This is a genomic window from Amycolatopsis sp. SB7-3 (assembly GCF_041021335.1).
GTDB classification, from domain to species: Bacteria; Actinomycetota; Actinomycetes; order Mycobacteriales; family Pseudonocardiaceae; genus Amycolatopsis; species Amycolatopsis japonica.
In genome coordinates this window covers 2,816,959-2,872,650 of the sequence record NZ_JBFPJQ010000001.1, presented here as the reverse complement: position 1 = coordinate 2,872,650, position 55,692 = coordinate 2,816,959, and the positions used below count along the sequence as shown (strand labels likewise).

59 protein-coding genes (2 of these 59 cut by a window edge) are annotated in these 55,692 nt (G+C 69.6%); 18 read left to right on the top strand and 41 right to left on the bottom strand.

All coding sequences use genetic code 11. The features are described 5' to 3' along the window. Positions 1-846, bottom strand: partial view of a porphobilinogen synthase gene (hemB, locus tag AB8M46_RS14170; RefSeq protein WP_394360455.1) — the 5' portion only. 126 nt of this gene lie to the left of the window's left edge; 846 of the gene's 972 nt are visible here — the first part of the coding sequence; it begins with the start codon at positions 844-846; the stop codon falls past the left edge of the window. 121 nt (positions 847-967) lie between these two features. Between hemB and AB8M46_RS14165 the strand changes: the two genes are divergently transcribed. Next, positions 968-2,254, top strand: coding sequence for an Nramp family divalent metal transporter (locus AB8M46_RS14165; RefSeq protein ID WP_037332982.1), 1,287 nt, complete (start codon positions 968-970; stop codon positions 2,252-2,254). 85 nt (positions 2,255-2,339) lie between these two features. Here the strand turns inward: AB8M46_RS14165 and AB8M46_RS14160 are convergent, their stop codons facing one another. The 7 genes from AB8M46_RS14160 to AB8M46_RS14130 all read right to left on the bottom strand — a co-directional run bounded on the left by AB8M46_RS14160 (position 2,340) and on the right by AB8M46_RS14130 (position 10,529). Continuing rightward, positions 2,340-3,872 carry a bifunctional uroporphyrinogen-III C-methyltransferase/uroporphyrinogen-III synthase gene (locus AB8M46_RS14160; RefSeq protein ID WP_005151748.1) on the bottom strand — a complete coding sequence of 511 codons (1,533 nt, stop codon included), beginning with the start codon at positions 3,870-3,872 and terminating at the stop codon, positions 2,340-2,342. A gap of 60 nt (positions 3,873-3,932) precedes the next feature. Then, positions 3,933-4,880 carry a hydroxymethylbilane synthase gene (gene hemC / locus AB8M46_RS14155; RefSeq protein WP_037332984.1) on the bottom strand — a complete coding sequence of 316 codons (948 nt, stop codon included), beginning with the start codon at positions 4,878-4,880 and terminating at the stop codon, positions 3,933-3,935. A gap of 7 nt (positions 4,881-4,887) precedes the next feature. After that, a complete protein-coding gene (locus AB8M46_RS14150) occupies positions 4,888-6,195 on the bottom strand; it encodes a glutamyl-tRNA reductase (RefSeq protein ID WP_037332986.1) in 1,308 nt (435 codons plus the stop codon). A gap of 1 nt (position 6,196) precedes the next feature. After that, positions 6,197-7,024: a redox-sensing transcriptional repressor Rex gene (locus AB8M46_RS14145; protein WP_037332988.1), complete on the bottom strand. Its 828-nt coding sequence runs from the start codon at positions 7,022-7,024 to the stop codon at positions 6,197-6,199. Positions 7,025-7,202: 178 nt separating this feature from the next. Further along, positions 7,203-8,738: a molybdopterin-dependent oxidoreductase gene (locus tag AB8M46_RS14140; RefSeq protein ID WP_394360454.1), complete on the bottom strand. Its 1,536-nt coding sequence runs from the start codon at positions 8,736-8,738 to the stop codon at positions 7,203-7,205. 58 nt (positions 8,739-8,796) lie between these two features. After that, entirely contained in the window at positions 8,797-9,033 is a 237-nt protein-coding gene (locus tag AB8M46_RS14135; protein ID WP_037332991.1) for a glutaredoxin family protein, read from the bottom strand. Between the two features lie 11 nt (positions 9,034-9,044). After that, positions 9,045-10,529, bottom strand: a complete 1,485-nt coding sequence (locus tag AB8M46_RS14130) for an AMP-binding protein (protein WP_394360453.1) — start codon at positions 10,527-10,529, stop codon at positions 9,045-9,047. Between the two features lie 292 nt (positions 10,530-10,821). On the opposite strand from AB8M46_RS14130, the gene AB8M46_RS14125 reads away from it, so the two are divergent. The 3 genes from AB8M46_RS14125 to AB8M46_RS14115 all read left to right on the top strand — a co-directional run bounded on the left by AB8M46_RS14125 (position 10,822) and on the right by AB8M46_RS14115 (position 13,711). Continuing rightward, positions 10,822-11,520 carry a sigma-70 family RNA polymerase sigma factor gene (locus tag AB8M46_RS14125; RefSeq protein ID WP_073846225.1) on the top strand — a complete coding sequence of 233 codons (699 nt, stop codon included), beginning with the start codon at positions 10,822-10,824 and terminating at the stop codon, positions 11,518-11,520. Between the two features lie 109 nt (positions 11,521-11,629). Then, positions 11,630-12,712, top strand: a complete 1,083-nt coding sequence (locus AB8M46_RS14120) for a DUF5667 domain-containing protein (RefSeq protein WP_037332997.1) — start codon at positions 11,630-11,632, stop codon at positions 12,710-12,712. A 96-nt stretch (positions 12,713-12,808) separates the two neighbouring features. Continuing rightward, positions 12,809-13,711 carry an HAD family phosphatase gene (locus tag AB8M46_RS14115; RefSeq protein ID WP_016330921.1) on the top strand — a complete coding sequence of 301 codons (903 nt, stop codon included), beginning with the start codon at positions 12,809-12,811 and terminating at the stop codon, positions 13,709-13,711. Between the two features lie 74 nt (positions 13,712-13,785). Here AB8M46_RS14115 and AB8M46_RS14110 read toward each other — a convergent pair whose 3' ends face one another. The 11 genes from AB8M46_RS14110 to AB8M46_RS14060 form a co-directional block, all read right to left on the bottom strand. Then, positions 13,786-14,877, bottom strand: coding sequence for a lysophospholipid acyltransferase family protein (locus AB8M46_RS14110; protein WP_378427334.1), 1,092 nt, complete (start codon positions 14,875-14,877; stop codon positions 13,786-13,788). Continuing rightward, positions 14,874-15,923 (bottom strand): NAD-dependent epimerase/dehydratase family protein, encoded by a 1,050-nt coding sequence (locus AB8M46_RS14105; protein WP_037333001.1) that lies wholly within the window; start codon positions 15,921-15,923, stop codon positions 14,874-14,876. The genes AB8M46_RS14110 and AB8M46_RS14105 overlap by 4 nt, the downstream gene beginning before the upstream one ends. A 286-nt stretch (positions 15,924-16,209) precedes the next feature. Further along, positions 16,210-16,311 (bottom strand): 30S ribosomal protein bS22, encoded by a 102-nt coding sequence (locus tag AB8M46_RS14100; protein WP_007030867.1) that lies wholly within the window; start codon positions 16,309-16,311, stop codon positions 16,210-16,212. A 145-nt stretch (positions 16,312-16,456) separates the two neighbouring features. Beyond that, on the bottom strand, positions 16,457-16,672 hold the full coding sequence (locus tag AB8M46_RS14095) for a helix-turn-helix domain-containing protein (protein ID WP_016330918.1): 216 nt from the start codon (positions 16,670-16,672) through the stop codon (positions 16,457-16,459). A gap of 193 nt (positions 16,673-16,865) precedes the next feature. Then, the gene (gene proC, locus AB8M46_RS14090; protein WP_037333003.1) at positions 16,866-17,681 is read right to left on the bottom strand and encodes a pyrroline-5-carboxylate reductase; all 816 of its coding nucleotides are present in this window, start codon (positions 17,679-17,681) and stop codon (positions 16,866-16,868) included. Positions 17,682-17,705: 24 nt separating this feature from the next. Beyond that, positions 17,706-18,536 carry a thioesterase family protein gene (locus tag AB8M46_RS14085; protein WP_016330916.1) on the bottom strand — a complete coding sequence of 277 codons (831 nt, stop codon included), beginning with the start codon at positions 18,534-18,536 and terminating at the stop codon, positions 17,706-17,708. A 141-nt stretch (positions 18,537-18,677) separates the two neighbouring features. After that, positions 18,678-19,475, bottom strand: a complete 798-nt coding sequence (locus AB8M46_RS14080) for a sugar phosphate isomerase/epimerase (RefSeq protein WP_037333006.1) — start codon at positions 19,473-19,475, stop codon at positions 18,678-18,680. A 22-nt stretch (positions 19,476-19,497) separates the two neighbouring features. Beyond that, positions 19,498-21,036 (bottom strand): hypothetical protein, encoded by a 1,539-nt coding sequence (locus AB8M46_RS14075; protein WP_394360452.1) that lies wholly within the window; start codon positions 21,034-21,036, stop codon positions 19,498-19,500. A gap of 105 nt (positions 21,037-21,141) precedes the next feature. After that, positions 21,142-22,131 (bottom strand): Ppx/GppA phosphatase family protein, encoded by a 990-nt coding sequence (locus AB8M46_RS14070; RefSeq protein WP_037333010.1) that lies wholly within the window; start codon positions 22,129-22,131, stop codon positions 21,142-21,144. Positions 22,132-22,212: 81 nt separating this feature from the next. Next, on the bottom strand, positions 22,213-22,902 hold the full coding sequence (locus tag AB8M46_RS14065) for a response regulator transcription factor (RefSeq protein ID WP_005167072.1): 690 nt from the start codon (positions 22,900-22,902) through the stop codon (positions 22,213-22,215). Beyond that, a complete protein-coding gene (locus AB8M46_RS14060) occupies positions 22,899-24,131 on the bottom strand; it encodes a cell wall metabolism sensor histidine kinase WalK (protein WP_037333013.1) in 1,233 nt (410 codons plus the stop codon). The genes AB8M46_RS14065 and AB8M46_RS14060 overlap by 4 nt, the downstream gene beginning before the upstream one ends. Positions 24,132-24,403: 272 nt before the next feature. Between AB8M46_RS14060 and AB8M46_RS14055 the strand changes: the two genes are divergently transcribed. Together AB8M46_RS14055 and AB8M46_RS14050 are read left to right on the top strand one after the other, a co-directional pair. After that, positions 24,404-25,051, top strand: coding sequence for a DNA-binding response regulator (locus AB8M46_RS14055; protein WP_125731971.1), 648 nt, complete (start codon positions 24,404-24,406; stop codon positions 25,049-25,051). Further along, positions 25,048-25,965, top strand: coding sequence for a hypothetical protein (locus tag AB8M46_RS14050; RefSeq protein WP_378422206.1), 918 nt, complete (start codon positions 25,048-25,050; stop codon positions 25,963-25,965). The genes AB8M46_RS14055 and AB8M46_RS14050 overlap by 4 nt, the downstream gene beginning before the upstream one ends. Before the next feature lie 69 nt (positions 25,966-26,034). Here the strand turns inward: AB8M46_RS14050 and AB8M46_RS14045 are convergent, their stop codons facing one another. The 7 genes from AB8M46_RS14045 to AB8M46_RS14015 form a co-directional block, all read right to left on the bottom strand. Beyond that, a complete protein-coding gene (locus AB8M46_RS14045) occupies positions 26,035-26,784 on the bottom strand; it encodes a phosphoglyceromutase (RefSeq protein ID WP_394360451.1) in 750 nt (249 codons plus the stop codon). 661 nt (positions 26,785-27,445) lie between these two features. After that, the gene (locus tag AB8M46_RS14040; RefSeq protein WP_394360450.1) at positions 27,446-28,369 is read right to left on the bottom strand and encodes a DUF4349 domain-containing protein; all 924 of its coding nucleotides are present in this window, start codon (positions 28,367-28,369) and stop codon (positions 27,446-27,448) included. A 68-nt stretch (positions 28,370-28,437) separates the two neighbouring features. Further along, on the bottom strand, positions 28,438-28,953 hold the full coding sequence (locus AB8M46_RS14035) for a YbjN domain-containing protein (RefSeq protein ID WP_037333023.1): 516 nt from the start codon (positions 28,951-28,953) through the stop codon (positions 28,438-28,440). Then, the gene (gene mshA, locus AB8M46_RS14030; RefSeq protein ID WP_199754867.1) at positions 28,950-30,254 is read right to left on the bottom strand and encodes a D-inositol-3-phosphate glycosyltransferase; all 1,305 of its coding nucleotides are present in this window, start codon (positions 30,252-30,254) and stop codon (positions 28,950-28,952) included. Before mshA ends, AB8M46_RS14035 begins: the two co-directional genes overlap by 4 nt. A 21-nt stretch (positions 30,255-30,275) precedes the next feature. After that, entirely contained in the window at positions 30,276-31,088 is an 813-nt protein-coding gene (locus AB8M46_RS14025) for an alpha/beta fold hydrolase (protein ID WP_378422203.1), read from the bottom strand. Between the two features lie 256 nt (positions 31,089-31,344). Next, a complete protein-coding gene (locus AB8M46_RS14020; RefSeq protein ID WP_037333027.1) occupies positions 31,345-32,520 on the bottom strand; it encodes an Ig-like domain-containing protein in 1,176 nt (391 codons plus the stop codon). A gap of 173 nt (positions 32,521-32,693) precedes the next feature. Beyond that, positions 32,694-33,746, bottom strand: a complete 1,053-nt coding sequence (locus tag AB8M46_RS14015) for a UDP-N-acetylmuramate dehydrogenase (protein WP_394360449.1) — start codon at positions 33,744-33,746, stop codon at positions 32,694-32,696. A gap of 26 nt (positions 33,747-33,772) precedes the next feature. Between AB8M46_RS14015 and AB8M46_RS14010 the strand changes: the two genes are divergently transcribed. From AB8M46_RS14010 to AB8M46_RS13990, 5 genes are all read left to right on the top strand, one after another. Beyond that, a complete protein-coding gene (locus AB8M46_RS14010; protein ID WP_037333031.1) occupies positions 33,773-34,270 on the top strand; it encodes a DUF2505 domain-containing protein in 498 nt (165 codons plus the stop codon). Beyond that, positions 34,252-35,049 carry a class I SAM-dependent methyltransferase gene (locus AB8M46_RS14005; RefSeq protein ID WP_394360448.1) on the top strand — a complete coding sequence of 266 codons (798 nt, stop codon included), beginning with the start codon at positions 34,252-34,254 and terminating at the stop codon, positions 35,047-35,049. The genes AB8M46_RS14010 and AB8M46_RS14005 overlap by 19 nt, the downstream gene beginning before the upstream one ends. Positions 35,050-35,112: 63 nt before the next feature. Continuing rightward, a complete protein-coding gene (locus AB8M46_RS14000) occupies positions 35,113-35,772 on the top strand; it encodes a DedA family protein (protein WP_394360447.1) in 660 nt (219 codons plus the stop codon). After that, complete coding sequence (gene purU / locus AB8M46_RS13995; protein ID WP_199754866.1) at positions 35,750-36,634, top strand: formyltetrahydrofolate deformylase; 885 nt, start codon at positions 35,750-35,752, stop codon at positions 36,632-36,634. Before AB8M46_RS14000 ends, purU begins: the two co-directional genes overlap by 23 nt. A gap of 15 nt (positions 36,635-36,649) precedes the next feature. After that, positions 36,650-37,279, top strand: a complete 630-nt coding sequence (locus AB8M46_RS13990) for a pyridoxamine 5'-phosphate oxidase family protein (RefSeq protein ID WP_378422199.1) — start codon at positions 36,650-36,652, stop codon at positions 37,277-37,279. Positions 37,280-37,356: 77 nt separating this feature from the next. Here AB8M46_RS13990 and AB8M46_RS13985 read toward each other — a convergent pair whose 3' ends face one another. From AB8M46_RS13985 to AB8M46_RS13975, 3 genes are all read right to left on the bottom strand, one after another. Further along, positions 37,357-38,355, bottom strand: a complete 999-nt coding sequence (locus AB8M46_RS13985; RefSeq protein ID WP_037333041.1) for an NADP-dependent oxidoreductase — start codon at positions 38,353-38,355, stop codon at positions 37,357-37,359. A 99-nt stretch (positions 38,356-38,454) separates the two neighbouring features. Further along, positions 38,455-38,889 carry an SRPBCC family protein gene (locus AB8M46_RS13980; RefSeq protein WP_037333043.1) on the bottom strand — a complete coding sequence of 145 codons (435 nt, stop codon included), beginning with the start codon at positions 38,887-38,889 and terminating at the stop codon, positions 38,455-38,457. Between the two features lie 149 nt (positions 38,890-39,038). Continuing rightward, positions 39,039-39,935: an ABC transporter substrate-binding protein gene (locus AB8M46_RS13975; protein ID WP_394360891.1), complete on the bottom strand. Its 897-nt coding sequence runs from the start codon at positions 39,933-39,935 to the stop codon at positions 39,039-39,041. Positions 39,936-40,108: 173 nt separating this feature from the next. Between AB8M46_RS13975 and AB8M46_RS13970 the strand changes: the two genes are divergently transcribed. Continuing rightward, a complete protein-coding gene (locus AB8M46_RS13970; RefSeq protein ID WP_199754917.1) occupies positions 40,109-40,795 on the top strand; it encodes an ABC transporter permease in 687 nt (228 codons plus the stop codon). Further along, on the top strand, positions 40,792-41,508 hold the full coding sequence (locus AB8M46_RS13965; protein ID WP_037335936.1) for an ABC transporter permease: 717 nt from the start codon (positions 40,792-40,794) through the stop codon (positions 41,506-41,508). Before AB8M46_RS13970 ends, AB8M46_RS13965 begins: the two co-directional genes overlap by 4 nt. On the opposite strand, the gene AB8M46_RS13960 is transcribed toward AB8M46_RS13965, so the two are convergent. The 5 genes from AB8M46_RS13960 to AB8M46_RS13940 form a co-directional block, all read right to left on the bottom strand. Continuing rightward, a complete protein-coding gene (locus AB8M46_RS13960; protein WP_394360446.1) occupies positions 41,447-42,898 on the bottom strand; it encodes an aromatic amino acid lyase in 1,452 nt (483 codons plus the stop codon). The genes AB8M46_RS13965 and AB8M46_RS13960 overlap by 62 nt on opposite strands. Next, positions 42,895-43,449: a YbaK/EbsC family protein gene (locus AB8M46_RS13955; protein ID WP_037335938.1), complete on the bottom strand. Its 555-nt coding sequence runs from the start codon at positions 43,447-43,449 to the stop codon at positions 42,895-42,897. The genes AB8M46_RS13960 and AB8M46_RS13955 overlap by 4 nt, the downstream gene beginning before the upstream one ends. 14 nt (positions 43,450-43,463) lie before the next feature. Next, positions 43,464-43,757, bottom strand: a complete 294-nt coding sequence (locus AB8M46_RS13950) for a DUF2516 family protein (protein ID WP_037333051.1) — start codon at positions 43,755-43,757, stop codon at positions 43,464-43,466. An 85-nt stretch (positions 43,758-43,842) separates the two neighbouring features. Further along, entirely contained in the window at positions 43,843-44,517 is a 675-nt protein-coding gene (locus AB8M46_RS13945) for a hypothetical protein (protein WP_394360445.1), read from the bottom strand. Beyond that, positions 44,514-44,927: a helix-turn-helix domain-containing protein gene (locus AB8M46_RS13940; RefSeq protein ID WP_052120361.1), complete on the bottom strand. Its 414-nt coding sequence runs from the start codon at positions 44,925-44,927 to the stop codon at positions 44,514-44,516. Before AB8M46_RS13940 ends, AB8M46_RS13945 begins: the two co-directional genes overlap by 4 nt. 151 nt (positions 44,928-45,078) lie before the next feature. Here AB8M46_RS13940 and AB8M46_RS13935 point away from each other — a divergent pair, with 151 nt between their 5' ends. After that, the gene (locus tag AB8M46_RS13935; protein ID WP_394360444.1) at positions 45,079-46,209 is read left to right on the top strand and encodes a methyltransferase domain-containing protein; all 1,131 of its coding nucleotides are present in this window, start codon (positions 45,079-45,081) and stop codon (positions 46,207-46,209) included. Here the strand turns inward: AB8M46_RS13935 and AB8M46_RS13930 are convergent. The 3 genes from AB8M46_RS13930 to AB8M46_RS13920 are packed head-to-tail and all read right to left on the bottom strand — an operon-like array spanning position 46,174 to position 47,606. Beyond that, entirely contained in the window at positions 46,174-46,830 is a 657-nt protein-coding gene (locus AB8M46_RS13930) for an AAA family ATPase (protein ID WP_394360443.1), read from the bottom strand. The two genes, AB8M46_RS13935 and AB8M46_RS13930, sit on opposite strands and share 36 nt — an antisense overlap. A 2-nt stretch (positions 46,831-46,832) precedes the next feature. After that, positions 46,833-47,204, bottom strand: coding sequence for a zf-TFIIB domain-containing protein (locus AB8M46_RS13925; protein ID WP_081975690.1), 372 nt, complete (start codon positions 47,202-47,204; stop codon positions 46,833-46,835). 33 nt (positions 47,205-47,237) lie between these two features. Continuing rightward, a complete protein-coding gene (locus tag AB8M46_RS13920) occupies positions 47,238-47,606 on the bottom strand; it encodes a VOC family protein (protein ID WP_394360442.1) in 369 nt (122 codons plus the stop codon). Positions 47,607-47,699: 93 nt separating this feature from the next. Between AB8M46_RS13920 and AB8M46_RS13915 the strand changes: the two genes are divergently transcribed. Further along, positions 47,700-48,167: a CGNR zinc finger domain-containing protein gene (locus AB8M46_RS13915; RefSeq protein WP_037333063.1), complete on the top strand. Its 468-nt coding sequence runs from the start codon at positions 47,700-47,702 to the stop codon at positions 48,165-48,167. A gap of 175 nt (positions 48,168-48,342) precedes the next feature. On the opposite strand, the gene AB8M46_RS13910 is transcribed toward AB8M46_RS13915, so the two are convergent. Beyond that, positions 48,343-49,641 (bottom strand): DUF445 domain-containing protein, encoded by a 1,299-nt coding sequence (locus AB8M46_RS13910; RefSeq protein ID WP_378422189.1) that lies wholly within the window; start codon positions 49,639-49,641, stop codon positions 48,343-48,345. 29 nt (positions 49,642-49,670) lie between these two features. On the opposite strand from AB8M46_RS13910, the gene AB8M46_RS13905 reads away from it, so the two are divergent. Further along, positions 49,671-50,834 carry a pyridoxal phosphate-dependent aminotransferase gene (locus AB8M46_RS13905; protein WP_394360441.1) on the top strand — a complete coding sequence of 388 codons (1,164 nt, stop codon included), beginning with the start codon at positions 49,671-49,673 and terminating at the stop codon, positions 50,832-50,834. A 12-nt stretch (positions 50,835-50,846) separates the two neighbouring features. Here the strand turns inward: AB8M46_RS13905 and AB8M46_RS13900 are convergent, their stop codons facing one another. Continuing rightward, entirely contained in the window at positions 50,847-51,320 is a 474-nt protein-coding gene (locus tag AB8M46_RS13900; RefSeq protein WP_038520230.1) for an RNA polymerase sigma factor, read from the bottom strand. A gap of 383 nt (positions 51,321-51,703) precedes the next feature. Here AB8M46_RS13900 and AB8M46_RS13895 point away from each other — a divergent pair, with 383 nt between their 5' ends. After that, complete coding sequence (locus AB8M46_RS13895; RefSeq protein ID WP_394360440.1) at positions 51,704-52,774, top strand: hypothetical protein; 1,071 nt, start codon at positions 51,704-51,706, stop codon at positions 52,772-52,774. A 517-nt stretch (positions 52,775-53,291) separates the two neighbouring features. Here the strand turns inward: AB8M46_RS13895 and AB8M46_RS13890 are convergent. Next, the gene (locus AB8M46_RS13890) at positions 53,292-54,746 is read right to left on the bottom strand and encodes a PLP-dependent aminotransferase family protein (protein WP_394360439.1); all 1,455 of its coding nucleotides are present in this window, start codon (positions 54,744-54,746) and stop codon (positions 53,292-53,294) included. A gap of 61 nt (positions 54,747-54,807) precedes the next feature. Here AB8M46_RS13890 and AB8M46_RS13885 point away from each other — a divergent pair, with 61 nt between their 5' ends. After that, positions 54,808-55,440: a YitT family protein gene (locus AB8M46_RS13885; RefSeq protein ID WP_037333077.1), complete on the top strand. Its 633-nt coding sequence runs from the start codon at positions 54,808-54,810 to the stop codon at positions 55,438-55,440. 137 nt (positions 55,441-55,577) lie between these two features. Here the strand turns inward: AB8M46_RS13885 and AB8M46_RS13880 are convergent, their stop codons facing one another. Continuing rightward, positions 55,578-55,692, bottom strand: partial view of a Clp protease N-terminal domain-containing protein gene (locus AB8M46_RS13880; protein ID WP_394360438.1) — the end only. The gene runs 410 nt beyond the window's last position; the window shows 115 of its 525 coding nt (coding positions 411-525); its start codon lies off the right edge, out of view — the gene reads right to left on this strand; the stop codon is at positions 55,578-55,580.

The window sequence follows — 55,692 nt, the reverse complement described above, 5'->3', positions numbered from 1 at the left end:
GGCCTCGACCATCGCGTACTCGCCCGAGATGTTGTACGCCGCGACGGGAACCGGCGACGTCTCGGCGGCGGCCCTGATGACGTCCAGATAGGACAGGGCGGGCTTGACCATGACCATGTCGGCGCCCTCGGCGATGTCCAGCTCGATCTCGCGCAGCGCCTCACGCACGTTGCCCGGATCCTGCTGGTACGTCTTCCGGTCGCCCTTCAGCTGCGAATCGACGGCCTCGCGGAAGGGGCCGTAGAACGCGCTGGCGAACTTGGCCGAGTACGCGAGGATCCCGGCGTCGGTGTGCCCGGCGCGGTCCAGCGCACCGCGGATGACGCCGACCTGGCCGTCCATCATGCCGCTCGGACCGAGCAGGTGAGCGCCCGCTTCCACCTGCGCCAGCGCCATTTCCGCGTATACGCGCAGGGTGGCGTCGTTGTCGACACCGCCGTCGGCGTCGAGGACGCCGCAGTGGCCGTGGTCGGTGAACTCGTCGAGGCACGTGTCCGCCATCAGGACCGTCGCGTCACCGAGCTCGGACCTCAGATCGCGCAGGGCGACGTTGAGGATGCCGTTCGGGTCGATCGCGCCGGAGCCCTCCGCGTCCCGGGTCTTCGGGATACCGAACAGCATCAGGCCGCCGACACCGGCGTTGACCGCCTCGACGGCGGCCTTGCGCAGCGTGTCGCGGGTGTGCTGGACGACCCCGGGCATGCTGGAGATCGGGCGGGGCGCGTCGGCGCCCTCGGCCACGAACATCGGGAGGATCAGCTGGCGTGGGCGCAGCGTCGTCTCACCGACCAGCCTGCGCATCGCCGGAGTGGTACGGAGCCTGCGGGGACGATGTTCGGGAAACACCCTCACGACGGTACTCCCGCCCGCTTGAGAGGCGGTGAACGGCCGAACCTTTCCTAAGGAACGGTAAAGAGTCACCTTTGTCCGATTCCTCCGCGGTGTGACTTGGGTTACCTTCCACGGCATGTCGAGTTCAACGGTGACCGACCAACTGGAAGAACCACCCGTCGGCTGGCGCGCACGGCTGCGCCAGGTCGGGCCGGGGATCATGGCCGCGGCGACCGGGGTCGGCGCGGGCGACCTCGTCGCGACGATGGTGGCCGGATCGCGCTTCGGGTACACGCTGCTGTGGGCGGTGCTCGTCGGCACGATCTTCAAACTCGCGCTGGCCGAAGCCGTCGGCCGCTGGCATCTGACCTCCGGCCGGACGATCCTGTCGGGCTGGCGGACGCTCGGGATCTGGGCGCTGATCTATTTCGGGATCTACGCGGTGATCTGGGGCTTCGTCTACGGCGCGACGGCCATGTCCGCGTCGGGGCTGCCGCTGAACGCGCTCTTCCCCGCGATTTCGGTGCGGTACTGGGCGATGATCTGCGGCCTGCTCGGCTTCGCGCTGGTGTGGTTCGGGCGCTACGCGATCATCGAGAAGCTGATGACGGTGCTCACCGGCGTCATGTTCGTGACCGTGGTCGGCACCGCGATCCTCGTCGTGCCGGATTTCGCCGAACTGTTCAAGGGCGCCGTCCCGACCCTGCCCGACGGCTCGCTCGTCTACGTCCTCGGCCTGGTCGGCGGCGTCGGCGGCACGATCACGATGGCGGCCTACGGCTACTGGACGCTCGCGAAGGGCTGGCGTTCGTCGAAGTGGCTGCCGATGATGCGCACCGACAACGCCGTCGGATACGTGATGACCGGCATCTTCGTGATCGCGATGCTGATCGTCGGCGCGGAACTGTTGCTGGGCCAGAAGATCATCTCGGGCGACAAGGGCCTGCTGTTCCTCGGCGACACCCTCGCCGCGGATTACGGGCAGTGGGCGCGGATCCCGTTCCTCATCGGCTTCTTCGCCGTTTCGTTCACGTCGGTGATCGGTGTCTGGCACGGCGTGAGCCTGCTCTTCGCCGACTGGTGGCGCATTCTGCGGCTGCCCGCGAACACCACGGAAAGCGTTGAGGCGTATGAGAAAAAGGCCGGTGAACGCAGTGTCGCGTACCGCGGATACGTGCTGTGGCTGACCTTCCCGCCGATGGCGTTGCTGTTCCTGGACCAGCCGTTCCAGCTCACCGTGATCTACGGCGTGCTGGGCGCGTTGTTCATGCCGTTCCTGGCGGCGACGTTGCTGGTGCTGCTGAACACGTCACGGGTGCCGCGGGAAGGGCGTTCGCGGTGGCTGTCGAACGGGCTTCTGGGCATCTGCCTGGCGATGTTCGCTTACCTGGCGTACACGGAGGTCGTGAAGTTCTTCAGCTGAGGCCGCATCCGACGGCCCAAGTACATGAAGGCCCCCTTCACTGCGTCTAGCGCAGTGAAGGGGGCCTTCACGTACTAACCGATCGTCAGGAGCGGCGAGCCCGCTTCGCCTTGCGAGGCGGCGGAAGCGCACCTTCGGCACGGAGCCGGGCGGCGTGCTCGGCGAGCGCGTCGACCAGGTGCGGGACGTCGGCCTTCTCGGGCTGGACGTCGACCCGCAGCCCGAACTCCACGGCGGTCTCCGCGGTCTTCGGGCCGATGCACGCGACCAGCGTGCGGGTGTGCGGCTTGCCGGCGATGCCGACGAGGTTCCGCACGGTCGAGGACGAGGTGAAGCAGACCGCGTCGAAACCGCCGGTCTTGATCATCTCGCGGGTCTCGGCGGGCGGCGGCGCGGCCCGCACGGTGCGGTACGCGGTCACGTCGTCGATCTCCCAGCCGCGTTCGCGCAGACCGGCCGAAAGGGTCTCGGTGGCGATGTCGGCCCGCGGCAGCAGCACGCGGTCGACCGGGTCGAGGACGTCGTCGTACGGCGGGAACTCGGCGAGGAGACCCTCCGAGGACTGCTCGCCCTCCGGGATCAGCTCGGGGATGATGCCGAACGAGCGCACCTTCGCGGCGGTCGATTCGCCGACGCAGGCGATCTTCACGCCGGAGAAGGCGCGGGCGTCGAGGCCGAACTCCTCGAACTTCTCCCACACCGCGCGGACGGCGTTGGTCGAGGTGAAGACGATCCACTGGTAGCGGCCGTCGACGAGCCCCTTGACCGAGCGCTCCATCTGGGCGGGGCTGCGCGGCGGCTCGACCGAGATGGTCGGGACCTCGTGCGAGGTGGCGCCGTGGCCGCGAAGCCGCTCCGCCATCTCACCGGCCTGCTCCTTGGTGCGCGGCACCAGGACCTTCCAGCCGTACAGCGCGCGCGACTCCCACCACGACAGCTTCGAACGCTGGCCGACGGCCTGGCCGATGGTCACGATGAGCGGGCCGACGAGCTCGCCCGCCTCGTTCGCGACGGTGGCCAGCGTGGTGTCCAGGGTGCGCTGGGTGTTGATGGTGCCGTTCGACGTGACCGCGACCGGGGTGGTCGGCGCCAGTCCGTGCTCGGTCAGCGCGGACGCGGCCTCGGCCAGGTGCGCCGACGTCGCGTGCAACACGATCGGGCCGGGGGTCGCGGCCAGCGCGGCCCACTCGACGTCGCCGCGGACGTCGACCTCGGTGTGCGTGCCACCGAGCGCGACACCGGCGTACGCCGGGACGGCCGCGCCGGGCGAGACGCCCGGGATGATGTCGAACACGGCGCTGGTCCGGGAAACGGCCTGCACCTCGGCGACGACGGCGGGCTGGGTCAGCGGGTCACCGGCGATGAGCCGGAGCACCAGGCGTCCGGCCTTGGCCTCGTTCACCAGGTCCTTGGCGACCTCGGTGGCCTCGCCGACGGCGGGGCGCACTTCGGCGCCCTCGGCGGCGAAGGCCAGGACGCCCGAAGGGACGTCCGGGTCGGTCACCACGACCTCGGCCTTGGCGAGCAGCTCCTGAGCGCGGACGGTCAGCAGACCGGCGTCACCGGGGCCCGAGCCCACGAAGGCGACACGCCCGGTGGTCTTACGCGCGGGGGTCATCTGTGCGTTCTCCTCTTGAGCGGCCGCAGTCGAGCGCGGCCCTACCTTCAACGTTCTGACTCACTGGGCGGGGCCGGACAGCGCACCGGCCCCCAGGTCGAGCAGCTCGGCGGCCAGTGTCCGGCCGAGCTGTTCAGCATCGCGGAAGTCGGCGAGCGCGGAAGCGCGCACCATGTCGACCGCGTCCCCGTCCCCTTCGACGGCGGCGGTGCCCCGCAACGAGATCCGCTCGACGACCCGCCCTTCGGCGTCCAGGTCCTCGACGATCTCCGCCAGCGCTCCGACCGGTGCGCTGCACCCGGCTTCCAGCGCCGCGAGCAACGCGCGCTCGGCGGTCGCCACGGCACGGGTGCCTTCATCGTCCACTGTGGACCCGAGCAGGTGCTCGATGTCCACGTCACCGGTCCGGCACTCCACCGCCAGCGCGCCCTGTGCGGGTGCGGGCAGCATCTGGATCGGGTCGAGGGTCTCGGTGATCTCCTCCGCCCGGCCGATCCTGGCCAGTCCGGCACGCGCCAGGATGACGGCGTCGAGCTCTCCGTCGCTCACCTTGCGCATGCGGGTGTCGATATTGCCTCGGATCGGCACGATTTCCAAACCGAGACCGAGCGCGCGCAGCTGCGCGGTCCGCCGCGGCGAGCCGGTGCCGACGGTCGAGCCGGGCGGAAGCTCGCCCAGCGTCAGCCCGTCACGGGCGATCAGCGCGTCACGCGGGTCCTCGCGGCGCGGCACGGCGGCGAGCGTGATGCCCGGCTCCGGCTTCGTCGGGAGGTCCTTGTACGAGTGCACGATGACGTCGACTTCCTCGCGCAGCAAGGCTTCGCGCAGCGCGGAAGTGAAGACGCCGACCCCGATCGTGGGAATCGGCGCGGACGATTTGTCGCCGGGGGTCGTCACGGTGACGAGCTCGACCTCGGCCCCGGTGGCCCGCAGGGCGTCGGCGATGGTGCCGGTCTGCGCGAGGGCGAGTTTGCTGCCGCGCGTCCCGATGCGGATGACTCTGCTCACTGGATGATCACTCGTCTTTCGGCGTTGCGGTGGGACTCGCCACCGCTGCGGGCGCCTGCGGGTCGAGGCAGAACAGCTCGCGCAGCGCGTTGGCGTAGTCGGTGTCGGCCGTCTCGGCGGCCAGCTGCTTGACCCGCACCGTCGGCGCGTGCAGCAGCTTGTCGACCACGCGGCGGACCGTGCGGCCGACCTCCTCGCGGACCCCGGCGTCGAGGTCCGGCAGGCGGTTGTCCAGCCGCAGCAGTTCGGCGTCGACCACCTCGGCCGCCCGGCGCCGCAGCGCCGTCACCGTCGGGGTGACCTCGGCGCTGCGCTGACCGGCGAGGTACTCGCGCACCTCGTCGAGCACGATGCCGGTGGCCTTCGCGGTCTGCCGTTCGGTGGTCGGGGTGCCCGCTTCCCGCATGCGGCGCTGGATGGTTTCGAGGTCGACCACGGTGACGTCGGCCAGTGCGGCGACGTCGTGGTCGACGTCACGCGGGAGGCCGAGGTCGCAGACGACCAGCGGGCGCCCGGCACGGGCCGGGACGTGTGCGGCGGTGAAGACCGCGGCCTGCGCGCCGGTGCAGCAGACGACGACGTCCGCCTCGGCGACCGCGTCCGCGATCCCGCTCATCTGGACGGCCTTCGCGGGCACTCCCTGCTCGACACTCGCGGCGGCGAGGCGGGCGGCCCTGGCCTCGGTGCGGTTGGCGATGGTGATCTCGCCGATCCCGGACTTGCGCAGCTGGGACGCGGTCAGCGCGCCCATCGAACCGGCGCCGATGATCAGCGCGTGCTTGCCCGCGATGTCGCCGGCCGCGGCGAGCGCCTCGGAGACCACCGACGCGCCGAGCTGGTCGAGCCCGGTCTCGGTGTGGACGCGCTTGCCGACGCGCAGCGTGGTCTGGATCAGCTCGTGCAGCGTGCGGCCGACCGTGCCCGCCTCCCGCGCGGTGGCGTAGGAGGAGCGGATCTGGCCGAGGATCTGCGTCTCGCCGACGACCATCGAGTCCAGCCCCGAGGTGACCGAGAACAGGTGCTCGATCGCGGCGCCGGCGTAGTGCACGTACAGCGAGTCGTAGAGGTCCGCGGGCTGCATCCCGGCCTGGCGGGCGAGCACGTCGGAAACGTCGTTCAGGCCACCGTGGAAGGTCTCGACGACGGCGTAGACCTCGATGCGGTTGCAGGTCGAGACGAGGATCGCCTCGCTGACGTGCTCGGCCTGCTGCAGCTCGTGGAGCACCTTGGTCACGTCGGTCGCGGGGACCGCGACGCGCTCCAGGGTGTTCAGCTCGGCGCTGCGGTGCGAGAGCCCGACCGCCAACACGCTCATTTCAGCGCACCACCATTCCGTTGCCGTGGCCGTTCACGCTGCCATTCTCGGCGCCCCCGGAGCCAGCGTCTCCTCCGCCGTTGCCGTTAGCGGCCAGATCGGCGCGACGAGCGACGTGGAACGACAGGATCTGCAGCTCGACCGCGAGATCGACCTTGCGAACCTCGATATGTGCCGGAACCTGCAGCACCACCGGGGCGAAATTGAGGATGCACTGCACCCCACCTGCGACGAGCCGGTCGCAGACCGACTGCGCGGCGGTGGGCGGGGTGGCGATGACGCCGATGGAGATCTGCCGTTCGGCGCAGACTTTGGGGATCTCGTCGAGATGGGAGACCGGGAGACCGCCGACCGGGACGCCGACCAGATCCGGGTCGAGGTCGAACAGCGCCTCGACCGGGAAACCGCGGCCGGGGAACCCGCCGTAGTTGGCCAGCGCGTGCCCGAGGTTACCGATACCGACCACGGCGACCTTGTGCTTGCGGGTCAGGCCGAGGATGCGCTCGATCTGGCTGACCAGCACCTGGACGTCGTAGCCGACGCCGCGGGTGCCGTACGAGCCGAGGTAGGACAGGTCCTTGCGCAGTTTCGCGGAGTTGACGCCCGCGGCCTGCGAGAGCTCTTCGCTGGAGATCGTCGTCGCGCCCTGCTCGGCCAGCCCGGAGAGGACACGGAGGTAGACGGCGAGGCGGGCGACGGCGGCTTCGGGGATCGACTTCGCGCGGACCGCTTCGGGTTCGGCGGTGGCCTCGACGGCCGGCATCTCCGCGGTGGGCGCGTTGTCGGCGTCCGGTGTCACCCGGGTGCGCCGGCCTCGTTGCGACACCACGCTTGTCCGCTCCCTCTGGTCCCTGCTGACGACATGAATCGCCCGAACCTGGAAAACGGCTCTTGACCCGCCGCGCTGAGTCCGGTTCGATGCCGGGCGCTTTCGGAGGCGACGTATCTACGGTAGCCACTTGTGAACGCAGGCACAAAGTCACAGGTGAACGCTGTGGTCAGTCTCTCTAGCGCGCGTTGACCGACACCGTGTGCCAGCCCGTGGCGCCGTCCGGGACCGTTCCCGCCCGCTCCTGCGTCTGCGTATAGCCCGACTGGTCCGTCGCCCGCACGGCGATCTCGTGCTGACCAGCGGCGACGTCGACCTCGGTCCACCACATCCGCCAGGTGTCCTTCGACGTCTCCGCCGACAGGACCGCCTCCTTCCACGGCCCCTGATCGACCCGGACCTCGACCTTCGCGACGCCGGTGTGCTGCGCCCACGCGGTCCCGGACACCACGACCTTGCCCGCGTTCACCGCCGAACCCGGCGCGTCGATCCGCGACTGCGTCTTCACCGGCGCTTCCTTGGCCCAGCCGCGGTCGAGCCAGTACGCCTTGCGCTCCGCCCAGGTGGTGATCTCCAGCTCGGTCACCCATTTCGTGGCGGACACGTAGCCGTAGAGCCCGGGGATCACGATCCGCGCGGGGAAGCCGTGCTCGATCGGGAGCGGTTCGCCGTCCATGCCGAGGGCGAGCATCGCGCCGCGTCGCGGATCCAGGGCCGCTTCGACCGGGGTTCCGCAGGTCCAGCCGTCGACGCTGGTCGCGAACATCTGCTCGGCGCCGGGTTTCACACCCGCCTCGTTCAGCAGATCCCGCAGGTCGATGCCGATCCAGCGCGCGTTGGAGATGTACGGGCCGCCGACCTCGTTGGAGACACAGCACAGGGTGACGTCGCGTTCGATCAGCGGCCGCGAGCGGAGATCTTCATACCGATAGGTGACTTCGCGCTCGACCATCCCGCGGATCTGCAGGCTCCAGTCCTCGGTGCGGACCTGCGGGACCACCAGCGCCGTGTCGATCCGATAGAAATCCTTCGAAGGAGTGATGTACGGCGGGGTGCCGAGTTTCACGAAGTCCGCGTCGGGCGGGATCGGCGGCGCGGTCCTCGTCGCGACGAGCCTGCCGACGGCGGCCCGCGACTCCTCCGCGTTCTTCCTGGTCCCGACGATCTGGCCGGTCAGCGCGGCGACGCCGGCGCCCGCCGCGACGGACGCGCCGGTGATCAGCACCCTGCGCCGGTCCGGTCCTTCGCCTTCACGCTCGTCGAAGAACACCTTCGGGCGGAAGAACGAATGCAGCCGGGTGAACACGATCAGCGCGACGACGGTGGCGATCACCGGCGCCAGCAGCGCGATCTGCCCGAGGTCGGTGCGCACGAAGACCGCGGCGACGCCTGCCGCGCCGAGGACGCCGACGATCACCTGTCCCGGCAACGGCGTACGGCGCGAGAGTTGCCCGGCGAGCAGCGCGAACAGCACCAGCACCACGGCCAGGCCGATCTTGAGGACGGGTTTGTCCCAGGTCTCCAGCGTCCGCTCGGCCCAGGCGACGACCGCGTGCGGGCTGTGGTCGATGACGAAGTTCGCGACGGCGACGAACGGCGAGGCCGTGTAGCCGACGAACCCCGCGACGAGATGTCCCACGCCGAGGGCCGCCACCAGGGACAGGAGCCCGGTCAGCGCGGCTTGCGGGAAGGTGAGCCTGCGTTCGTCGTCCACGACTCCATCTTCGGAGCGAATCGGCCTTCGGGGTGGCTGATCGCCCCTTACGAGTGTGTTACGCCAAAGCTTTCCGAAGCCTGTCCTCTTCGACGCGCCAGTAGCCGTGCTCGGCGTCGTCGACGAGGATCACCGGCACGCGGTCGCCGTATTCGGCCCGCCATTCGGGGTCGCTGTCGACGTCCTCGGCCGACCAGGCGACGCCCAGCTCGCCGCAGATCCGCTCGATGTCCTGTTCCGCGACCTCGCACAGGTGGCAGCCCGTGCGGGTCATGACGGTCACGTGGTGGGCCATGCCCTCCATCCTTACCTGAGGCGCATCCTGCGCAGCTTCCCGGTGGCCGAATGCGGCAGCGACTCCGCGAACTCGACGGTGTGCGGCACCTTGTACCCGGCCAGATGCTCGGCGCAGTGCTCGACGACCTGCTGTTCCGACAACGAAGCGCCGGGCGCGGGGACGACGACGGCCTTCACCGCCTCACCGGTCCGCTCGTCGACGACGCCGACGACACCGGCTTCGACGACCTCGTCCAGCATCGAGATCACGTTCTCGACCTCGTGCGGGAAGACGTTGAAGCCGTTCACGATGATCAGGTCGTTGGCGCGGTCCACCAGGTGCAGGTCGCCGTCGGTGTCGAGGTAGCCGACGTCGCCGGTGCGGAACCAGCCGTCCTCGTCGGGCCCGTGCGAGCCGTCGGGCCAGTAGCCGGAGAACAGGTTCGCGCCGCGGATCGACACCAGGCCGGTGCCGCCGTCCTCGTCGAAGGCGTCGCCGAGGTCGTCCGGGTCCAGCGGGACGGGCTCCGCGTCGCCGTCGCTGTCGACGAGCCGGAGCTCGACGCCGGGCAGCGGCCGCCCGACCGAACCGGGCTTCGGGTAGCCGGTGACCAGGGTCGTGGTGACCACGGGCGCGCATTCGGTGAGGCCGTAGCCCTCGTAGACGTCGAGTCCGGTGGCGCCGCGGAGGGCGGTGAGGATCTTGGGGTGCAGCGGTGCCGCACCCGAGGTCATCCGCCGGACGGTGGACAGGCCCTGCCCGAGTTCCTCGGGGTCCATCGCGGCGAATTCGGCGTACATCGCGGGCACGCCGGCGATCGACGTCACCCGGTACTCGGTGCAGTCGGCCAGGGTCCGTTCGGCGAGGAAACGTTCGGACAGGATCGCCGTCGCGCCGACCGCCGTGGTCTGCAGCAGGCCGGGGCCGAGGCCGTAGACGTGGAACAGCGGGATGGTGATGAGCACGCGGTCGCCGTGGACGAGCGGTGCCGGGGTGATCCGGCTCAGCTGGTCGAGGTTCGCCAGCAGCGCCCGGTGCGACAGCATCACGCCGCGCGGCGGGCCGGTCGTGCCGGAGGTGTACGAGATGACCGCTATGTCCTCCCCCGCGCCGGAGACGCCGACCGGTTCGGCTGCTCCATCCGAGGTAACAGCCGGTGAGAGGCTTGTCACCCCGTCGGGGAGTTCCTCGGTGGGTTCACGTTCGAGGACGAGCCGTGCGCCGCTGTGCTCCAGCAGTCCGTTCAGCTCTGCGGCCGGCCCCTGCGGCGAGATCGGGACGACCACCGCGCCCGCCCGGAGCGCCCCGAACAGCGAGACGGCGAACGCGGCCGACGTCGGCAGCCGCAACGCCACCCGGTCGCCGCGCTCGATTCCCGCGTCGAGCAGGGCGCGGGCCAGCGTGTGGGCGGCGTTGTCGAGTTCCGCCCAGGTCAGCGCGACGCCTCCTCCGGTCTCCTGGACGGCCGCCTTGCCCGGCCACTGACGGGCGGCCTCGGAGAGCAAAGTGGGCACACTTGCATCGGCAACCTGCTCCGCGCTCAACTGCGAACCTCTTCCCTCGGTGTACGGCGTTGCCAGTTTGTCATCCCGGCCACCGTCATGGGGGTCACTCGCTTTCGTCGCAGTTCCGTAACCCCGGCACCGCTACCTACTTCGCGGTAACTACACGTATGCTGCTGTGCGTCGTCGAGTGGTGTTGATCACTCGATGGTGAGAAAGGGAGTCCGGACGTGCAGATCTTGCAGGCCCACGCGGCGGTGGGACATGCGGGCCGGTGCTCCCTGTCCGGAACGGGAGGTGGACCGTGACTCTTCCCGCGCCCAACCCCGTCTCGATGCTGGCGGGCCACATCCTCCGCCGGAGCGGCTTCCCCGCGGCGCCGTCGGCCAGGCCCAAGGTCGAAGAAGGCACAGATGCCGCCGAAGCCGCGAAGGCCGAAGCCTGGGAGCTGGTCAGCGCCGCGCAGGACGGCGACACCTCCGCGTTCGGGCGGCTCTACGACCGCTATGTGGACGTCGTCTACCGGTACGTCCTGTTCCGCCTCGGCGACCGGGACCTGGCCGAAGACGTCACCAGCGAGACGTTCCTCCGCGCGCTGCGCCGCATCACCTCGGTGAGTTACCAGGGGCGTGACGTCGGCGCCTGGTTCGTCACCATCGCGCGCAACATCATCCTCGACCACGTGAAGTCGAGCCGGTTCCGGCTCGAGGTCGTCACCGACGAGGTCGCCGAGCCCAACGGGGCGCCGATCGGGAACGTCGGCGTGCAGGCCGTCGCGGGCCCGGAGCAGCAGGCCATCAGCCGCGCCACCCGCGCCGAACTGCTGCGGTGCGTCGCCGAACTCGGCGAGGATCAGCGCGAGTGCATCGTGCTGCGGTTCATGCAGGGGCTTTCGGTCGCCGAGACCGCCGCGATCATGAAGCGCAACGAGGGCGCCATCAAGGCCCTTCAGCACCGCGCGGTACGCCGTTTGGCACAACTTCTGCCCACCGGATTGCGTTAAAGTCCCATATTTGTCCCTCACCGGGCCTTGCCGTAACCCTTGGGCGTCCCCGCTCGTTTTCTCAGCCAGACCGGTGTCAGGACCGGGCTGAGCAGATGGAGACTTCGCCGTGGGCGTGCCGGGATGGTTCGCGCGGGAGCGGGCGGACGGTGACCGCTTCGCCGACCTTGTCGACGGCACCGAATCCCCGGACGACGACGAGTTCGCGCACGAACTCGCGCTCGTCGGCGGCTTGCGCGAACTCGGCGCCGGCGGCGCCCCCGACGCGGAGACCCGGCAGCGGATCCGCGACGAGATCGCCGGACGCCTCGCCGAAGCCGAAGCCGCGCCGAAGCGACGTGGTCACGCCGTCGCCAATCTCGCCGCGGCCGCCGTCGCGCTCGTGCTGGCGCTCGGCGGGATCACCCTGTTGCTGTCCAAGGACGCGTTGCCGGGCGATCCGCTCTACGGCATCAAACGAGCGGGTGAATCGGCCTCGCTCGGGCTCACCTTCGACGAGCAGGACAAGGCGAAGAAGCATCTGGAGTTCGCCGCCAACCGCGTCGGCGAACTGGACGAGCTGACCCGCCAGGGCGCGCCCACCGCCGCGTATTTCACCGGACTCGCCGATTTCGAGACCGATCTCCGCGCCGGCGTCTCGCAGCTGACGGCGCTCGTCACCGATCAGGGTGGCCAGACCCGGCTGACCGAGCTCCGATCCTGGGCGCGGCAGCAATCCGACCGGCTCGGCCTCCAGATCGACCTCGCCCCCACCGAGGCGCGCGACAAGTTCTCCGCGGCCCGCGCCCTGCTCGACAAGGTCCAGGAACGCACGACGGATCTCGGCTCGCGCCTGGTCTGCTACACGATCACCACGGGCTCTTCCGACGAGCTGGGCGCGGTCCCGGCCGCCGGTGACTGCGTCCGCAACCCCGACTCCCCCGACGCGGTCCTTCCGCCGGTGACGTCTTCCCCGCCGTCGTCCGCTCCGTCCGTGACGCCGACACCGACCTCGGTGCCGCCTTCGTCCGGTGTGGACACCGCGGCCCCGACCGGACCGCTCGCCCCGCCGTCGGGAGGCACGCCGCCGCCCGTCGTGGCCACGCCCGGCCCGACGACGAGGACGTTGCCGCCGACGACCACCACGCCACCGCCGCCGCTGGTTTCGATTCCGCCGCTCATCCCGGGGTTACCGCCGATAATCATCGGCTGACTCGGTGTCACGTGAGGCAGGCGCCACACCCGGGACAGCGTGGTCGGCCGCTCGCTACGCTGTGCACAGGCACCTGGGATTCCGGAGGCGGTGTGCGTGTCAGTTTGGCGGGGCAGGGATAAGAGTCAAGAGCTCGAACGGCTGGCCGAGCTCGCGGGCGAGGCGTCGGCCGAGGCCGCCATGGCGACCGCGTCCGCCGAAGCCCTCGAACCGCCCGCGCCGCCCGCTCCGCCGGACCTGACGGCGGCCGCGTTCTTCGACGTCGACAACACCATGATGATGGGCGCGTCGATCTTCTACTTCGCCCGCGGCCTGGCCGCGCGCAAGTTCTTCACGTCCGCCGATCTGGCCGGATTCGTCTGGCAGCAGGTGAAATTCCGGCTCGGCGGCCGGGAGAACAAGGAGGACATCAAAACCCACCGCGAGCGCGCACTGTCCTTTGTGGCCGGTCGCACCGTGCAGGAACTGACCGACATCAGCGAAGAGATCTATGACGAGCTGATGGCGGACAAGATCTGGTCCGGCACGAGGGCGCTCGCGCAGATGCACCTCGACGCCGGGCAACGGGTCTGGCTGGTCACCGCGACCCCGATCGAACTCGCGGCCATCATCTCGCGGCGCCTCGGTCTCACCGGCGCGCTGGGCACCGTCGCGGAGACCAAGGACGGCGTCTACACCGGCCGTCTCGTCGGCGACCTGCTGCACGGCCGCGCGAAAGCCCACGCCGTGCGGGCGCTGGCGTCACGCGAAGGGCTGAACCTCAAGCGCTGCACGGCGTATTCGGACTCGCAGAACGACGTCCCGATGCTGTCGGTCGTCGGGACCGCGGTCGCGGTGAACCCCGACGGTGGACTTCGCGACGTCGCGCGGGCACGTGGCTGGGAGATCCGTGACTTCCGGACCGGGCGGAAGGCCGCGAAGATCGGCGTGCCCTCGGTGCTGGGCGTCGGTGCCGTGGCCGGTGCCGTCGCCGCGGGCATGGCCTACCGCAAGCGCTGACCGCATTTAGTCCTCTGAATGCGGTCCTTGCGCGTGCAACTACCGCATCCAGAGGACTAAACGCAGGGGGTGGGCTAGCCCTTGAAGACGCTCTTCCGCTGCGAGAGGCGTTTGTACAGCGACTGCTGGATCGACTCCCGCACCTGGTCGGTCAGCGTGAACACCAGCATCGGGTCGTCCACGGCGTCCGCGTCGTAGGTGTCCGTGCGGATGGGCTCGCCGAACTCGATGCTCCACTTCGTCGGCAGCGGGATCGCGCCGAGCGGGCCGAGCAGCGGGAAGAGCGGCGTCACCGGGAAGTACGGCAGGCCGAGCACCCGCGCGAGCAGCTTGATGTCCCCGATCTTCGGGTAGATCTCCTCGGCGCCGATGACGGACACGGGGATGATCGGCGCCCCGGTCCGCAGCGCGGCGGAGACGAAACCGCCGCGGCCGAACCGCTGCAGCTTGTACCGCGACGAGAACGGCTTCCCGATCCCCTTGAACCCTTCCGGCCAGACGCCGACGAGTTCTCCCTTGCGCAGCAGGCGTTCCGCGTCGGCGTTGCAGGCGAGCGTCTGCCCGGACTTGCGGGCGAAGGAGCCGATCAGCGGCAGCTGGAACACCAGATCCGCGCCGAGGCCGCGCAGATGCCTGCCGCCGGGGACGTGGTCGTGCACGGCCACGGCGGTCATCAACGCGTCGAGCGGCACCGTGCCGGAGTGGTTCGACACCAGCAGCGCGCCGCCGTCGGCCGGCAGGTTCTCGACGCCGAACGTGTCGACCCGGAACCACTTCTCGTACAGCGCGCGCAGCGGCGGCAACAGCAGCGTCTCGGTGAGCTCGGCGTCGAAGCCGAACTCGTCGACGGTGTAGTCACCGGTCAGCCGGTCACGCACGAACGCCAACGCCGTCCTGAGCGAGTCCGGAAGGAGGTCCGCGTCGGCGGGCCTCGTCCGGGCGGGCGAGACCCGCGCCGCCCCGGGGAACTCGACGACGGGCGCGTCGGCCCGGCGTTCGGAGTCCAGATGCTCCTGAGCTTCTTCCGACTCGCGAAGATCCCGTTCCGCCTGGGCGGCCGGGTCCGGCTTCTCTCGGCCGGGGCCGTGCAACGGGATGACCTGCGCTTCAGCGCCGCTCACGTTTTCCGCCTCGCCTTCGTGAGAGTTCTCGTGTGGCCTGCTCATCGGTGCGCCGCCTGTCCGGTCGCCGCGGCCACCAGCACCTTGCCCGCGAATCCGGCGAGCTTGCCGCCGTCCACCACGGGCCGGAGCCCGCGGCCGGTGATGTAGTCGTCGAACGCTTCCCGCGTCGTCCACCGCGGGGTGTAGCCGAAGTCCTTCTTGAGCTTCGTGATGTCCACGACGCGGCCGAAGTTCAGCAGCCGGACCTGGTCGGCGGAGAAGTCGACCACCCGCGCTCCGCGCAGCACCTTGCCGACCGACGGCACGACGCCGCTGGGCATCGGCAGCTCGACCCGCCCGGCTCGCCGGATCGCCTGGGAGAGGGTGAGTACCCCCTCCGAGCCGACGTTGAACACGCCGGGTTTGTCGTTCAGCGTCGCCTGTTCGAAGACGGTCAGCGCGTCCGAGGCGTGGAGCAGCTGGATGCGCGCGTCGTAGCCGAAGACGGTCGGGACGACAGGCAGCGCGAAGTAGCGCGAGAGCACCGTGTCGATCTCCGGGCTGATGATGTTGGCGAACCGGAGCAGCGTCGTCGTGATGTCGGGACGGCGGCGCATGAGCCCGCGGACGTACCCCTCCATCTCGACGGCGTCCTTCGCGTAGCCGCTGGCCGAGGTGGGGATGAGCTCCGAATCCTCGGTGAAGACGGCCTGCGAACGCGCGCCGGCGCCGTAGACGGCGGCCGTCGACTTCACCACGAGTTTGCGCACGAGCGGCGAACGCTGGCAGGCCGCCAGCAGCCGCATCGTGCCGATGACGTTGACCTCTTTGATCGCCGTCCGGCGAGCCGGGCCCGCCGGATGCGCGGTGCACGAGGCGTGCACCACGGTGTCGACCTTGGCCGTGCTGATCACCTTGGCGATCAGCGGATTGCGGATGTCGGCGCGGACGTACTCGGCGTGCCCCATGCGCTGCAGTACCGACTTCTGCGGGGGCGTGGTGTCCACGCCGATCACCCGCTCGAACCCCGGATTATTGCCGAGTCTGGCGAGCAGTTTCCCGCCAAGGTCTCCCCCGACCCCGGTCACGAGCACGATGTTCGACGGCATAGGACTCCCTGCGGCTTTGGGCGGTTCTCGGACTTTCGATCACGGGGTCCTGATGACCTTGAGCGCTGGTCCATCGACCGTGTGTGCGCGAACCTGCACTCATGGGAAGCATCGCGCGGCTGCCCTTGAGATGTTACCGCTCATTAGGGGTAGTCGAGTCAGCGCTTACATGCTATTAACCCGCTGCTCGCAGAGGGGATCCACGTCTCACTCGAATGGGCGGAAACCGCCCACGAAATGGGAATGGCCCGTCCAGAAACTGGACGGGCCACTCACCGGCTGTGTCTTACTTGCCGGCCTTCCTACGCTGAACGCGCGTCCGGCGCAGCAACTTGCGGTGCTTCTTCTTCGACATGCGCTTACGGCGCTTCTTGATCACAGAGCCCATCGTGAGCGCTCCTTCCTTCGTCGTCGGTCACGCTGCCCGGCGCAGCGTCCAACGGGTGGAGCGCACAGGCACGAGCGGTCTTCCAGGGTACTCGCGCCCCGGAAGACGCCCTCGGGCGGGCACGTTGTGCTCCGTGGACCGAGCCTCAGCCCACGTCGAAGTACGCGCCTTGCAGATACTCGTGTACGGCCTTTTCGGGCACTCTGAACGACTTCCCGACGCGCACCGCGGGCAGCTCGCCCGAGTGAACGAGGCGGTAGACGGTCATCTTGGAGACCCGCATCAGCGTGGCCACCTCGGCGACCGTCAGGAACTGGACCTGGCCAACTGAGGGCAGATCATCCTTCTTGTTCGGCGGCATGATTCACCGTGTCCTTCGACACGTGTCGCGCCACGAGGCTTCCCCACCTGTGGTATCGACACGCACGTGCTCTCCTGAGAGTAGCGGGACACGTGTGGCTAAAGCGACGCGAGTCACCGGGATGGGCCCGTCCGACTACGCATTTCGTCCTCTGGATGCGGTGGTTCGACGTCGAACCACCGCATCCAGAGGACTAAACGCGGGGTTCGTGGGCGCGGCCCAGCTCGGTCGAGCGGTCCTTCGCGGCCTCGATGGCGGCCAGCAGCGCCGCGCGGACGCCGTGCTTCTCCAGCTCGCGGATGGCGTTGATGGTGGTCCCGGCGGGCGAGGTGACGGCTTCGCGCAGCAGCACCGGGTGTTCGTCGGACTCGGCGAGCATCTTCGCCGCCCCGACCGCCGACTGGATGATCAGCTGCCCGGCGAGCGCCCGCGGCAGGCCGAGCAGGATCCCGGCGTCGATCATGGCCTCGACCAGGTAGAAGAAGTACGCGGGCCCGGAGCCGGACAGCGCCGTGACGGCGTCCTGCTGCGACTCGGGCACCTCGACGACCTGCCCGACGTGCGAAAGCAGGTCCTTCACCACCGCGATGTGCTCGGCGGTCGCGTGCGCGCCCGCCGAGACCGCGCTCATCGCCTCTCCGACGAGCATCGGGGTGTTCGGCATGACCCGCACCACCGGGACACCGTCGGCCAGCCTGCGCTCGTACAGGGCGGTCGGCAGGCCCGCGCACAGCGAGACCACCAGGGACTCCTCGCCGAGCAGCGGCGCGAGCTCGTCCAGCACCGGCTCGATGTCCTGCGGTTTGACCGCGACGACCAGCACGTCGGCCCGACGGGCGGCGTCGGCGACGCTGACCCCGTGCACGCCGTAACGCTCGGTCAGCTCGGCCGCGCGCGCCGGATACCGCTCGGTGAACAGGAGGTCGTCCGGGCTGTGCCCGCCCTGCAGCAGGCCCGAGAGCAGGGCCTCCCCGATCTTCCCGGCACCCAGAACCGCGATCACGCTCATGCCTTTCAGCGTGCCAAACGGCCTTCAGGCTCCAGGCGCCGGGGCAAGCGCCAGCTGCCGCGCCTGGCAGACCAGCCTGCCCTGGGAGTCGACCACGAGGGCGTCCGAGTCGAACCATGCCTCGTGCACCGATTGGCTCTGGACGATCACCCGCAGCCAGCCCGGCGCCGGCCGGGTGCGCAGCAACGCGGTCAGCTGCACGGTGGGCGCCCAGCCGACCCGGCCGAGGTTGTAGACCACCGGCGGGTTCACGTCGCTCGCGAGCAGGGCGAAGTACGGGTCCGCGAGACCGTGCCGCGGCCGGACCCACAGCCGCATCCTGGGCGGGTCGCCGATCCGGCCGTGCAGGTAGCCGACACTCGCCGGGTCGAGCCGGACTTCGCAGCCCTTCGCGAGGTTGAAGAGGCCTTCGGAGGTCTCGCCGGTCACGGGCACCGCGCCGGGCGGCGGCTCCGCGGCCATGGCCGGGACGTCGGTCCACTCCGGCCGCCGCATCGGCAGCCGTCCGGTGGTCACCCTGGCCTCGACGCAGCTGCGGCCCCGCTGCTCCAGCAGGACCCCGACGACCGAGGCGCGCCTGCCGACCTTCCGGACGTCCATGCGCAGCAGCACCGGCCCCACCGCGGGCGGGTGCAGGAACTCCGCGCTGATCGCGAGCGGCTCGGACGGCGGCTCTCCGCGTTCGTGGAGGAACGACAGGGCGGCCCGTGCCATCAGGGCCATCAGGAAGCCGCCGTGGGGGTGTCCACCGATCGACCATTCGGTACGGAGTACCGCCGTGAACGTGCCGTCACCCAGTGATCTCGTCGCGCATGCCTCGTCGAAAGAGGTGCTCGTTTCGTCGGTCGCGCTCACCGAGCACTGACCCAGGCCACGAGCCGATCCATCGGGGTGCGGGAGATCAACAAGCGCAGCTGGTTCACGGTCGGAACTTTACGTGTACCAGCGCCTCGGGCGCAGGGAGGAATGAATCTCCGCACCTGGAGACGATCTTTGTCACTGACCTAGGTGCAGCCTCGCGAACAAGAGTGACTCCGCGAGGTCCCGCGACCGCTGCGCCGCGCTCGGCGACCGCCGGGTGTTGATCTCCAGCACGACCTGTCCGGAGAAATCGCTGCTCACGAGCTTTTCCAGCAGTTCGGCGCAGGGTTCGATACCGCGTCCGGGCACCAGGTGCTCGTCCTTCGGGAGCCCCGTGCCGTCCGCCAGATGGACGTGCGCGAGCCCGGGACCCATCCGATCGGCGAGCGCGAGGGCGTCCATCCCGGCTGCCGCTGTATGGGACAGGTCGAGCGTGTAGTGGCGAAACCCTACGTCCGTAGGGTCGATCGACGGCCGGAACGCCGACACCCGCGACGTCCGCGAGCCACCGGGCGGGCGGACCTTGAACATGTTCTCGACCGCGATCTCGATGCCGCTGGCTTCTTCGAGCTCGTCGACGAGGTCTCCGAACGCGTCGCCGTAGCGGCGCTGCCACCGGAACGGCGGATGCACCACGACCGTGCGCGCGCCCAGTTCCTGCGCGGCTTCCACCGACATCCGCAGGCGCACCACGGGATCCGGCGACCACACGCGCTGGGTGATCAGCAGCGAAGGCGAGTGGATCGACAGCACCGGCACCCCGGTGCGCCGCGACCACCGGCGCAACGCGGAGACGTCCTGGCTGACCGGGTCGGCCCAGACCATCACCTCGACCCCGTCGTAGCCGAGGTCGGCGGCCAGCTCGAACGCCACTCCCGCCCGCAACGGCCAGACGGACGCCGTCGAGAGGCCTACCGGAACCTGCTGAACCATTCCGGCATTCTTCCCGAGGCCGCTAACGGGCGACCAGCAGGAGTGCGGCCGGTGAGACCGTCACCACCAGTCCGACCAGCACCGCGAGCACCAGGGTCTGCAGATCCTCCGCCTTGCGGATCTTCCGGACGATCCACACCAGCGCGACGATCACCAGCAACGCGGCGACCAGCGCGGCGGCGGGAAGGTTCACCCACAGCCAGTTGAAGCCCAGCCACACCGCGGCACCACCGACGACGCCGAGGGCGAGCTGACCGGCCAGCGCCAGCCACTGCTTCCCCGGCGAGACCTTTTCGGCGGGCGCCGCGGGCTCGTCGACGACCTCCTCGGCCTGGTCGTCGTCGTAGTCGTCCTCGTACTCGTCGGCGCGGTAGCCGTAGTCGTCACGCTCGAAGTCCGGGCCGCCGTCCGGATACGCCGGGTCGGCGAACTCGCGCTCGTACTCGTCGAGGTTGTCCTGACGGTCACGGTCGTCGAGGGAATGCGGCGGCACGAACGGCATCGGCGCGGGATGTCCCATCGTGGGCGGTCCGGCGTCGAACGGATCCGGTTCGGGCTCGGGTTCCGGCTCGACGGGCGCGACCGGGGGCGGCACCGGCGGGATGCCGCCGATCTCGGTGTCCTCGGACTGCACCTTCTGCCTGCGCTTGCGCCATCCGGCGAGCCCCGCGGGCGGCGCCGCCGGTTCCACGGGGGCCTCGGGTTCGGGCACGGCCTCTTCGCCGACCGCGGCGAACTGCTCGGTGCTCGGCTCGGCCTTCGGCTGCGGCGGGCGGGCCGCCGGACGACGGCGCCGCGCCGGCTGGGCGGGCGGCGTCGCGAACGCGCCGCTGGCCATCGGGCCGGGCGGATCCTGGACGTCTTCGGCCGGGGCGTCGAGGCCACCGTCGAGTCTCGCCGAAAGCCCCGACGACGGGGGCCCGGCGGGCGGTTCGGGACGGCGGCGGACCGGCGGCACCGCGCCGCGGGTCTCCTCCGGGCCGGGCGGACGCGGACGGCCGCGCGGGGGCAGCCCCTCGGAATCCGGCGGACGCTGCTGATAGCCGGACTGCTCCTGCGGCGGTGTCGGCCGCACGAACTGACCAGACTGCTGCGGCGGACGCTGCTGGTAACCGCTCTGCTCCTGCGGCGGCGGCGTCGGCCGCACGAATTGCCCGGATTGCTGCGGCGGACGCTGCTGATAGCCGCTCTGCTCCTGCGGCGGGCGCACCGGCGGCGTCTGCCGGGTCGGGGTCGACGCGACGTTCGGCGGCACCGGCAGCGGCGCGGAATCCTGCTGCGGCTGCGGGAGCGGACGCGCTCCGGAGTCTTGCGGGCGCGCGCGGCGCGGAGGACGGTTGGCGGGCGGCGGGGTGTCACCCGACACCCTGTCGATGATCGCCTGCGGCGCGGTGTCGCTCACCGACGGCGCGCGCCGTCCGCGAGTGGGCTCGGGAGCCTCGTCCTCGTCGTCGGCCGCACGGCGTCGCCTGCGGCGCCCGCCTTCGGGCTGGGCTCCGTGCTGCGCCAGCAGCTCCGCCACGGTCTTCTGTGGCTGGCCGCTCTCTGTCTCGTCCGTCATACCGTGCTGTCCAATGCGCGCTCCAGCCGTTGTGAACCGGCACGCGACGGGGCATCGGCGGCGTCGCGCGCGCTATCCACCGTCATCCGCATTTCCGTCACCTCGTCACCGTGCCCGTTCTCCGTCGACTAAGTCCAGTCGGGCGCTGCCGCCCACAGTCTCGTCCGCACCGTTCGAATGGTCCAGCCGTCGAAGGATGACACCTTCTCGCAGCGCCCACGGACAGATCTCCAGTTCTTCCAGGGAAAGCGCCCGCATGGTGGCTTGTGCGACGAGCGCGCCGGCCACCAGCTGATGCGACCTGCTCGCGCTGACCCCCTCGAGTTGGGCCAGGTCCTGGGCGGTCATCCGGGAGATGAACGCGATGAGCTGGCGCAACGCGGTGTCGGTCAGGGTACGGCGCACATGCGGCCCGCTGGCCGACGGCGCCGCTCCGGTCAGCCGGGCGAGTGACCGGAACGTCTTCGAGGTCGCCACGACACGATCGGGTTCACCCAATTTGGCGACCTTCTTCGCGAGCGGGGCGAGTTGTTCTTCGAGCCACACCGAAGTCGCGATGAGCTCCGAACGGGACGGCGGGTCGTGCTGGAACCGCGTCCGCGTGGTCCGGCCCGCGCCCAGGGGCAGCGATTCGGCCAGGTCCGGCTCCTCGTCGCGGCCCATCGCGATCTCGAGCGAGCCGCCGCCGATGTCGAGCACGAGCAGTTTGCCCGCCGACCAGCCGAACCAGCGGCGAACGGCGAGGAAGGTGAGCCGGGACTCGTCGATCCCGGAGAGCACCTTCAGTTCGACGCCGGTCTGCTCCTGGACCTTCGCCAGCACCTTCGGGGCGTTCTTGGCTTCGCGGACCGCGGAGGTGGCGAACGCCATGACCTCTTCGCAACCCAGCCTGGCCGCAGCCGCCTTCGCCGACTCGACAGCGCGTACGAGGCTGTCCGCGCCCGCGCGGCTCAGGTCGCCGTTGCGGGTGATCTGCTCGGCGAGGCGGAGGACGGCCTTTTCGGAATGCATCGGGGTCGGGTGGGCGCCACGGTGGGCGTCGACCACGAGCAGGTGGACGGTGTTGGAACCGACGTCGAGTACCCCTAGGCGCACGAGCGTCTACGGTACCCGCCCCCACGTCAGGTCACGAAACCGTAACCGTGATCTGTATCGCAGGGGCGGGTACCGGGCCTGTCACGTCTCGAACTTGTAGCCCAAGCCGCGCACGGTGACCAGGTGCCGGGGCGAGCCCGGGTCCGGCTCGATCTTCGACCGCAGCCGCTTCACGTGGACGTCGAGCGTCTTGGTGTCGCCGACGTAGTCCGCGCCCCACACCCGGTCGATCAGCTGCCCGCGGGTGAGCACGCGGCCCACGTTGCGCAGCAGGTACTCGAGCAGGTCGAACTCCTTGAGCGGCAAGGAGACCTCCTGACCGTCGACGGTCACCACGTGCCGCTCGACGTCCATCCGCACCGGCCCGGCGGTCAGCACGAGCGGGGCGAGGTCGCCTTCGGAGCCCGGCTCGCCGCCGCGGCGCAGCACCGCCCGCACCCGCGCGATGAGCTCACGGGCCGAGTACGGCTTGGTGACGTAGTCGTCGGCGCCGAGTTCCAGCCCGACGACCTTGTCGATCTCGCTGTCGCGCGCGGTCACCATGATCACCGGTACCGCGGAACGCTGCCTGAGCTGCTTGCAGACGTCGGTGCCGCTCATACCGGGGAGCATGAGATCGAGCAGGACGATGTCGGCGCCGTTGCGGTCGAACTCCTCGAGCGCCTGCTGCCCCGTCACGGCGACGGCGGCGGTGAAGCCCTCTTTGCGGAGCAAGAACGCGAGCGGGTCGGCGAACGACTCTTCGTCCTCGACGATGAGAACCCTCGTCACAGGTTTCCTCCATGGTCGGGGCTTTCTTGCCCTGTTGCCACGAGACGGGGTGTCCGCTCGGGGGTCTTCTCCGGCCGGGACGCCGGCGGAGCCTGTTTCACGGGCGCGGCCGGTTCGGCGGGGATGTGCGCGGGGATCCGCAGGGTGAAGGTCGACCCGGTGCCAGGACGGCTCCACAGGCCGACCGAACCGCCGTGGTTCGCGGCCACGTGCTTGACGATCGCCAGGCCCAGCCCGGTGCCGCCGGTCGCCCGCGACCGTGCCTTGTCCGCGCGGTAGAAGCGCTCGAAGACGCGCTGCTGCTCGTCCTCGGCGATCCCGATGCCGCGGTCGGTCACCGCGATCTCGACCTTGCCGTCGACCAGGCGCCTGCTGATCGACACCGGGCTGCCCGCCGGCGAGTACGCGACGGCGTTCTCCAGCAGGTTCGACAGCGCGGTGACCATCAGCGTCCGGTCGCCCTCGATGAGCAGGCCGCTGGCCGCGTCGGTGGTGATGGTGATCTCGGCGGATTCCGCCGAAAGCGTCGTCCGGCCGAGCGCCTCGCGGACCACGGCGTCGACCTCGACGACGTTGAGGTCGGGCAGCCGCTCGGCGCCCTGCAGCCGCGACAGCGCGATCAGCTCGGTGACGAGCTGGCCGAGGCGGGTCGACTCGCGGAGGATCTTGCCGCCGAAGCGGCGGACCTCCTCGGTGTCCTCCGCGGCGTCGAGGACGGCCTCGGTGAGCAGCGCGATCGCGCCCACCGGGGTCTTCAGCTCGTGGCTCACGTTCGCGACGAAGTCACGCCGGACGGCTTCGAGCCGGATCGCCTCGGAGTGGTCGACGGCCTCGACCACGGTGAACCCGTCGCCGAGCGGGCGGACCTCGCCGAGGACGGCCTCGGGCTGACGGCCCCTCGCCTCCAGCGGGGAAAGGTCGATCTCCATCGGCTCGTCGGTCTCGACCACCTGCTCAGCGGCCTTGCGGGCCCGCGGATCGGCCTGGTTGACCTTCACCAGGCCGAGTTCGTAGGCACGCGGGTTGTGCAGGACCATGTCGCCGAACTTGTTGAGGACGACGACGCCGTTGTTGCTGGACCGCACGAGGCGTTCGAGCAGTTCGGCCACGGTGGGACCGGTCGGTCGCCGCTCCTCGCGGCGGGCGCGGCCCCTCGCGATCAGGAAGCCGAAAACCACACCGACGATCAGTCCGCCGACGGCCAGGGCGAGTGCAACAGGCGTGGTCACAGGGGAATCGTAAGCGCGTGGGTAGTCTTTTGGCCTAGTCCCGGCCGCGTACTCGTGATGCCTATGACACCTGGGGACACCCTGTTCGCCTGCAGGTCAGCCGCCGTTCACGTGGCCGATCCCTCGCCGAGATCTCCTGGGTGAGGCGGGTCACCCGAACCGGGGACATCGTCGCCGCGTGATGCCCGGATCCCGACTTTCGTCGTGATCGTTCACCGGCGAATAGCGACGTTCCCGTCACGGCCCCCGGGGATTGTTGGAAGACTGTCGCCGTGGAACTCGTCAGTGACATCTCCCTGATTCGCGGAGAAGAAGAGCTGTTCGACCGGACGGCTCATCTGTTCGTCGCGGCGACCGACATCGCGTGCGCGGCCGACGACCTCTACACCTGGGCGCTTTCGCGGCCGTCGCTCACGCGGCAGGGCGAACGGCTGGTGCGCGACAAGCGGATCCGCAAGCTGTACCGTCCCGGCGTCCTGCTGAACGAGCAGACCGCGCAGCATCTGCACCGGCTGTCCGGTCTCGGCGCGCAGATCCGGATCGGCACCGAGGAGATCAACGAGACGATCCTGCTGGACGAGCGGGTCGCGATCATGGCGGGCGACGAGGGCAAGGCGGTGCGTTCGTACAGCGTCATCTCGCGCCCGGAGCTGGTGCAGGGCATCCTGTCGCTGTTCGAAACCGCCTGGCTCGCGTCCACCACCCTGGAGACGTTCGACGCGCGGTTCGCCGACATCCGGATGGAGGCACCGCAGATCCTCGAGTTCCTGACCACCGGCTGCAAGGACGAGAAGGCCGCGAAGAGCCTCGGCATGGGCGTGCGCACCTATCAGCGGCGCGTCTCGGAACTTCTGGTCGCGCTCGGCGTGACGTCGCGTCTGCAGGTCGACGCCCGGGCACGGGAACTCGGCCTGCTGTGAAGCGCTGGGCGGGATTGGCCGTGCTGCTCGCGCTCGCGGGCTGCACCACCACGATCTCCGGCACCGCCCGGCCCGAACCGGAGACCCCGCCCGCGAACCTCGCACTGGTCGATCCGGCGAAGACGGCGTCCGTGCTGGCGGCGGTGAAGACGGCCGCCGAAGCGGTGTTCTCCTACGACAGCACGGCCGTGCCCGCCTACGAGAAGGCACTCGCCGACAACGTGACGCCGGGCGCGCGCGACGAGCTGGCGAAACTGTTCGCCGAGGTCCGGAAATCGGCCGAGCCGGTCAAGCTCGTGACCAAGGTGATCGTGTCGGCGGCGGTCGAGCAGACGCCGGACAAGGCGCGGGTGCTCACGGTCCTGGACCAGAGCAGCACCAGGGCCGGTGCCACCAGCAAGGGCATCGCGTCGGTGCTGCTCGCGACCGTCCGCGAGGGTGATCGCTGGCGGATCGGCGAGGTCAAGGTGAATCCGGCGGACTCCCCGCTCGCGGCGGAAAAGCCGGGCGCGGGTGACCGGGTGTTCGCGAGGGTGCGGGATTCCGCGCGGGACGGTGCCCTGCGCGCCGCGGAAGCTCTGCTGAACGTGAATCCGGCCGACCCCGAAGGCACGTACGCCCGCTACGAGTCCGTGTCGACCGGGCAGTTGCTGACCCAGTTCCAGCAGGACAAGGCGGCTCGGCTGAACCAGATCCGGTCCGGCGGCACGAAGGCGTCGCTGGCGCCGAACCCGGCCGCGGCGGTCATGGAGGTCGTGGACGACAAGGCGAGCGTGCTGCTCTTCGCGACGTCGGACGTCACGGACGCGGCCGGGCAGGCGTCGAAGCGGTACCTGCCGCTCGTCCTGCGCCTCCAGCACCTGCCCGAGGGCTGGAAGGCGGCCGGCATCGAGTCGGTCCAAGCCCTCCCCTGACGCAATTCGTCCTCTGAACGCGGTGGTTCGAGAGCGAACTACCGCATCCAGAGGACGAAATGCGTGGGTCTAGCGGCCCTGGTTCGCCACGGCGGCCGCGGCTTCCTTGGCGGCCTCCGGGTCCAGGTAGGTGCCGCCGACGGTGACGGGCTTGAGGTCTTCGGTGAGGTCGTAACGCAGCGGAATGCCGGTCGGGATGTTGAGCCCGGCGATCGCGTCGTCGGAGATGCCGTCGAGGTGCTTCACCAGCGCCCGCAGCGAGTTCCCGTGCGCGGCGACCAGCACGGTCTTGCCCGCGCGCAGATCCGGCACGATCGCGGACTCCCAGTACGGCAGCAGCCGCGCGACGACGTCTTTGAGGCATTCGGTCAGCGGGGCGGCGTCGCCGAGGTCTGCGTAGCGCGCGTCGCCCACCTGGCTGAACTCGTCGGCCGGGTCGATCGGCGGCGGCGGGGTGTCGTAGGAGCGGCGCCAGAGCATGAACTGCTCCTCGCCGAACTCGTCGAGCGTCTGCTTCTTGTTCTTGCCCTGCAGCGCGCCGTAGTGGCGCTCGTTGAGGCGCCAGTCGCGCTTCACCGGGATCCAGTGCCGGTCGGCGGCGTCGAGCGCCAGGTTGGCGGTCGAGATCGCGCGGCGCATCAGCGAGGTGTGCACGACGTCCGGCAGCAGGCCGGACTCCGCGAGCAGCTGCCCGCCCTTGCGCGCCTCCTGCTCGCCCTGCTCCGACAGCGGCACGTCCACCCAGCCGGTGAACAGGTTTTCGGCGTTCCACGTGCTCTGCCCGTGACGCAGCAGCACCAGAGTCCCAAGCTCAGCCATGGGGTTCAGCCTGCCAGAGGGAGCGGAAGCGCCGGTCAGAGGGCTGCGCTTGGCTTTATTTCTACAGAGAGTGCGTTACCCGCGAGTAACACCTTCACCCGTCCAGAAGACGGGTTGCCAACAAGTCCCGTTCCCTGGAAATCAGGCTGCACTCCGTTATCCCGGTTTTCGAAGTTCACTCGAACGGAGTAACCGGTAGTCTTGTGATTACAGGTGGAGATCTGACAGGTTGACTACGTCCCGCGCGGCCGGATTCCACGCACTCCCCGGCTCGACGCGGGTGACGACCGCGACTCGTCTCCCCCCTGCCGAGTCGCGGCGCCCGCCGGCCCCGTTGGCATCCCCCTCGTCACCGGGTCCACCTTGGCGGGAACTTCAGCGGGGCGGCTCGAGATCGCGACTCCCCCTCCCTCGAGCCGTCCCGCCTGTTCATCTTCCGGGCCCTCGTTCGTGGCAGGTATCCGCTGCCGGCGCCGGGGCGGCGGTTTCGTGTGACTGAACGGACAACACGCGTGTCGGAATGGACGACACACGTGATTGAGCGGACGACTCGTGGCGGAACCCCAGCCGGGGTCGTGTCGTCCATCCAGTCACGCGTGTCGTCCACCGGATCACGCGTGTCGTCCATCCAGCCCCGAACGGCACCGGGGACTTGGTCGGCTCAGTCGAGCGGGGGCGCGGACGGCAGATCCGAAGCGGTCGCCATCGCGGGTTCCGCCGGACGGCGCCGCTTGCGCAACCACCACACCAGCGCGGCCACGGGAACACCGAAGACCAGCAGGAACGGCGCCATCGCGCCGATCGCGGTCAGCAGGCCGCCGCCGAAGGTCAGGAAGGCGTCCCAGCCGCCGGCCAGCCCGCCGAGGAAACCGCTGCGGGATTCCTCCGACGCCGCGACCGTCTCCGCCTTCACCTGCAACGAAATCGTCGACATGGCGACACTGCCCGCCAGGCTTTCGCGCCGCTTCTGGAGCGACTCGAGCTCGGCCTCCCGGCTCGTCAGCTCGCTCTCCACCGAGGCGATCTCCGAAACCGACGTCGCCCTCGCGAGCAGCGCGCGGATGCGCTCGACGCTCGCGCGCTGGGTGGCCAGCCGCGATTCGACGTCGACCATCTGCTCGGTCACGTCCGTCGCGGTGACCTCGCGCCGGACCTGCTTCCCCAGCTTCCCGAGCTGGTCCAGCACGCCGTCGAGGCGCTCGGAGGGCACGATGATGTTGACCGACGCGCGCTTCTCCTGGGTGCTTTCCTGCCCGGTGTAGCCCGCGGCGCCCTGGGTGATGACGCGTACCTGCGAGATCACGTCGGCGACGTTCGGGGCGGTGAGTTCCAGGTTCGCCGTGCGCACCAGCTTGCGGTCGGCGACCCCTGGCTGTCCCGCGGGCGCCGGGGCCTTGTCCGAACCGGCCTTGCCTTCGGTGGCTTCTGTGTTGTTCTTGCCCGGCACCCCTTCTTTGGGTGCCGCCTGCTTGGTGTCCGCCGACATCGGCATCGCGGCCGACTCACCGCCGGAATCGTTCGCCGAACAGCCCGCCAGCGCCAGCACGATGCCGGCTGCCGCGACCCATCTCACTCGTTTGTGCATCAAAACCGTCTCCCTCCAGTGCTGCGGAAAGAGACGGAACGGACGACGGTGCCGTTGCACCGTCCGGGTCACGAGTCGGTCAAGGCTCCGGGTTCGTGCCCGTTCGAAGGCTCGACGAGATGTTTGAACGCCTGCAGGTTCGCCAGCGACTCGCCGCGCGAGACGCGCCAGTCCCATTCGCGTTTGATCGATTCGGCGAATCCGAGTTCCAGCAGCGTGTTGAAGTCGCCGTCGGCGGCCTCCAGCACCTGCCCGAGGATCTTGTCCAATTCGGCTTCGGTGACCGTGTCCAAACCGAACCGGCCGACCAGGTAGATGTCGCCGATCGCGTCCACGGTGTAGTGCACGCCGTACAGTTTCGCGTTGCGGCGCAACAGAAAGCGGTAAACGTCCTCATGGGACTCGTCGGGACGGCGGCAGACGAAGGCTTCGACGGCGAAAGCGTGGTCACCGGCGACCAGCCAGCAGTTGGTCTGCAGTTTCTTGGTGCCGGGCAACGTGACGAAGTACCTTCCCTCGCCACGCCTTTGATATTCCAGGCCCGCATTGTCCAAAGAGGACCGCAAGGTCTCGTCGAGCGTCAAACCGCCACCTCCGCGCGCTGTTCGAGGGCACGCCGGAACGCGCCGGTCGCTTGAGCGTACGTGTCCAGCAGGCGGTCCGTCGTCCGGCGCCAGGAGAAGCGTCGCGCGTGGACGACGGCGTTGGCCGAAAGCTCGGCACGCCAATCGGGCCGCAACGCGACGTTCGCGAGCGCACCCGCCCAGTCCTTCGCGTCGTGCGACGGCACGAGCAGCCCGGAGACGCCGTGCGGAACGGCGACCGGCAGCCCGCCGACCTCCGCCGCGATCACCGGTGTCCCGCACGCCTGCGCTTCGAGCGCGACCAGCCCGAACGACTCGTTGTAGCTCGGCACGGCGACGAGGTCGGCCGCCCGGTAGACGTTGACCAGCGACTGGCCCGGCTGCGGCGGCATGAACCGGGTCTGCGCCTCGATCCCGAGGGAAACGGCCAGTTCGCGCAGGGCCTGCGGCTGCTCCAGCCCGGTCCCGGACGGGCCGCCGACGATCAGCACCACCAGCCGCGAAGCCAGCTCCGGCCGTTCACGCAGCATTTCGGCCGCGGCCAGCAGGAGGACGTCCGGCGCCTTCAACGGCTGGATCCGGCCCGCGAAGGCCAGCACGATCGCGTCGGCCGGGAGGCCCAGCGCCCGGCGCGCGGCGGCCTGGGAGCCGGGGGTGAAGCGGTCGAGGTCGACGCCGGGCGGGATGGCGTGCACGGCGTGCGGGTCGGCGTCGTACAGCTCGATCAGCTCGCGCGCCTCGACGCGGGTGTTCGCGACCAGGCAGTCCGCCTCCTCGACGACCTGCTCCTCGCCGATCACGCGGGTGCGCGGCTCGGGGGTGTCGCCCTCGGCCAGTGCGGCGTTCTTGACCTTGGCGAGGGTGTGCGCGGTGTGCACCAGCGGCACGCCCCAGCGGTCGCGGGCGAGCCAGCCCGCCTGGCCGGAGAGCCAGTAATGCGAATGGATGAGGTCGTAGTAGCCCGGTTCGTGGAACGCCTCGGCCCGCAGCACCCCTGCCGTGAAGGCGCACAGCTGCGCGGGCAGCTCGTCGCGCCCCAGCGGCTCGAACGGCCCGGCCGGGATGTGCCGGACCAGCACGCCGGGCGCCAGTTCGGCGACCGGGGGCTGATCCGAGGACGTGGCCCGCGTGAACACCTCGACCTCGACGCCCCGGCGGGCCATCTCGGTGGCCGTCTGGCTCACGTAGACGTTCATGCCGCCGGCGTCGCCGGTACCCGGCTGCTCCAGCGGAGAAGTGTGCAACGACAGCACCGCGACGCGCCTGGGCGCGGCGTCGAACCCGTGCAGAGGGATCGTCACCTGGTCAACACTCCCGAAGTCCTACTGATCGGCGAACCCGCGCAGCAGTTCACCGAACTCGTCCGCCGCTTCGGCGAACGGCAGATGCCCCACCTCAGGTAGCCAACGCACGACGGCCCCCTGAATCTTCCCCGCCGCGTATTCCGCGGACGTCGGATCGATCACAGCGTCCGCGAGACCATGGACGATAAGTGCCGGTTTGTCCAGATCACGAAGCACGTCCTCGCTCCCGACGTCACGCCGGAACAGCGCGGAACGCACCGCGGGCGGCGTGGAAAGGCAGGCGCCGAGCAGCGCTTGGGTGAGCGTGCCGGACACCGGGGCGGCCGTCATCCGTCCGCTGAACTGCACCAACGCGGGAATCGCGACCGCCGGATCGTCCGAAAGGACCGCCGGGATGGCGTCGCGCATCGCGGGCCCGACCTTGCCGCCGGGGCGGTTCTTGCCGATTTCTGTGATAGCGCCCACAAAAACGACGCCGGCGAGCCGCGAAGAGCCGTGCACCCGGAGGTAGTCGGTGATGACCAGCCCGCCGTAAGACCAGCCGACGACGATCGCGTCGTCGCCCGCGAAGTCGAGAACGGAGGCGAGATCCTCCGCCCAGACCCGGGGATCGTCGTAGCCGGCGGAGGGCACTTCGGAGTCCCCGTGCCCGCGCAGATCCATCGCGACCAGGCGAAACCGCTCGCTGAGCGCGGGGTCCGCCAGCTGCGGCGCCCACGCCCGGCTCGACTGGGCCCAGCCGTGCACGAACACGATCGGACGGGTGTTCTCGGCGCCCTCGACCCACAAACCGATGCGGGTCCCGCCGTAGCCGACTACCTCGGTTTTCATGGCAGCCAGCCTATGAGGTTCCGGTGTGTATGGGTCTCGTGAGTGGCAAGGACGGCTAGAGCGAACCGTGTCTCGGACATGTACCGGCGTGTGCTGGTGGCGGTGTCACGTGACTGGATGGACGACACACGTGATCAGGTGGACGACTCGCGGAGACCTCCTGGAAGCGGGCGTGTCGTCCATCCAGTCACGCGTGTCGTCCGCCGGATCACGTGAAATCGCCGGGGCGAGCAAGGGCTGCGGCGAGGCCGAACGGCTACTTGACAGCCGAGAGGGCCTTCCAGGACTTCCAGTCGTAGAACCAGTTCTTGACGTCCGATTTGGTCGGGCTGCCCAGTTTCGAACCGGTGATCTCGACCGGGTCGCCGATCATCGCCGAGTCGAAGTACTTCTTGGCGTCCGCTTCGAGCAGGTTCACGCAGCCGTGCGAGGTGTTGGCCTTGCCGATGTTCGCCGCGTTGTCCTGGTTCTCGTGGATGTACTCGCCGTTGTTCGAAATCCGGCAGGACCACTTCTTGTTGACGTTGGTGTAGCCGTAGCGCGCGTTGTCGAACCGCGCCATCGGCTCCTTCGTCATCACGATGAACGTGCCGTTGGGGGTGTTGCGCTGGACGTCGCCGTCGAGCCCGTTCGAGCACGGGTAGCTCGCCGATTCCGCCCCGCCCCGGTAGACCTTCATCACGTGGTCCGGGGTGTGGATCTTGACCACCTGGTTGCGGCCGATCTTGAACTCGGTGGTCACGTCGGCCTTGCCGTACGCGCCGCCGCCGAGCGCGACGCCGTAGAGCTTCGCCTCGACGTTGACCTTGATGTTCGCGGGCCAGTACTCCTTCGGCCGCCAGTCGACCTGGGTGTCCGACAGCCAGCCCCAGGAGCCCTCGACGTCCTTGTCGGTCTTCACCTTGAGCGCCTTCTCGGCGGCCGCCTTGTCCTTGACCGGGGACGCGAACTTCACGCTGATCGGCATCGCGACGCCGACCTCGGCGTCGTCGGTCGGGTTCAGCGTGGCGCGAACCTCCTTGGCGGGCTTGACCGTGCTGAACGAGCCCTTGAACTCGGCGGGCTTGTTGTCGCTGCCGGTGGCCTTCGCGGCGTACGTGTACGTCTTGCCGTAGCCGAGGACCTCGGTGCTGGTCCAGGTGAGCCCGTCGGCGGACAGCTCGCCCTTGACGTCCTTGCCGCCGTCCCCGGTGACCTTGACCTCGGTGAGCTTGCCGTCGGCGACCTTCACCACGACCGGCGTCACCACGGACGCGTCCTTGGCGTCGGCGGCGGGTTCGGCGGTGATCTTCGCGACCGGGGCGGCACCCTGTTCCCCGCCGCCACTGCCTTCCGGCTTGGCGTTGCCGCCTTCTTCGCTGGAGCAGGCGGCGGCCAGCATGGCCGCGCCCGCGGCGAGCGCGGCCTTGAACACCGTGCGCCGTTCGATCACCGTGTACCTCCCATGAAGATCCCCGCGAGCTTCTACCCGCTCAGCGCCGGGAACCTCTCCGACGTTACCCGCGGCGACGGAACTCACCCTCGCCCCTCAGAGGGATAGACGCACGAGGGTGGTGCCGGGTTGTTCACCCGCCCGCATTTAGTCCTCTGAATGCGGTCTTTGGCTCAAAGGGTGCAGTTGATGAGCAGGGGCTCAGGGTGCAGCGAAACGCCGAAGCGAGCCTCGACGCCGTCACGCACTTCGCGCGCCAGATCGAGAAGGTCCTCGGTCGACGCCTTGCCCCGGTTCGTGAGCGCCAGCGTGTGCTTCGTAGACAGCGAGACCCTGCCGCCAGGCCCTTCGTGACCCTTCGCGAATCCGGCACGCTCGATCAGCCAGGCCGCGGACAGCTTCGTGCCGCCGGGCGCCGGGTACTGCGGCACGCGCACGTCCTCGCCGACGACATCCACGATGCCCGCCAGCACCTTCGCCAGCCGCGCCTCCCCGATGATCGGGTTGGTGAAGAACGAGCCCGCGCTCCAGGTGTCGTGGTCGTCGGCGTCCAGGACCATGCCTTTGCCGCGACGCAGCCCGAGGACCGCTTCGCGTGCTTCGGCGGCCGGGACCCGGTCACCGATCTCGACGCCGAGCGTGCGGGCGAGTTCGGCGTAGCGGATCGGGGCAGAGAGGCCGTCTTCGCTGACCTTGAAACGCACTGTGAGCACGACGCCCGCATCGGTCCCCTTCAGGATCGACGTGCGATACCCGAAGCCGAGCTCTTCGGCGGTCAGCGTGCGGATCTCGCGGGTGGCACGGTCGTAGAGATCGACCGAGACCAGGGATTCGGCCACCTCGCAGCCGTACGCGCCGACGTTCTGGATCGGCGTCGCGCCGACCGAACCGGGGATCCCGGAGAGGCATTCGAGCCCGCCGACGCCCTCGCCGACCAGGCCCGCGACGAAACCGTCCCAGTTCTCGCCCGCCGCGACCTCGACGAGATCTCCGTCACGTGTCCAGCCGGTGTTGCCGACCTTCAGCACCGTGCCCTCGAAACCGTCGTCGGCGACGACGAGGTTCGAACCGCCGCCGAGCAGCAGGACCGGCTCGCCCGCGTCGTCGGCCTCGCGGACCGCGTCGACCAGGGCCCGCACGGTCTTCGCCTCGGCATAACGCCGGGCCGGACCGCCGAGGCGCAACGTGGTGTGGTCGGCGAGGGTGGGAGTTTCGGCAGTGCTCACGCCCGTGAACGGTACTGTCTGGCGCCATGGCCTCCCGTATCGAGCACCGCTCAGCGTTCTCCGCAGACCTCGCGACCACGTTCGACGCGGTCGCCGGCGAGGCGGCGCTGCGAGCGCGGCTGGAGCAGATCGGCGGCGACGACGCGGAACTGCTGGAGTACGTCCCGGCCGAGGACGGAGTGCGCTACAAGCTGCGTCAGGGCATCAGCTCGGACAAGCTCCCGTCGGCCGTGCGGACGCTGCACCGGGGCGACCTGATCGTCGAGCGCGAGCAGAGCTGGAAGGCGGCCGGGAACGGCTACACCGGTACCGCGACGGCGGCGGTCTCGGGCGTGCCGGGCGAGATCACCGCGAAGACGTCGCTGACCGCCGAAGGCGAGCGCACGACACTGGTCAACAGCGGCCAGGTCAAGGTGCGGATCCCGTTCGTCGGCGGAAAGCTGGAGGGCGTGATCGCCGAACAGGTCACCAAGCTGCTGGAGCGCGAGGCGGAATTCGTCGCGAAATGGCTGGCCGAGCGCTGAAACCGGTCGGGGCACCGACACGGGGCACGACCAACCCCAACCGGCTCCGGCGGGTGGACCGGTGGCTCGCGAGCGATCCGGGCGTGACGCGGCTGCTGCACCGCGCGGACGAACCGCTCGTGGTGGATCTCGGCTACGGCGCCTCACCGGTGACCACGGTCGAGATGGCGCGCTGGCTGCGCACGGTCCGCCGTGACGTCCGCGTGCTGGGCCTGGAGCTGGACGCCGAACGGGTCGCCGTCGCGCAGTCCGCCGTCGACAAGCCGTGGCTGGACTTCCGGCGCGGCGGTTTCGAACTGGCCGGGGCGCGGCCGGTGGTGGTGCGCGCGTTCAACGTCCTGCGGCAGTACGACGAAGCCGAGGTCCCGGGCGCTTGGTCGCTCATGCTGGACGCGATGACGCCGGGCGGGCTCCTCGTCGAAGGCACCTGCGACGAGATCGGGCGACTGAGCACCTGGGTCGCCGTCGGACACGACGGACCGCGCACCCTGACCCTGTCGGTACATCTCGCCAGCCTGGAACGTCCGTCCACAGTGGCCGAACGACTGCCCAAGATCCTGATCCACCGCAACGTTCCCGGCGAACGCGTCCACGAACTACTGTCCACTTTGGATACTTGCTGGGCGACGGCGGCACCGCACCAGAACTTCGGCGTCCGTGCCCGCTGGGCGCACGCCGTCCATCTGCTCACCGCCCGGGGCTGGCCGGTGCTGAACCGGCCGTCGCGGTGGCGGCTGGGTGAACTCACGGTGCCGTGGTCCTCGGTGGCCCCTGACTAGGAATTCACCGGTCGAACCCCGCTCCGTCACCCCAAAGCGACCTGCGGTGATCACCATGGAACCGTGGAACTGCTGGAGTACGTCACCGGGCTGCTCGAGGGCACGCTCGGATCGCCCTGGCTGTGGGTGATCGTGTTCCTCGTGTCCGGGTTGGACGCGCTCCTGCCGTTCATGCCGAGCGAGACCACCGTCATCACCGTCGCCGTGTTGATCGGCACGGACTTCGCCCAGCTGGCGCTGCTCGCGCTGATCGCGGCGCTCGGGGCCTGGCTGGGCGACTGCCTCGGCTACACCGTCGGCGCCGCCGCGGGCCCGCGGGCGCTCGCCCGCCTGCAGCGCGGTCCGGACGGGATCCGGCGCTACGAATGGGCGAAGATCCAGGTGCGGCGCAACGCGGTTCTGCTGATCCTCGCCGCCCGCTACCTGCCCGGCGGCCGCGTCGCGAGCGGGCTCGCCAACGGCAGCCTCGGCTACCCGCCACGCAAATTCGTCCCTCTCGACGCCCTCGGCGCGGGCATCTGGGCGGTGTACAGCGTCCTGATCGGACTAGTCGGCGGAGCGGCCTTCGCGGACGAACCGGAGAAGGGCCTTCTGCTGTCCTTCACACTCGGCCTGCTGCTGGTCGCGGCGATCGAGATCGGGCGGCGGGTCCGCGTCCGGATACTGACCCGGCGCCGCGCGACGGCCGGGACCAGCGACAATGGTGTGCGTGTCGAACCCTGAACGTCGCTATGTGATCTCCTTCGGCTGCCCGGACCGCACGGGCATCATCGCCCGTATCTCGGGTTTCCTCGCCGAGCACGGCGGGTGGATCGTCGAAGCGGCGTATCACACCGACCCGGACACCGGCTGGTTCTTCACCCGCCAGGTCGTCCGCGCCGATTCGCTCCCGTTCGACGCCGCCGAACTGCGCACGCGCTTCGCCGAGGTCGCGGAGTCGCTTTCGAGCGAGTCGAGCTGGCAGGTCAGCGACACCGGCGAACGCCGCCGCGCGGTGATCCTCGTCTCCAAGGCCGGGCACTGCCTCTACGACCTGCTCGGCCGGGTCGCGTCCGGGGAACTGGACGTCGACGTCGCCGCCGTCATCGGCAACCACGCGTCGCTGGGCGACATCACCCGCGCCCACGGCATCCCGTTCCACCACGTCCCGTTCCCCGCCGGCGACCCGGCCGCCAAGGCGCCGGCGTTCGCCGAAGTACGGAAACTCGTCGACGAGCACGACCCGCACGCCGTGGTCCTCGCCCGGTTCATGCAGGTCCTGCCGCCGGAGCTGTGCGAGGCGTGGGCCGGGCGGGCGCTCAACATCCACCACAGCTTCCTGCCGTCGTTCGTCGGCGCGCGGCCGTACCACCAGGCCCACGCGCGCGGGGTGAAGCTCATCGGCGCGACCTGCCACTACGTCACCGCCGACCTCGACGCGGGCCCGATCGTCGACCAGGACGTCATCCGCGTCGACCACGGCGACTCGGTCGAGGACATGGTCCGCAAGGGCCGCGACATCGAGAAGGTGACGCTGGCGCGCGGGCTCCGGTGGCATCTGGAGGGCCGCGTGCTGGTGCACGGGAACCGGACTGTCGTCTTCTAGTGGTTCACTGTCGCTATGGGGACCTCAGAGATCAAGGCGATCGAGACGCTCGAAGCGCTGCGTGAGCACCTCGGCCACCCGGCCGAGCGGACCAAGGGGAAGATCATCCCCTTCCTCGATCCGCACGCGCGCACGCTGATCGAGCACTCGCCGTTCTACCTGCTGGCGACGGCGTCGGCCGACGGGACCTGTGACGTCTCGCCGCGCGGCGACCCCGCCGGTTCCGTGAAGGTGCTCGACGACAAGACGCTGGCGCTGGCGGACCGGCCGGGCAACAAACTGCTCGACAGCCAGACCAACATCCTCGAAAACCCGCACGCCGGCCTGCTGTTCCTGATCCCGGGGATGAACGAGACCCTGCGGATCAACGGCCGCGCGAAACTGGTCGCGGACGCGCCGTTCTTCGACGACCTGGTGGTCAAGGGGAAGCGGCCGGCGCTGGCGATCCTGGTCGAGGTCGAAGAGCTGTACATGCACTGCGCCAAGGCTTTCCTGCGGTCGTCGCTGTGGAAGCCGGAGACGTGGCCGGAGCGGTCGAGCCTGCCGACGGCGGGCCAGATCTTCCGTGACCAGATGAAGCTGGACGTGTCGGCGGAGGCGCTCGATGCGGCGCTGACCGAAGGCGCGCTCACGACCCAGTACTGAGCCCCACACGCGCTATGAAAGGTCCTTTCCTTGCAAATTTTGCAAGGAAAGGACCTTTCATAGCATCGGGAGGCGGGTCAGACGCGGACCAGCATCTTGCCGGTGTTCGCCCCGCCCAACAGGTCCAGGAACGCCTGCGGCGCGTTGCGGATACCGTCCACAATGGTCTCCGAGTACTTCAGCCGCCCGGAGGCGACCAGCGGAGCGACCTCCTGCACGAACTGCGGCTGCAGCGCGTAGTGGTCGCCGACCAGCATGCCGCGCATGGTGAACCGCTTCGCGATGATCGACGCGAGATTGCGCGGCGCCGCGGCCGGTTCGGTGTTGTTGTAGACCGAGATCATCCCGCAGATCGCCATGCGGCCGTGCAGGTTGATCGAGTCGATGGCCGCTTCGAGGTGCTCGCCGCCGACGTTGTCGAAGTACACGTCGATACCTTCGGGCGCCGCCGCGCGCAGCTGCTCGATCACCGGGGCGTCCTTGTAGTTGAACGCCGCGTCGAAGCCCAGCTCGTCGGTCAGCCATTTGACCTTGTCGTCCGTACCCGCGCTGCCGATGACCCGCTTCGCGCCCTTCAGCTTCGCCAGCTGGCCGACGACGGACCCGACGGCGCCCGCCGCGCCGGACACGAAGACGGTGTCGCCCTCCTTGAACTCGGCGACCTCCAACAGTCCGGCGTACGCGGTGAGCCCGGTCATCCCGAGGACGCCGAGGTACGCCGTGATCGGGGCGGCCTCCGGGTCGACCTTCACCGCGTGCTTCGCGGCGACGACGGCGTGCGAACGCCAGCCGAGGCCGTGCAGCACGATGTCACCGGGCTTGAAATCGTCCACGGTGGACTCGAGCACCTCGCCGACGGCGCCGCCGTGCATGACCTTGCCGACCTCGTACGGCTCGGCGTAGGACTTCGCGCTGCTCATCCGGCCGCGCATGTACGGATCCACGCTCAGCACCTGGTTGCGGACCAGGATCTGCCCCTCGCCCGGCACCGGGATCTCGACGTCGGCGATCTCGAAATTCTCCAGCGTCGGAACACCGTGCGGACGGGAGGCGAGCCGGATCTCGGTTGCGTTCACGAGGTAACTCCAAGTCTGTTGCCGAAGCGGGGCGGTCGCCCCGTATTCACGACGGGTACAACGAGCCAACCGGGGCGCCCATTCCGATTGTGGCGAGGGCTACACGACCTCGGCGAGCTTGCCGAGCACGCCCTCGTAGATCCGCTTGAGCCCACCGGGCGCGAAGGTCTTCTCGAAGAAGCCGCCGATGCCGCCCGCGCCGTCCCAGGTGGTCTCGATGCGGACCAGGCTGCCGCCCGGCACCTCGCGGACGGTCCAGGTGGTGACCATGCTGGAGTTCGCGTCGGTCTCGACGAGGGTGCCTTCGGACGGCTCGGTCACCGTCGCGGCGACGTCACGCACACGCTTCGACGTGGCCTGCAGCTTCCAGCGCGCCTTCGTGCCCGCGCCGACGCCGCCTTCCGTGACCTCGTAGTCGCGGTAGTGCTCCGTCAGCAGCTTCGGCCGGGTTTCGGCGTAGTCCGCGACGAGCGCCCTGACCTTGTCCGCCGGCGCCTCGATGGTGCGCTCCGCGACGGCCGTGACCTTTCCCATCCCACTCCCTTTCACCCGTATGGCAAGACAGCGTCCACGATTCCACCGCTGCTCGCAGTGGGAACGCGCACCCCCTGCCCGGATGCGAGGAAAGGTCCTTTCCTCGCAAATTTCGCAAGGAAAGGACCTTTCATGGCACGCGAAGGGGACTAGATGAGTGACTTCTCCTTCAGCCAGTCCTTCGCGACATCGCCCGGCTTCTCGCCGTCCGAGTCGACGCGCTTGTTCAGCTCACGCAGCTGCACGGTGTCGAGGGCCTTGCTCACGGCGTTGACGGCGGCCGCGAAGTCGGCGCCGCGCTCGTCGAGGACCTTCTTGTTCACCGCGGGCACGACGTTCTCGGTCGGCACGATGGCGAGGTCGTCCTCCAGCGCCACGAACTGCGGGTCGCCGACGAGCGGGCTCACCGAGTCGACCGGGATGACGGTGACCTTGCCGGACCGCAGCTGTTCGACGCGCGGGCCCGCCTCCTGCACGGTCTGGAACGTGGCCTTCAGCTTGTAGACGTCGGTGAAGCCCTTGAAGCAGGGAAGCCGCTCCGCGCACTCCGGAGCGCCCGCGACGACCACGTTGTCGACCTTGGCCAGGTCGCTGATCTTCGCCAGCCCCTTCTCCTTGGCGAGGTCGGCCTTCACGATGTAGGTGTTCTTGTTCTCCGCCGGCGAGTAGTCCAGCAGGCCGATGCCGTCCGGCTCGAACAACTTCTTGAGCTGCTCGTGCTCGCCCGCCGCGTCCTTCGGGGCTTCCTTGCCGTATCCGGTGGTGATGGCGGCGCCCTGGTACTCCGGGATGAACTGGAGTTCGCCGGATTTCAGTGCCGGGTAGATGAGCTCGCGCGAAGCGACGTTGAGCTTGCGGGTGATCGGGTAACCCTTGGCCTCCAACGCGTTCGCGTACAGCTCGGCGAGGATCACGCTGTCGGTGAAGTTGAAGGAGGCGACCACGATCGGCGTCCCGCCCTTGCTCTGCGCGGCCGGGGCCGCCGCGTCGTCTCCGCCCCCACAGGCGGTCATACCGAGGATGGCGGCGGCGAGCACCGCGCCCACTCGAACATTCCGTGTCCAGCGCACGTGCACACTCCTATGACTCGTTCAGAGGAATGAACCGTATCTCCGGGTCACGACAGAATCCACATTTTGAGAGTTGCACCCCTTGCGCTCCCAGAGAACGGAATCCGGCGCCCCGAACGGGGTAAGGTCGGCCGGTGCGAGCCTCCTCCGTGTTCCCCGTACCCGCCCAGGGCGGACGGCCGCTCTTCGAGTGGCGCTGGGTGGACCGCCATCTCGACGAGATCTTCGAGCGGCTGGGTGAGCACATCGTCCTGACCGCGGCGGCGCTCGCCATCGGACTGGTGGTGTCGATCGGTGTTTCCGCGATTTCGCTGCGTCGCCGGTGGTTCTACGTCGTCGCGTTGAGCACGGCCGGTTCGCTGTACGTCATCCCGAGTCTCGGTGCCTTCGCCGTCCTGGTTCCTTTCACCGGCCTGACGTCCTTCACCACAGCGGTGATCCCGTTGGCGACGTACACGTTGCTCATCCTGATCCGCAACATCGTCACCGGCGTCGAACAGGTCCCCAAGGAAGTCCGCGAAGCCGCGATAGGCATGGGTTTCACCCGTTCGCGATTGCTGTGGCAGGTCGAACTCCCGCTCGCGCTGCCGGTGGTGATCGCGGGCCTGCGGGTCGCGGCGGTGACCACGATCGGGCTCGTGACGGTGACCTCCATGCTCGGCAAGGGCGGCCTGGGGTACTTCATCCGCAACGGCATCCAGACCGCGACACCGAATCCGACGTCGATCATCGTCGGCGTCGGGCTTTCCGTGGTACTGGCCGTGGTGGTGGATCTGCTGCTGTGGCTCGGTGGGCGCGCGCTCGCGCCGTGGTCGCGGAAGGCGGCGTCGCGATGAGCATCATCGACCAGACCATCGCATGGTTCGGCGAACCGAACCGCTGGAGCTGGACCGATCCGGCGGGCGTGCCGTACCGGACGGTCGAACATCTCCAGTTCTCCTTGCTGGCGCTGGCGATCTCGGCCGTGCTGACGATCCCGCCCGCGTTGTGGCTGGCGCACTACCGCCGCGCGCAGTTCCTCGCGACCAGCGCGGTGAACATCGGCCGCGCGATCCCCAGCTTCGGGCTGGTGATCCTGTTCTGGTTCCTGGCTTCCCGGCTCGAAGTCGACACGAGCTTCTGGCCGTTGATGCTCGCGCTGGTGGCGTTGGCGCTGCCGCCGTTGTTCACCAACACCTACGCGGGTGTCATCCAGCTGGAGCAGGAAACCGTCGACGCCGCGCGCGGAACCGGCTACCGCGAGTGGCAGATCATGCTGCGCCTGGAGTTGCCGCTCGCCTCACCGGTCATCCTCGCGGGTGCCCGCGTCGCGTTCCTGCAACTGGTGGCGACGGTCGCGATCGGCGCGATCGTCAACGACGGCGGCGGACTCGGACGGTACATTGTGGACGGTTTCGCGCTCGGCGAGCCCGGCCACGGCGAGATCCTGGCGGGCGGTATCGCGGTCGTCGTACTGGCTTTGGTGTGCGAAGGGGTTTTCGCGCTCGTCACGCGTTGGGTGACCCCTCGCGGGCTGGCGATCCAGTCCCGCGCGGAAACCCGTTCCTGAGCGCCGAAACCACCGTCGTGACCGCCGGGCCCAGCGCCCGGTCCTCCTCGACGGGCGGCACCAGCTCCCGCAGCCGCTCGTAGGTCGCGCGCAGCGCCGGCGCCCCGTCCCCGGACGCCAGCCACCTCGCCTGCGAACCCGTGATCAGCTCGCAGGCGGTGATGGCGAACATCCGCGCGCAAGCGTCACGGAGCTGGTTCCCCGCCGCCCAGGCGAACGCCTGCACGTCCTCCTGCCCACCCGACGTGTCGACGGAACCCAAGGTCGCGGGCATGGCCAGCCGCCGCAGCGCGTGCAGCTCCCCCACCGCGCGTTTGTGCAGCGGGACGAGCCCAGCCTGGGGCCCCGGCTCCACCGCGAGCTGCGCGGGCAGGCCACTGAACCGCTCGTCGAGCAACCGGTGCGTCCGCTGCACGCTCACTTCGCCGAGATGCACCAGCGCCGCCGTCACCGCGTCCATCCGCAGCCCGAGTTCGACGGCGTGGAACCCGGTCGTGGAAACGAATTCGCCGTCGAGGAAGACGGGCGAATCGGTCGGCATCGAGCGCCCGAGCACTTCGTCCAGCTCGGCGGCGACCCGCGTCAGATGAGCGAGCGCGCGCGGAGCCACCCGCACGGAGACGGGCGCCTGCACGACCGGCCGTTCGACGGCACCTCGGATCAGGCCGCTCACTTCACGCAGGACCGAACGCAGCACCTGATCGTCTCCGGCCAGCGCGGGACGATAGACCCCTTGCGGCGCACCGAGAACGTCGATCGCGATCGCGGCGGCGAGTGTCTGGAAATCCACCACCCGCCGGACCTCGGCCCGCCCGAAAGCGGCGAGCGTCTCAGCCAGCGGCGAGCCCTGGATGAGGGTCGCGGCCTCCTTGAGACCTGGCTCGTACGGCTCCGCCAGCACCTCCGACGCGGGTGTCTCGACGCCGTCCACCAGCACGGTCCCGACGCCGAGAAAGGTCTGGAAGGCGTGCGCCAGCGGGATGATCTCGCCTGCGCTGCCCAGCCCCGTCCGTGGCACGGCGGGGGTGAACCGTTCGTTCAGCCGGTCGACGAGAAACGTCACGAGCTCCGGACTGGCGCCCGCTTCGAGGGCGAGCAGATCCCGCAGGCGCACCAGCAGCAGCCACCGCACCTCGTCGGCCGAGAGCCACGGCGGGCCGCCGACGGCACGGCCGATCAGCAGGTTCCGCTGGTGCGCGTTCGACGCGGGCGCGGCGACCCCCGCGAGCCGCCCCATACCGGTGTTCACGCCGTAGACGGGGCGCTCGTCCAGCGCGGCGAGGACTCGGGCGCGGTTTTCGCCGAGCCTCGCCAGCAACGCCGGGTCGATCTCGAGGACCTCTGCCTCGAAGGCGGAGGCCAGCGGAAAGTCCTTTGTGGACAGCCTCACTCGACGGGGCGCGCGAGCCCGTCGATCACCTCGGCGCCGGGCAGGGACGCGAGGACGGAGCCCGGGATCAGCAGCTTGCCGCCGCGGATACCGCTGCCGATGACCAGTTCGGGTTCGTCCGCGACGCGCTGGTCGACCAGGATCGGCCACTCCGCGGGCAGGCCGACCGGTGTGATGCCGCCGTACTCCATTCCGGTGAGCGAGACGGCCTCGTCCATCGGGGCGAAGGAGGCCTTGCGCACGTCGAGACGGCGTTTGATCACGCCGTTCACGTCGGCGCGGGTGGTGGCGAGGATCATCGCGGCGGCGAAACGGACCTCGCCGGCGCGTTTGCCGGCGACGACGACGCAGTTCGCGGACGCGGAGAGCGGTGAGCCGTACGCCTCGCAGAAGGCGGCGGTGTCGGCCAGCTCGGCGTCGATCTCGACGACGCCGACGGCGTCCGGATCGGGCAGGGCGGCGAGTGCCTTCGCGACGGGCTCGGCGAGCAGATCCGTGCGGGTGAGGGCGGGGACGACGGTGAGGCTTCCGGCGATGGTCCAGTCAGTCACACCGCCCACCCTAATCACCAGTTGCGGCCGCCGCGCTGGACCTCGATGAGCTTGGGGCGGACGTCCACGAGGTAGACCAGGACCGCGACCAGCGCGGGCAGCCACAGGATCATGCCGCCGCCGTAGAACTGGAAGAACGTCAGCACCACGGTGGCCCCACCGGTGATGAGCATCCAGATGGGTTTGGTCTTCCGATCGGCGGCCGAATACGCGTCCGCGCGCTGCAACAGCGCGTGCACGAACGCGAACAGCCCCGTCAGCGCGCCGCCCCAATGGATGGCGATGAGGATCCAGTTGGCAACGAACACAACCTCAGCTTACGTCAAACCGGGCGAATGACCCGGGCCCCCGGCACCGAAGCGGGTGCCAGGGGCCCTGGAATTCACGCGGACCTTACTTCTCGGTGGTCTTCGGCGCGGTGGCCGGCTTCTTGGCGGCCGGGCTGGTGGTGGTGCGGCGCGCGGTGGTCGTGGTCTTCGGCGCGGTCTTGTTGGCGACCTTGCGCGAAGCCGAGCGGGTCTCGTGCGCGAGGTCGTCGCCGATCTCCTCGACCTCGTCGGCGATCTCGCCGGCGACCTCGGTCACCTTGCGGGCGGTCTTCTCACCGACCGAGCGGGTGCCCTTGGTGACCTTGCCGAGCACGGTGTCGATGCGCTCGCGGGCGTCGGTGGTCGCACCCTCGACGCGGTCCTGCGCGGTGCTGATCGCGTCCTCGAGCTGCTCGATGGCCTTCTTGACCTGCGGCTGCGCGGCGATCTTGTCCCACGCCTGCTCACCGGACTCGGCCAGCTTGTTGTACAGCTTCAGCGCGGCCTCGGTGTACTCGTCGATGACCTTGCGCAGCTCGGCCGGGTCCAGCTTCTCGCGGAGACCCTCGACGTCGTGCGGGAGCTCTTCGATGTTCTTGCGGGCGGTCTCGCTGCCCTCGACGACCTTCTCCTTGGCCTTCGACACGGCGTCGACGACGGCCTGTCCGGCCAGGTTGCCGGCACCCAGGGCGGCCAGCAGCGGCGTGCGGACCTGGTCGAGGGCGGTGTGCTTGCGTTCGGTCTTGGTGGCCGTGGTCATGCTGACTCCTTGGTTTCTTCGACTTGGTCTTCGGTTTTCGCCTGGGCCGCCTGCTCGGGTTTCGCGGCGGCGTTCTCGCGGCGGAACGATTCGTAGACGTCGAGCAGGACCTGCTTCTGCCGTTCGGTCAGCTCGGTGTCGGCGCGGATCGCGTCGCCGACCGGGCCGCCCATCGGCAGATCGAGGATTCCCGCTTGCACGTAGAGCGCCTCGGCCGAAATACGCAGGCCCTTGGCGATCTGCTGCAGGATCTCCGCGCTGGGTTTGCGGACCCCGCGCTCGATCTGGCTCAGGTACGGATTGGACACGCCGGCGAGTTTCGACAGCTGCCGCAAGGAGATCTTCGCGTTGCTGCGCTGCTGGCGGATGTACTCGCCGATGTCGGAAGCGATGTCCGCGACCTTCTCCATCGGTCCGCCCGATGTGGGCTGATCCCGGTCGGTGTCTGACATCGGTCACCTCCTCGCGACGTCATCAACGCTACGCCCGAGTGCTAGCAATTGCAAGCACTCTGCTTGCAACCATCGGGTGTGTTGGTGCTCACCCGGCTACCGTGGAGGGATGTCGAACGCCACGCGGCTGCGGCGGCGCCTCGTCGAGCATCTGCTCGCCGAGGGCGTGCTGCACGACGCGCGCTGGATGACCGCGTTCCGCGCCGTGCCGAGACACGTCTTCCTGCCGCGGTTCTTCGTCCCGGCGGCGAACGGCTGGGCCGCGGTCGAACACGGCGACGACGAGTGGCTCAACCGCGTCTACTCCCCCGACGTGCTGGTCGTGCAGCTGGACGACGATTCGGGGCTTTGGGAACGGGCGCGGTATCTCGGCGCGCAGCCGGGAACGCCGACGAGTTCGTCCAGCCAGCCGTCGATCATGGCGATCATGCTCGAAGAGCTCCGGGTCGCCGACGGGAATCGCGTACTGGAGATCGGCACGGGCACCGGGTACAACACCGCGTTGCTGTGCCATCGGCTCGGCGCCGGGCTCGTGTACACAGTGGACATCGATCCGGAACTCGTCGACGCCGCGCGCAAACGGCTCGCGGAAATCGGCTACGTGCCTTCGTGCGCGGCGGCCGACGGCGCCGAGGGCTTCCCGGCGGGGGTGCTCTACGACCGGGTGATCTGCACCTGTTCGGTGTCGTCGATCCCGCCCGCGTGGCTGGCGCAGACGATGCCCGGCGGGCTGATCGTCACCACGCTGAACCGGCCGATCGGCGGCGGGCTCGTCCGGATCGTCGCGGGCGAAGGCGCGACGGGACACGGGCGGGTGCTCGCGCGCGACGGGCGCTTCATGCCGCTTCGCGCGCATCGGTTCAAGCAGTCGAGGATGCCGGACGGCGACGTCACCTGGCGGCCGACCCGGCTGCCGATGAGGGTGCTCACCGAGGTTCGCAGCCGTTTCGAGTTCTTCGCCGGGCTCTGTCTTCCGGGCGTGACGGCCTCGCGGGACGGCCAGAGCACCGCCTTGGTTCATCCGGACGGCTCATGGATGCGCCATCGGCAGGCGGGCGACGGGTTCGAGGTGGCCGAAGGCGGCCCGCGAAGGCTCTGGGAGGTCGTCGAAGCCGCGTACGAGGAATGGCTCGACCTCGGCGAGCCCGGGCGGGACCGGTTCGGGCTCAGCCTCGACGGGGAGGAACAGGTGATCTGGCTGGATTCACCCGAGGGCCGCACTTGGCCGTTGAGCCCCTGAAAGCAGGCCGCGCACCCACTTCTCGACGTGGTCGACGGCGTCTTCGACCGGGACGTGGGTGGTGTCGAACAGCTCGACCGGCGGCTCCATCGCGGATGCTTCCGCTTGCAGCCACGCGTTGAACTCCAGCATCTCCTCGACGCGCTCCTCGTCCCACTCGCGCCAGGCAGGCCGCGCGAGCAAACGCTTGCGCAGCGCGTCGGGCTCGCTGACGAGCGCCAGGTAGTGGATGTCGGAGAAGAAGGCGCGCTCGGGCAACCGCTCGAACTCGGGCGGCGCGACCGTGCCGCACAGGACGACCGGCCGTCCGTTCTGGTGCAGCATCGCCGCCATCCGCAGCCAGGTCGAGCGGAACGCGGGATGGCCGGGGACGTCGTCCCGCAACGCCCCGGTCCACAGCACGTCCTGTTCGACCACGAGCGCGAGATCGCCGAGCCGTCGCGCCAGGAGCGGACCGACCGTCGACTTGCCCGCGCCGCTCGGCCCGGTCAGCGCGAAGAGCGGGAGCCGCCGGAACGGCCACCGGTGCGCGCACACCGCGCACACCAGCAGCCCGCTCTCGACTCGTGGCCGTTCGGCGCGATCACCGCAGGCCGGGCAGATCTTGAGATCGAGGACCACGGTCAGTCGAAGAGGCCCTCGAGGAAGCCGCCCTTACGACGCTTGTGGCCGTAGCCGTGCGGAGAGTCCGCGTATCCGCCGCGGTACCCCTTGGGCGAGTCCGAGTACCCACCCCGGTAGCCCTTCGGCGAATCGGCGTAACCCCCACGGTGCGGGCGCGGCGAGTCCGGACGGCCGTAATGCGGCGCCGGCGCGTGCCCGCCTCCCTGATACGGCGGGGGCTGGTGCCCGCCGTAGTACGAGGTCTCGGCGTTGGTGATGGCTTCCAGCTCACCCCGGTCCAGGAAGATGCCGCGGCATCCCTGGCACTGGTCGATGTGGATGCCGTTCTTGTCGACGGTCTTCATGGCGTTCTGGCACTTCGGACAAATCACGTATCAGAGATTACGCATTTTTCGCCCGCGAGGTCAGCAGGCGCACAGACAAAACGGGTGCCCGACCGGATCCGCGTAGACCCGGAAGGTCTCCGGCGAGTCGTCGAGCAGCTTCGCGCCGATGGCCAGCGCGCGCTCGTGGGCGGCCTCCATGTCGGTGACGTCGAGGTCGATATGGGCCTGCTGCGGGTTCTCGGCGGACGGCCACGCGGGCGGCCGGTAGTCCGGCACGCGCTGGAACGAGAACCGCGCGCCGCCCTCCGGGTTCCACAGGGTCACCCAATGGCCGTCTTCGGCGACTTCGGCCGCCTTCCAGTCGAGCAGCTCGCGGTAGAACTCCGCCAGCGCGACCGGATCCGGGCAGTCGAGCGCCACCGCGCCGAAGGTCGGTACCGCACCCATGGTTCAGCCTCCAGAAAGATCGAGTAACCAGTGAACCGAGTATGAGGGTTATCAAAGCCGATGACAACCGGTCTCGCCCGTACACTGGGCGGGGTGAACACCGACGCGTCCCTGGTGGTCGAGTTTCTGAACACGGTGAACGTCGAACGCGGCACCGACCTCCTGGACGAGCTGGAGTCCTGGCAACGTTGGGCCCGCGATCACCGGCTGCGGGCGGATACCCCCGCGGCCGCGCGCGAAACGCGGGACGCACTGCGGGCCGCGATCGGCGATCCGCGACTCCCCCGGCTCGGCCTGCGCGCCCCGGCGGAGATCGTCCTCGGCACCGAAGGCCCGCTCCTGGTCTCGGAAACGGTCTGCGAGGCGGTGCTGGCGGCGTCGACCCGGCTGACCGTGCTGGGCGAATGGATCCGGCTCAAGATCTGCCCGGCGGACGACTGCCTGTGGGCGTTCTACGACGAATCACGGAACCGGTCAAGGACGTGGTGCTCGATGCGGGCCTGCGGGAACCGGGAGAAGGCGCGGGCCTGGCGGGCCCGGACGGCGGACGTCTCGACCTGAGCGTCACGACCCGAACGACCACAACTTCTGGTGTCACCCACCCCCGAGTTACCCCCAGGGGTTGTGCACACCGTTAGGCCAAAAACGTGAAAAGCTGTGGATAACCCTGGGGATGACTCCACTTCCTGTGGACAACTCCCGATGCGGCCTCCGGAGTGTGGTATACGCGCGGCGCTCAGAAGAGCAGCTGCGCGACCGTGTAGATGACCAGGCCGGCGAGCGCGCCGACCACCGTGCCGTTGATCCGGATGAACTGCAGATCCCGGCCCACCTGGAGCTCGATCTTGCGCGAGGTCTCCTCGGCGTCCCAGCGCTCCACCGTGTCCGTGATGATCGTGGTGATCTCCTTGGAGTAGTGGGTGACGACGTAGGCCGCCGCGCCCTCCACCCAGGTATCCACTTTGGACCGGATGTGGTCGTCGGAGACCAGCCGCTCCCCGAGCGTCTCGAGGCCCGTGCGCACGCGGCGCCGCAGCTCGCTCGACGGGTCTTCGGCGGCGTTGAGCAGCATCTCCTTCGCCGTCGCCCACGCCGAACCGATCAGCTTCTGCACCTCGTCGTGCCCCAGCATCTGGGATTTGACCTGCTCGGCGCGCGCCATCACCTCGGGGTCGGTCTGCAGATCCTGGGCGAACTCGCCGAGGAACTTGTCCAGCGCGAGCCGCATGGGGTGGTTGACGTCGGTCTTCACCGCCCAGACGAACGACAGCACCTCGCCGTAGACCTTGTCCGCGAGCATCTCGTCGACGAATTTCGGCGACCAGCTCGGCGCCCGGTCCGAGACCACGCGCAGCATCGTCGAGTGGTTGTCCCGCACCCACTCGTAGCCGCGGTCGCACATCAGATCCACCAGCTTGTGGTGTGCCCCGTCGGCGAACACGCCTTCCAGGATCTTGCCGAGCGGCGGACCCCACGGCTTGTCCACGATCCGCTTGACCACGGCCTGTTCCATGATCGCCTGGACGTCCTCGTCGCGGAGCACCTTGACCGCCGCCCGTACGACGGTGGCCAGCTCGGACGTGACGCGTTCGGCGTTGACGGGCTGCGAGAGCCAGCCGCCGAGCCGCTTCGAGACCTCGACCCGGCTCAGTTTCTCGCGGACCACGGACTCGGACAGGAAGTTCGAGCCGACGAAGTCACCGAGGCTGCTGCCCAGCGCGTCCTTCTTGTTCGGGATGATCGCGGTGTGCGGGATCTTGATCCCCAGCGGATGCCGGAACAGCGCCGTCACCGCGAACCAGTCGGCGAGCGCGCCGACCATCCCGGCCTCGGCGGCCGCGCGGACGTAGCCGACCCACGCGGGCCAGCCTGCGGCCTCGGCCCAGCTGGTCAGCAGGAAGATCACCGTCGCGCCGAGCAGGAACGACAGCGCGACCGTCTTCATCTTGCGCAGGCCGCGGCGCTTCTCCTCCTCGGCGGCGGTTCCACCGGGCGGATCGGCTGGGGTCACCTTGGCGGGCGTCAGTTGCTCCACACCGCCATTGTCCGTGAGGATGGCTGATCGTGCGCGAACCTGTCCTCGTACCCCGCCTCCAGCCCTTCACGTCGACCATCTTCGCGGAGATGACGGCACTCGCCGTCCGCCACGAAGCCGTCAACCTCGGCCAGGGTTTCCCCGACACCGACGGTCCCGCCGGAATGCTCGACGCCGCCAAGAACGCGCTGTTCGGGGGTGCGAACCAGTATCCGCCGGGTCCCGGCCGGCCCGAACTGCGCGCGGCGATCGCGCGGCACCGGCTCCGCTACGGCGTCGAGTACGACCGCGACACCGAGATCCTGGTCACCGCCGGTGCCACCGAGGCCATCGCGGCGTCGCTGATCGCGCTCACGCAGGCGGGTGACGAGGTGATCGTCATCGAGCCGTACTACGACTCGTACGCGGCCGCGGTCGCCATGGCGGGCGCCGAGCGGCGGGTCGTCGGGCTGGTGGAACGCGACGGCCGGTTCGCGCTGGACGTCGAGGGCCTGCGCGCCGCGGTGACCGGCCGGACCAGGGCGATCCTGATCAACTCCCCGCACAACCCGACCGGCACGGTGTTCACGCGCGCCGAGTTGGAAGCCGTCGCCGCGCTCTGCGTGGAACACGACCTGATCGCGATCACCGACGAGGTGTACGAGCATCTGGTGTTCGACGACGCCGAGCATCTCCCGCTGGCGACCTTCCCCGGCATGCGCGATCGCACCGTGTCGATCTCCAGCGCGGGCAAGACGTTCAACTGCACGGGCTGGAAGATCGGCTGGGTCTGCGCGAGCCCCGAACTGGTCGCGGCGGTGAAAGCGGCGAAGCAGTTCATCACCTTCGTCTCGGGCGGCCCGTTCCAGCCCGCCGTCGCCCACGCGCTGGACCACGAACTGCCGTGGGCCGAGGAGTTGCGCACGAGCCTCCAGGACAAACGGGACCGGCTCGCGGCCGGGCTCGCGGAGGCGGGGTTCGCGGTCCGGCCGACCGCCGGGACGTACTTCGTCTGCGTCGACGTCCGCCCCCTCGGCTTCGAAGACGCGGCGGAGCTGGCCTGGGAGCTCCCCGAACGGGTGGGCGTGGCGGCCGTGCCCGTAAAGGTGTTCACCGATCACCCGGAAGAGTGGAAACACCTTCTGCGCTTCGCGTTCTGCAAACGCAACGAGGTCATCGACGAAGCCGTCACCCGGTTGCGCAAACTGCGGTGACCCGTCCGATGTTCACGCCCAGCCGCCTTTTTCGAGTGCCCGTCTGAGCCGGTCCAAACACCGTCTTCGAAGCCTGCCGACACTGGCCGGACTGATGCCCAGCTCCCCCGCGATCTGGGCGTAGGACAGCTCCGGCCGGTGCGCGAGGAGCCGCACGAGCCGTCGATGCGAATCCGGCAGGCGATCGACCGCCGCCCAGAGCGCGCGGTCCCGTTCGGCGCGGACGACCTCGGCCTCCGGGGTCGTCTCCGCGCCGGGCAGCGGACGCGGCGTTTCGCGTCTGTTCCTGGTGATCATCCGGAGCGCGCGACGCCGCGCCGTGGTCGTCAGCCAAGCCCCGAGTTTCGCTTCGTCGCGTAGCGCGCCGGGCACGCGAAGCAGTTCCAGCCAAGCCTCCTGACAGATGTCCTTGGCGTCGGCTTCGCTCAGCCGGTAGGCCTTCAGCGCCTTGAGCACCGCCGCCGACACGGCGTTCACGTCCCACATCCCGGACCCTCCCCTCCCGGCGGCTTGCGTCCGCCGCACCGATCACCGAACGCGACTTCGACGGCACACACCGCATCCGGGATCCGGAAAAGGTCAGGTCACCGAGGATTTGAGTAGTTCCACCCGTCCCCGGATGGCCGCCGGGCACATACCGAGAGTGATCAACTTCGGTACTCCAGGCACCGGAGCCGGTTGCGTCGTTCCGCCTAACGGGCTGGATCGACGGCGGCTGAGGTGAAACACTCCCCTCCGGTGCTAAAACTGGTGCAGCCCCGGGGGAACTGCGACCTGACCGGAAGAGACCCCAAGAAAGATCGAACTCACGCGGAAAACGTGGGTTTCAGGCGCGGACGGTGGTGATTGCTGTGAATGGTGCGGCAGTCGTGCGCCGTCACGACCTCACCTCCCGCAAGACCGGCATGCGAATTCTTTTCGCGGGCGGGCTCGCGCTCACCGGCTGGCTCCTCGGCGCCGTTTTGAGCACCCCGGCTTCGGCCGACGAACAGCTTCCCGTGTCGCCGGAGACCTCCGTGGTCCAGCCCGCGGACGAAGCGGGATCCGGGAAATCGACTACTCCGAACGAGTCCACTTCGGACTCCACCGCGACCGAAACCACGAAACCCGCTGAGCCCACCGAAACCTCGAAGGAGCCCGCTCCCGTTGTGAGCGAGGAGCCCGAGGCCTCTGTGGAGGAAGAGACCGTTTCGAGTACGAGTTCCGTCGAGAAGACCACTTCTCCGGAGCCGGAAACGAAGACCGCGAAGCCCCAGGCGTCGAACGGTTTGCTGGGCGGCCTCATCGGCGGCGTGCTGAACGTCGTCACGACCACGGTCGGCGGCGTCGTCGAAACCGTCGGCGGGGTCGTCGGTGTCGTCGACGGAATCGGCGACCAGGTCGTCGCGCCGATCGTCACGCCGAATCCGTGCTGCACCGGGGGCGCCCCGTCGATCCTGCCGGGCACCGGCGACATGCTCGACCCCGTCTTCGGCGGCGGCTCGGGTGAATCGGCGAGCGGCTCGGTCACCATCGCCGTCCCGGCGAAGGCCGTCACGCCGGAAGCGCCCGCCACGCCGGAGCCGCGTCCGCTCGTCCCCGCCGAGACCCCCGTTCCGGTCGCGGCGAGCCAGAACCACCGCGTCACGCTGCCCGTCCGGATCCAGTACGACGCCAAGCCCGCTCCGGCCGCGACCACCGTCGAGTCCGACACGCACGCGTCTCGGGACGGCGGCGGCTCGGGCGGCGGCGGTGGCCTGCCGAGCGCCCCGGTGGCGCCGGTCGCGCCCACGACGACCGCCCAGCCCGGACACGACAACACCGGCGGCGGCCGCGGGCCGCTCGCCGTGCTCGACTCCGGAATCCCCGCCACGCAGCTGAAACTCCTCGGAACCGGCTGCGATCACGAAGGCGAGCGCACCGGCCGGGAAGCCGCGCTTCCCGCCACCTCCCCCGACTGACCTGACCGGGTCGCCGGGGAGAACCACGTCCAAACCAAGATCAACTTCTGGTTTCGACGGCTGCTGAATCCTCTGGCATAAGCCATTTCGCCTGCCCCTTTTTTCAGGCAACCCCAAAGTCTTTCCGAACGGCCGACCGCGCCCGGCCGGTTCGGATCCCGGCCCCGGCGCCGCGCTGCCCCTGCGGCGCCGGGACCAGCACCGGGTGGACTCCGGGGGCTTCTGCTCACCGCGCCGAGCAGGAGCCGGCCAAGCTCGAAGTCCGCCTGAACCGCGGGCGGTTCCCGGCACGTCGAGGGGCTGTGCCGGGTAACCGCCGCGGTGCCCGTCCCGAAGTTTCGGCTTCGGGGCGGGCCGGATAGCCGGTGCGCTGGTCGTGCGGCGCCGATGCCCTCCCTGGAGCATCGGCCGCCCCGCCGGCGCACCGGCTATTTCCGTTTTCCGGCCCCGCGTTTCGTCCTCTGAATGCGGTAGTTGCACGCGCAAGGATCGCATCCAGAGGACGAAATGCCGGGAATCAGGTGACCTGGACGGCGACCGGGGCGACGACGGCGGGGGTCGCGGCGACCGAAGCGGCCGCCGCGCCGAGACGGCGTACGGCCTCGAAGAGCGTCTCGGCCGGAAGCGCGTACGGCAGCCGCAGCCAGCGCTCCAGTCCACCGTGGACGCCGAACCGCGAGCCCGGCGCCACCTGCACCCCGTGTCCCGCCGCCGCGACGGCCAGCCGCGTGCTCATCGGCTCCGGCAGACGGCACCACAGCGAGAGCCCGCCGGGCGGGACGGTGAACGTCCACTCCGGGCAGTACCAGTTGAGCGCGCCCGTCAGCGCGTCGCGCAGGGCCAGCGTCTCCTGACGACGATGCGCCAGCGCGGCCCCGCCGTCGTCGAGCAGTTCCGCGAGGACGAGCTGCTCGAACACCGGAGACCCCAGGTCGACGGCGAACCGGGCGGCGACCAGCCGCCCGATGATGTCCTCGGAGGCGCGGATCCAGCCGAGCCGCAGGCCCGCCCAGTGCGATTTGGCCGCCGAGCCGATCGTGATGCCGAGATCGCCCATGAACGCGCCCAGCGGCGGCGGCCCGTCCACCGGATCGCCTTCGAGGTCCAGCTCGACCAGCGTCTCGTCGATGATCGCCGGGGTCCGAGCGCGGTTCAGCGCGGCCGCGAGGCGTTCCCGGCCGGCGGCGTCCATGCGCAGGCCGGTCGGGTTCTGGAAGTCCGCGACGAAGTACGCGAGCCTCGGCGCGGACTGCCGCAGCGCGGCTTCGATCCCGACGACGTCCCATCCGGTGACCGGATCCAACGGCACCGGTACCCCGATCGCGTGGGCCGCGCCGATGGCTTCCAGCGAGTTCGGATACGTCGGCTGCTCGACGAGCACCCGGTCGCCGGGACCCGCCAGCATGCGCAGGACCTGCACGAACGCGTGATGCGCGCCGTTGGTGACCATCACCTGGCCGGCGTTGGTCGGCAGGCCGCGTTCGGTGTAGCGGCGGGCGATCCGCTCGCGCAGGACCCGCAGGCCGCGCACCTCATAGCCGTTCTCGCCGAGGTGGTCCACCAGCGCCTTCCTCGCGGCATCGACGGCCGGGACCAGGCCGGCGACGGCGGGCGGGCAGGCCTGGGCGAGGTCGATGAGGTCCTCGCCGGTCGGCAGGATCGCGCTCCGGCCGCGACCGCCGGGCGCCGCGATCCACGAGCCCGCCCCGCGACGGCTCGCGACCAGGCCGTCGGCGCGCAGTTTGTCCAGCGCGGCTCCGATCAGGGTGCGGCTGACGTCCAGCGCTTCGGCGAGCTCCCGTTCGGCGGGCAGTTTCGTGCCGAGCGGCAGCCTGCCGTCGAGGACCAGCAGCTCGACGGCGGCCGCCAGATCCGCGGCACCGTGTCGAGAACCACTCTGCCGCCAACTCCCCAGCAAGATGGCCAATTTCGAGCCCGAAACGCGTCCAGTCAGCGGGATCAGCGGTTCCATAAGGCCAATTGTTCCAGATTGGCCATGGTCAAGGTAGCCACTTACCCCTGATGGTGCACTCGTGGCACTCAAACTCGACCTCAAACCTGTCGGCATCTCCCAGGACACCACCCGCCGTTCGCTCCAGCTCGTCGGCGGGCTCGCCCTCTACGGCGGCAGCATGGCCATGCTGACCAGGTCGGGACTCGGCCTCGACCCGTGGGACGTGCTCCACGAAGGCCTGATGAAGATCACCGGTCTCTCGTTCGGCACGGTCACCGCGATCGCGTCGGTCCTCGTTCTCCTGCTGTGGATCCCGCTGCGGCAGCGGCCCGGGATCGGGACCGCGGCCAACGTCGTGGTCATCTCGCTCACCGTCGACCTCGTGCGGGTCTTCCTGCCGGATCAGGACGTGCTCGGCTGGCAGATCTTCAACCTGGTCGCCGGAGTCGTGCTCAACGGCCTCGCCGCCGCGATCTACGTCGGCGCGCGGCTCGGCCCCGGCCCCCGCGACGGGCTGATGACCGGCCTCTCGGCCCGGACGGGCAAGTCGATCCGCCTCGTCCGGACCCTCATCGAGATCACCGTGCTGGCCGCGGGCTGGCTGCTCGGCGGCACGGTCGGCGTCGGCACGGTCCTTTACGCGCTCGCCATCGGCCCGCTGACCCAGGCTTTCCTGCCGTACGTCGTGTGGCGGGAACGCGCCCACGCGTGATCAGAGGCGTAACTCGCGTGATCAGAGACGCAACTCGTGTGATTGAAGGCGGATCTCGTGTGTGCGGCGTCCAAGCACGCGAGTTACGTCTTCAATCACGCGAGTTACGCCTGTGATCACGCGTGTGCGTGGTTGGATCAACTCGCCTCGCGCCGCTCGAGGAGGCGGCGGACGGCGAGGTAGTCGATGCCCCGCTGCGCGAGTACGTCGGCGGCCACGCCGGGAACGGCCGTCAGCGCGAGCAGCAGGTGC

Excerpts from the sequence above, each read along its gene's own strand:
- AB8M46_RS14105 (WP_037333001.1), bottom strand. The coding sequence starts at position 15,923 with ATGCCGTCGAACATCGTGCTCGTGACCGGGGTCGGGGGAGACCTTGGC.
- AB8M46_RS13900 (WP_038520230.1), bottom strand. The coding sequence starts at position 51,320 with ATGTGGGACGTGAACGCCGTGTCGGCGGCGGTGCTCAAGGCGCTGAAG.
- AB8M46_RS13890 (WP_394360439.1), bottom strand. The coding sequence starts at position 54,746 with ATGGAACCGCTGATCCCGCTGACTGGACGCGTTTCGGGCTCGAAATTG.
- AB8M46_RS13980 (WP_037333043.1), bottom strand. The coding sequence starts at position 38,889 with ATGGGAAAGGTCACGGCCGTCGCGGAGCGCACCATCGAGGCGCCGGCG.
- AB8M46_RS14010 (WP_037333031.1), top strand. The coding sequence starts at position 33,773 with ATGGCCTCCCGTATCGAGCACCGCTCAGCGTTCTCCGCAGACCTCGCG.
- AB8M46_RS14040 (WP_394360450.1), bottom strand. The coding sequence starts at position 28,369 with ATGCACAAACGAGTGAGATGGGTCGCGGCAGCCGGCATCGTGCTGGCG.
- AB8M46_RS14075 (WP_394360452.1), bottom strand. The coding sequence starts at position 21,036 with ATGACGGACGAGACAGAGAGCGGCCAGCCACAGAAGACCGTGGCGGAG.
- AB8M46_RS14045 (WP_394360451.1), bottom strand. The coding sequence starts at position 26,784 with ATGGCTGAGCTTGGGACTCTGGTGCTGCTGCGTCACGGGCAGAGCACG.
- AB8M46_RS13990 (WP_378422199.1), top strand. The coding sequence starts at position 36,650 with ATGGGGACCTCAGAGATCAAGGCGATCGAGACGCTCGAAGCGCTGCGT.
- AB8M46_RS13945 (WP_394360445.1), bottom strand. The coding sequence starts at position 44,517 with ATGACCACGGCCACCAAGACCGAACGCAAGCACACCGCCCTCGACCAG.
- AB8M46_RS14150 (WP_037332986.1), bottom strand. The coding sequence starts at position 6,195 with ATGAGCGTGTTGGCGGTCGGGCTCTCGCACCGCAGCGCCGAGCTGAAC.
- AB8M46_RS14095 (WP_016330918.1), bottom strand. The coding sequence starts at position 16,672 with ATGCCGCCGAACAAGAAGGATGATCTGCCCTCAGTTGGCCAGGTCCAG.
- AB8M46_RS14135 (WP_037332991.1), bottom strand. The coding sequence starts at position 9,033 with ATGGCCCACCACGTGACCGTCATGACCCGCACGGGCTGCCACCTGTGC.
- AB8M46_RS14080 (WP_037333006.1), bottom strand. The coding sequence starts at position 19,475 with ATGGTTCAGCAGGTTCCGGTAGGCCTCTCGACGGCGTCCGTCTGGCCG.
- AB8M46_RS14110 (WP_378427334.1), bottom strand. The coding sequence starts at position 14,877 with ATGAGCAGGCCACACGAGAACTCTCACGAAGGCGAGGCGGAAAACGTG.
- AB8M46_RS14165 (WP_037332982.1), top strand. The coding sequence starts at position 968 with ATGTCGAGTTCAACGGTGACCGACCAACTGGAAGAACCACCCGTCGGC.
- AB8M46_RS13935 (WP_394360444.1), top strand. The coding sequence starts at position 45,079 with ATGTCGAACGCCACGCGGCTGCGGCGGCGCCTCGTCGAGCATCTGCTC.
- AB8M46_RS13920 (WP_394360442.1), bottom strand. The coding sequence starts at position 47,606 with ATGGGTGCGGTACCGACCTTCGGCGCGGTGGCGCTCGACTGCCCGGAT.
- purU (WP_199754866.1), top strand. The coding sequence starts at position 35,750 with ATGGTGTGCGTGTCGAACCCTGAACGTCGCTATGTGATCTCCTTCGGC.
- AB8M46_RS14025 (WP_378422203.1), bottom strand. The coding sequence starts at position 31,088 with ATGAAAACCGAGGTAGTCGGCTACGGCGGGACCCGCATCGGTTTGTGG.
- AB8M46_RS13965 (WP_037335936.1), top strand. The coding sequence starts at position 40,792 with ATGAGCATCATCGACCAGACCATCGCATGGTTCGGCGAACCGAACCGC.
- AB8M46_RS14005 (WP_394360448.1), top strand. The coding sequence starts at position 34,252 with ATGGCTGGCCGAGCGCTGAAACCGGTCGGGGCACCGACACGGGGCACG.
- AB8M46_RS14160 (WP_005151748.1), bottom strand. The coding sequence starts at position 3,872 with ATGACCCCCGCGCGTAAGACCACCGGGCGTGTCGCCTTCGTGGGCTCG.
- AB8M46_RS14100 (WP_007030867.1), bottom strand. The coding sequence starts at position 16,311 with ATGGGCTCTGTGATCAAGAAGCGCCGTAAGCGCATGTCGAAGAAGAAG.
- AB8M46_RS13940 (WP_052120361.1), bottom strand. The coding sequence starts at position 44,927 with ATGGAGAAGGTCGCGGACATCGCTTCCGACATCGGCGAGTACATCCGC.
- proC (WP_037333003.1), bottom strand. The coding sequence starts at position 17,681 with ATGAGCGTGATCGCGGTTCTGGGTGCCGGGAAGATCGGGGAGGCCCTG.